The sequence below is a fragment of the Sphingobium chungangianum genome, assembly GCF_977014255.1.
In genome coordinates, this window is record NZ_CDRNIV010000003.1 from 1 (window position 1) to 57,671 (window position 57,671).

Here is a 57,671-nt window from a genome sequence, read left to right on the forward strand (position 1 = left end):
TCGCCGATACCGACATCGCGCGCGGCGGTAAGGACCGCGCGATCACGCGGTGACAACGCGATCAGGGCTTCGACATTATTCCAAGCGAAACCCACCGACGTCTGCTGACTCGCGCGGTGGATAGGATCAGCAGCGTAAAGCCGGCGCTCTTCGAAAATGTCCATCCAGCTTTGCGGGTAGTCCACAAGCCTGATCGTCCCTGTAGCCGGCACCGCCGTATCGACATGATGGACGAGAGCAAAATGGGCAAACCCCATTCTGGCGGTGATGTCTTGCATGAAATCATACAGAGCATCGGGGCTTTTCGCGGCGCTGACCGAATCGCAGAATGACCGAACCTCGGCGAGCCTTATCGCCAAGGGGCCGGCGCCTACAGCAACGCGTTGATGTTCAAATGCCCGTCGCGCACCGCCCGAAGAACTAGCTGGGTTCTCCGCCTGACGCCATACCGGCGACGGGCACCTTCGACATACTCGTGCACAGTGTCGCGGCCGAGCGAAAGGATCTGGGAGATCTCCCAGTCGCTTTTGCCTTGGGCGACTAACGCGATGCAGTCGATCTGGCGTGGGCTTAGTGACACTGGCTGGTAGACGATGCCCTCGTCGCCGAGGATGGCGCGAGCTTGATCAAAAGCGACCGTCCCCACGAGGCGCGCGGTGAGCACGTCCTCGGTGGTTGCCACCGCGTCTGTCGATCGCGCGATCGTGAAGACGGCTTCAGGCTCGTCCTGCATCCTAATCGGCATCGTAAAGCCGGTGCGCAGGCCGTGGGCGCTGCCTTTTTTCAGGATCGATACCTGATGAGGGCTAGGCACTATGAATTCGTCGATGCGATCCCACGTCAACCCCGAAGACGTTTTCGCGCATGCAGCGTGAATGGGATCATCGAGATAGAGCCTGGTTTCGATGATCTCGTCGAGCCATCGAACCGGATAGGTGGTGAGCATTATCGCCTTCTTGCTCCGCTGAACAAGATCGACGTTGTGCAGAAGAGCAAACCAGCGAAAGCCGACCTGCCTAACGAACGAATCCACGATCGATGACAGCTGATCGAACGTCGTGGTTGATTTCGCTTGATGCTCGAAAACGCTGATATCAGCGAGACGGCCCTTGTCACATTTACTCGCCATCGACGCAGCCTCTCGTTGCCTTCCTGTCAGGTCCACCCCCAATTCGACGTATGCGCCAATAAACGGGGTGAGCCGATGCTGCTTGAGGCTGTCTGGCGCGCGCGTATTGATAGCGCGTAAGAGCAGCAGCTCTCGGATTTAAGCAGCCGATAATGTGTTCGGACCGGTTAGAAAAGACACTATCTGTCCCGGATAGAAATGACACCATTAATGACAGCAGGGGCTGCGTGGAGCCCTCGGCTTAGCGCAGCGCAGACCCTGCTGATGGCGTGAGGTTGAGGGGATGAGCATGGACCCGCTGCGCAGGCAGCGGGCTCGGTCAGCGCCGCTTTAGCGTGCCTTCACGAACTCGAGCGTGCCGCGCGCCCGTAACTCCGCCTGGCTGAGCCGTGGGCCGCGTTTGAGCTTGGGACGGCCTAACCGGCGCCGATCGATTTTCGCTGGCGCCTCTGGCTCGGGGAACAGATGTGTGGGCTGGTCGCGGCGGGCAGGGGCATTGTTGTTCCGCTGCCGGTGATGCGGCGTGATCGCCTGGATCTCCTTTGCCCGAGCCAGCGCCGCATCGAGATGCTTGTTGTCGACGATGGCAGGTTGATTGATCCGGGGCATCTTGTCGAACAGGCTATAGGGGAGGGAGCGCCCCTCGTGCCGGATCTCCACCGTGCCATTAGGATATTCACAAACATCCACGCGCTTGCGCGCCAGCTCCTTGCTGATTGCGTTCGGCTCCAGAAGGAACAGAACCTTGTTATAGTGCAGCGTCAGCGCAGCCGTGACTGTTCTCTGTTCGCGCCAGACCATGACGGAGTGGAGATTATCCCGCGGTGCCAGAGGGCGGTGCAGATCACGACTGTTTGCTGCCGGGCGAGCGAAGCGCGCATTATGGGTCGTCTGGTAGCTGCTCAAAAAGCTATTGGCTTCTCCGATTGAGGAGATACCCTCCAGTCGCATCGCCTTGACGAGCCGATCCTGCAGCGTGCCGTTCGCCCGTTCGACCCGACCCTTGGCCTGTGGCGAGTTGGCACAGATGATCTCGATGTTCAGCGCGTCCAGCGCACGCCCGAAATGCGTCATGCCATCGCCCTTCGCCGTCGCCTTGGGGTTTCGAAAGACCGTGTGTTTATCGGAGTAAAAGGCCACCGGCTTACCGTGCCGCTCGATATATTCGCGTGTCGCCTCCATGTAGGAAAAGGTGCTTTCGCTCTCGACCATCTTGAGGTGCATTAGCTCACTGGTCGCGTCATCGATGTAGACAAGCAGCGTGCAGCGCGGCCCGCGATCCTCGAACCAGTCATGATCCGAGCCGTCGATCTGAATCAACTCGCCACGGCACTCCCTGCGATGGCGCGGTTGATAAGGGCGAGAACGACGTGCGGCGCGATCATGCCATATACCCGCCTCGATCATCATCTGCCGCAATGTCTCGCAGCCCACCGCGATATCATGGCGCTCCGCCAGATACTCGCGCGCCAGGGTCGGACCGAAATCCGCATAATGCTCTCGGACCAGCGAAATAATCTGCGCGCGAAAGGCATCGCTGTGACGCCGGTTGCTCGGCCGACCACGCTTACGCGACACCAGGCCTGAGGCGCCTTCGGCGCGCAGACGCTCAAGCAGCCGAAAAATCTGCCGGCGCTTCAATCCTAGCAGCGTTGCCGCATCCTCAACCCGAAGCGCGCCGCGCTCCACGCGCATCAATGTGTCAAACCGCGAAAGCTCACCATGGCTCATCGCCACCACCGTCATAAGCGCGTCCTCCCGAACTGCCAGGAGGACCATGCCACCAAGCTTTGCTAAGGACGCCCAAGGGTGTCATTTCTATTCAGCAGAGGGGTGTCATTTCTATCCGGCGCTTACACGAAATGTTCGGACCGGTTAGAAAAGACACTATCTGTCCCGGATAGAAATGACACCATTAATGACAGCAGGGGCTGCGTGGAGCCCTCGGCTTAGCGCAGCGCAGACCCTGCTGATGGCGTGAGGTTGAGGGGATGAGCATGGACCCGCTGCGCAGGCAGCGGGCTCGGTCAGCGCCGCTTTAGCGTGCCTTCACGAACTCGAGCGTGCCGCGCGCCCGTAACTCCGCCTGGCTGAGCCGTGGGCCGCGTTTGAGCTTGGGACGGCCTAACCGGCGCCGATCGATTTTCGCTGGCGCCTCTGGCTCGGGGAACAGATGTGTGGGCTGGTCGCGGCGGGCAGGGGCATTGTTGTTCCGCTGCCGGTGATGCGGCGTGATCGCCTGGATCTCCTTTGCCCGAGCCAGCGCCGCATCGAGATGCTTGTTGTCGACGATGGCAGGTTGATTGATCCGGGGCATCTTGTCGAACAGGCTATAGGGGAGGGAGCGCCCCTCGTGCCGGATCTCCACCGTGCCATTAGGATATTCACAAACATCCACGCGCTTGCGCGCCAGCTCCTTGCTGATTGCGTTCGGCTCCAGAAGGAACAGAACCTTGTTATAGTGCAGCGTCAGCGCAGCCGTGACTGTTCTCTGTTCGCGCCAGACCATGACGGAGTGGAGATTATCCCGCGGTGCCAGAGGGCGGTGCAGATCACGACTGTTTGCTGCCGGGCGAGCGAAGCGCGCATTATGGGTCGTCTGGTAGCTGCTCAAAAAGCTATTGGCTTCTCCGATTGAGGAGATACCCTCCAGTCGCATCGCCTTGACGAGCCGATCCTGCAGCGTGCCGTTCGCCCGTTCGACCCGACCCTTGGCCTGTGGCGAGTTGGCACAGATGATCTCGATGTTCAGCGCGTCCAGCGCACGCCCGAAATGCGTCATGCCATCGCCCTTCGCCGTCGCCTTGGGGTTTCGAAAGACCGTGTGTTTATCGGAGTAAAAGGCCACCGGCTTACCGTGCCGCTCGATATATTCGCGTGTCGCCTCCATGTAGGAAAAGGTGCTTTCGCTCTCGACCATCTTGAGGTGCATTAGCTCACTGGTCGCGTCATCGATGTAGACAAGCAGCGTGCAGCGCGGCCCGCGATCCTCGAACCAGTCATGATCCGAGCCGTCGATCTGAATCAACTCGCCACGGCACTCCCTGCGATGGCGCGGTTGATAAGGGCGAGAACGACGTGCGGCGCGATCATGCCATATACCCGCCTCGATCATCATCTGCCGCAATGTCTCGCAGCCCACCGCGATATCATGGCGCTCCGCCAGATACTCGCGCGCCAGGGTCGGACCGAAATCCGCATAATGCTCTCGGACCAGCGAAATAATCTGCGCGCGAAAGGCATCGCTGTGACGCCGGTTGCTCGGCCGACCACGCTTACGCGACACCAGGCCTGAGGCGCCTTCGGCGCGCAGACGCTCAAGCAGCCGAAAAATCTGCCGGCGCTTCAATCCTAGCAGCGTTGCCGCATCCTCAACCCGAAGCGCGCCGCGCTCCACGCGCATCAATGTGTCAAACCGCGAAAGCTCACCATGGCTCATCGCCACCACCGTCATAAGCGCGTCCTCCCGAACTGCCAGGAGGACCATGCCACCAAGCTTTGCTAAGGACGCCCAAGGGTGTCATTTCTATTCAGCAGAGGGGTGTCATTTCTATCCGGCGCTTACATAATGGCGGTTCGATAATATATCTTATGTTAAATCAATGGGTTACGCAGCCCATTCCCGCAGCGCCGGTCCAAATTTGATCGTACAGCTATATTCACTGCGCAGCAAATACGGAGGCGTGTTAACAGATTCCCGCTAATGCCAGGCGCACATCCGGAGCTATCGTATATACCGCTTCGCGCTGCGCGCCCCGGTTGGGGTGATCGACGCGGTATCCCTGATAGTGGCGATGCAGCAATCCAGCCCGAACAAGATCCGATACGGCTCGACTGACATTCGTGCGCCCCGACCGCAGAATGCGCGCCTCAATCTCTTCATTCTCCTTCTGAGCCAAATCTCCTGCACTTTCCGAAGCGTCAGCCTTCGCCGACCACTCTGATCGAACCGCTGCAATCATGGCTGTACGGCGGCAGTCGCGGTTGGCCAGCGGCGCCAATGCCTGGCAGAGCCAGTCACGCACAGGTATCTGGGCAGCGTCGCTTCGTACGTAAGGCCCGAGACTGCCATTCTCCCCTGCGGCCTTCGCGATCAGATTGAGGATGAGCAGAACATACCTAGGGCGCTTCGATACCTGCGATACGCGCTCCACTAGATCTGGTAACGCGACAACCGACGAAGCCAAGTTGAGCGGCGCTGGTGCCATATGGTCGAAGAGGTCGGCTTGGTGGAACATAGCAGGAATCTACCACAACCGATCTTGCCGCGAATCCCCTAAATTCCCTACTCGCCAGAAAAATCACCAGCGTCACTTTACCGGCGGGGTAAAGTGACACTGGTGACACAGCGTACTAGGAAGAGCGCTGCAGCGATGCAAAAAGTAAGCGTGGGCTGGAGGCCGCAGATCAGTGTCAATCGGCCCCGGATATTCACCCCGGATAAGCGCCCAACACTGACCCCCTGATAGTACGCAGGATCGTCGGCATGGGGGTGAGGCGGCGGAGGGCGTAGCCCGGAGCCGGCTCACCCCCATGCCGATGGCGTTTATTTTGGGCTATCAGGCAGCTGCGCGGTTCTTGAAGCGCCAACTCTCGTTGCCGGTTTCGATGATGTCGCAATGGTGCGTCAGCCGATCGAGCAGCGCGGTTGTCATTTTGGCATCGCTGAACACCAAGGGCCATTCGCCGAACGCGAGGTTGGTGGTCACCATGATCGAGGTCTGCTCGTAGAGCCGGCTGACCAGGTGGAACAGCAACTGGCCGCCAGACAGCGCGAACGGCAGATAGCCCAGCTCGTCGAGGATCACCAGGTCGAGCCGGGACAGATGATCGGCAATGCGCCCCGCCTTTCCTGCGCGGGTTTCAGCTTCGAGCCGGTTCACCAGGTCAATGGTGTTATAATATCTGACCCTCGCGCCGATGCGTACGCACGAGCGTCCGATCGCAATGGCAAGGTGGGTTTTTCCGGTCCCGGTTCCTCCTACCAACACGGCATTGCGCTGGTTGGCCAGGAAAGCGCCGGTGGCCAGATCGCGAACCAGCCCCTCGTTGATCGGCGTTTCGGCAAAGTCGAACGCCGTAATTTCCTTGGCCAGCGGCAGCTTGGCGATCGTCATCTGATATTTGATCGAGCGCGCCTGCTTCTCATCGATCTCGGCCTTCAGCAGATCGCCGACCACGCGGCTTGGGCCATGTTGTCGCTTTACCGCATCGGCGATCACCTCATCATAGGCGTGCCGCATGCCCGCGAGCTTGAGCGTCCCCATCATCTCCAGGATCTCGTGGCGTTCCATAGAACCTCCTCAGGCTATCGTAACGGGCGCAGTCGGCGACGGGCTCGTGATGGAGCCGGAGCGCCTCGGGCGTAGCGATGGTCAGCGGCGCCGATGGCTGGCGCTGACGGGTCAGGATATTGAGCACAACGTCGCGGCTGACGGTGCCGCCGATCAGCGCCTCGGCGCAGGCGGCTTCCACGGCATCGAGCCCATCGCTCAGGACCGCCGTCAGGATGCCGACCATCTGGCGGTCGCCATCAGCATGGCCGGCAAGGCGGCGTCGTACCCGCTCGATTGCCGGCGGAAGCGACCAGTCCTTGAAGGGCGCGCCGTTGCGCAGCGCGCCGGGCTTTCTCGCCAGCACAGGGACGTAATGCCAGGGATCATAGATCGTCAGCTCACGGCCGAACCGGCGGACATGCTCGCCGACTATCTCGCCTTCCTGCCGGATGACGATACGGTCGGCATAGGCATGGATATCTACCGGCCGCCCCGCCGCTGACGCATGCACCGAGTATTTGTTATAGTCGAACCGCACCAGCAGCGTCTTCGATACCGACGCGGGCAGAGCGTGGAAGCCGTCGAAGGGCCCGCGATAGGCGATCAGGGCGGGACGATCCGCGGTCTCGAACACCTCCCACACCGTCCGGTCCTTCAACTCGGGATGTGCGGCATGCTTCGACCGCGCGACGCAGCGATCCTCAAGCCATGCGTTCATCTCGGCGTAGCTCTTGAAGCGCAGCCGGGGCGTGAAGAAGCGTTCACGCACCAGGCCGACCTGATTCTCGACCTGGCCCTTCTCCCAGCCTGACGCCGGCGTGCAGGCAACAGGCTCGACCAGATAATGCCCGCACATCTGTTGAAAGCGGCGGTTATACTGGCGCTCGCGACCGGCAAAGATCGCATCGACCGCCGTCTTCATGTTGTCGTAAATGCCGCGCTGGCAGGCGCCACCGAAGAAGGCGAACGCCTTGTCATGCGCATCGAAGACCATCTCCTGGCTTTCCCGCGGATAGGCGCGCACGTAGAACATCCGACTATGACAAAGCCGCATGTGCGCGACCTTCACCGTGGTCGTCGCCCCGGCAATGACGACGATCTCATGGCTCCAGTCGAACTGGTAGGCCTCGCCGGGCGCGAAGCTCAGCGGCACATAGGCCGCCGCCGTCACCGCTGAGCGCTCACGATGCCAGTTTGCCGCGTACCGTCGGACCGCGTCATAGCCGCCACGATAGCCAAGACCCTGCAGCTCCTCGAACAGCCTGACCATCGTCAGCCGCTCGCGCCGTGTCTTCCGGTCGTTCGCCTCCAGAAGCCTGTTCAGATCCGAGGCCCAGGGCCCCAACTTCGGCAAGGGCTGCACGCTGCGTTCGTATGTGAAAGCCGTCTCGCCCGAGCGCAGCACCTTGCGAACCGTGTTCCGCGAAACGCCAAGGGGCTCTGTTGCAAACTCTGATGCGGTTGCCAACGTTGGGCCTTGTCTTGGTAAGGTCGGTTGTGATGGACGATTTCAAAGGGCGGCATTTTACCGGAGAAGTCATCCTATGGGCGGTCCGCTGGTACTGCCGGTACGGTATCAGCTACCGTGATCTCGAGGAAATGCTGGCGGAACGTGGCATCGATGTCGATCACACGACCATCTATCGCTGGGTGCAGCGCTACGCGCCGGAGATGGAGAAGCGGTTGCGCTGGTTCTGGCGGCGCGGCTTTGATCCGAGCTGGCGTCTCGATGAGACTTACGTGAAGGTGCGGGGCAAATGGACCTACCTCTACCGGGCGGTCGACAAACGGGGCGACACGATTGATTTCTACCTGTCGCCGACCCGCGGCGCCAAAGCTGCGAAGCGCTTTCTTGGCAAAACCCTTCGCGGTCTGAAGGACTGGGAAAAGCCGACGAAACTCAACACCGACAAGGCGCCAAGCTACGGCGCCGCAATCGCCGAGTTGAAACGAGAAGGAAAGCTCGCCCCAGAAACCGAACACCGGCAGGTGAAATACCTGAACAACGTGCTCGAGGCCGACCACGGCAAGCTCAAGATGCTGATCAAGCCCGTGCGTGGTTTCAAATCGATGCCGACAGCCTACGCCACGATCAAGGGCTTCGAGGTGATGCGCGCCCTGCGCAAAGGGCAGGCCCGGGCATGGTGCCTGCAGCCAGGGATCAGGGGAGAGGTGCGTCTGATCGAAAGATCATTTGGCATTGGCCCCTCGGCCATGACCGAGGCCATGGCCATGCTCAATCAGCATTTCAACAAAGCGGCCTGATCCCAACAAAGGCGCGGTGCCGCTCGGCGGTCCCGAATGTTTGCAACAGAGCCATCGAGGTCAACTTAAGCCCGATGATCGCGAGCGCTAAAGTGTGCAGAGCAGCCAAGCAGCCAAGCAGGCGGGAATTCTCGAACGCCTATGGGACCGCGGTAAACCCGCAACACGCCTTCGGTCAATATACGGCTTTCCAATGTCGGAAGGCAGCGAGAACCGCCCGGTTCGATAATGTAACTTGCGAAAAATACTGGTGAAAGGCAGAAGGTGAGCGTCCCAGAATCCTCCGTTTAAGGGACGCTTTCGCGAACATAGTAAAAACAAATGCTTGCGCGTCCCAAAACTCTGTCCCAAAATGGCGGGATGAAATGGGGCTATGCCAGGGTATCTACAGAAGATCAGAACCTCGATCTGCAGCGGCGCGCGTTGAACGCCGCCGGCTGCGATCGGCTGTTTGAAGATCAGATATCAGGCGCATCCACAAAGCGGCCAGGCCTTGACGATGTGCTGGCGAAATGCGGCGATGGCGATGTGCTGGTGGTGTGGAAACTCGATCGCCTCGGCCGATCGTTGCCGCACCTAATCGAAGTCATTCAGGAGCTGGGCACCAAGGGTTGCGGATTCCAGTCGCTCTCAGAGAACATCGACACGACGACTGCAGGCGGCCGCCTTGTTTTCCACCTAATGGGCGCCCTGGCAGAATTTGAGCGCGCCCTGATCGGCGAGCGCACCAAGGCAGGCCTCGCAGCTGCGCGCATGCGCGGTGTCCGCATTGGCCGCAAGCGCGCCATGTCTGCCGAACAAATACGTCATGCGCGAGCTTTGCTCGAAGCCGGCGAGCGACCGACCGACATTGCCCGCACGATGCAGGTCGGCCGATCGACCCTTTATCGCGCCCTGGATGCCAACAAGAGCAAAGCCGCATGAAAGCATCTACCCGCCTGAAAAAGCCGATTGCGCTGTCGGCGCATATCGATCTCGAAGCCCGGCGCATTGAGCTGGCGCGTGCGCGTTTCGTCGCGCGGGCCTGCTCTGAAACTGTCCCTGAAAGCCGGCGCACGAGTCAGGCGGCGCTTTTCGCGCGTGGCGCGATCGAAGCCTTCGCGGGCGTGGTCGTGCCAGATTTCGCGTTAAGCGCCCCCTTCGTCACCCCGCGCGGCAAGCTCGATGCGACGGCGCGCCAGCTGGCGGCCTCGATCGGCCGTGAAGCTGCAGGCCTGCCTGTCCTAGAAGGGTGTCATTTCCTGACGAGCCTCTACACGACGCTCCTGCCAGGCAAGGAACGGAGCGCCCTTGGCGCATTCTACACGCCGCCGGCATTGACGCAGCGCCTGCTCGATCTTGCGAGCGAAGGTGGCGTGGATTGGTCAACGGCGCGCGTGCTCGATCCTGCCAGCGGTGGTGGTGCCTTCCTTCTCGAAGCCGCTGCACGCATGCGGTGCGCGCTTGATGGCAGCGAACCCGCCTTTATCCTCGCGCAGCTCGGAAACAGGCTGTCGGGTTTTGAGCTAGATCCTCACGCCGCTTCGCTTTCGCAGGCCGCCCTTGAAATCTTCTTGTCCGACCTGCGCACAGGCAGTGGCCGCGACGTGCCTGTGTTCGTGAAGGTCTGCGATACGCTCGAAGAAACGCCTGCAGAGCTTTACGATCTTGTGATTGGCAACCCGCCCTATGGTCGCGTGACACTGACGGCCGCCCAGCGGGCGCGCTTTGCCCGCAGCCTCTATGGCCACGCCAACCTCTATGGCGTGTTCACGGATATCGCGCTCCGGTGGACACGTCCGGGCGGCGTTGTTGCTTACCTTACGCCGACGAGCATGCTCGGCGGGCAGTATTATGCGGCTCTCCGCAAGCTCCTGGCCGATGAAGCGCCGCCCGTCGCGATCGACTTTGTGCATGCGCGACGCGGTGTATTTGAGGACGTGCTGCAGGAAACCCTGCTTGCACTCTACTGTAAGGGCGGCTCCCGCCAGCGGTTCCAGGTTCACTATCTCAACGTCGATAACGAGCGCGAAACGCGGTTGACCAAAAACGGCAAGGTCGGCCTGCCCGCTGACCCATCGGCACCGTGGTTGGCACCGCGCGAACCGGCTCACGTCGGCCTGATCAAAGCCGCCGAAGGTATGGCGGCGCGCTTGGCCGATTGGGGCTATGGCGTCTCCACCGGGCCGTTGGTTTGGAACAGGTTCAAGCCGCAGATGCGCGCACGCGTGGGTCGCGGATTGCATCCGCTGATCTGGGCGGAAGCCGTGACCGCTGATGGTCGCTTTATCTTCCGTGCGGACAAGCGCAATCACGCGCCATATTTCAAGCCGGAGGCCGGCGATGGCTGGCTGGTCGTAGATCGCAGCTGCGTTCTCGTGCAGCGCACGACGGCCAAGGAACAAGACCGTCGCCTGATCGCAGCGGAGTTGACGCAGGCGTTCATCGACGCGCACGGCGGGGTCGTGGTTGAAAACCATCTTAATATGGTGCGGACGATCGGCGTGGCGAAAGTTTCGCCTGCAGCCGTCGCGGCCGTCCTCAACAGCGATATCGTTGATCAGGTTTTCCGCTGCATCAGTGGAAGCGTCGCGGTGTCGGCTTTTGAGCTGGAGTCAATTCCCTTGCCGCCCGCCTCGGCAATGGCCGCGATCGAGAAGCTGGTCGCCAAAGGCGCGTCGCGTGCCGCTATCGAAAAGAGCCTGCGCGCGCTTTACGGGGTGAAGGCATGACGCTGCCAGCCCTCCCAACTTGGAACGAGATACACGGGCGACTGCCGGTTATCTTCCCGGACGGTTCAGCGAACCGCGAGCGTTTGGTTTGGGAGATTTCGGCCAAGACCATTTTTGTCATGCTCTATACGGGCGCGATCGAAGGTGCTGACCTCTGGCTGCGGCCCGATCAGGTCACGCGCATGACCGACAATCAGGCGGCAAAGACCGATGACGCCGCCCGTGATGCCTGGTCGAGACTATCGGTCAAACCGAGCAAGGCCGACGTGCCCGGTCGCTGGTATGCCGGCAATACGCGGGAATCCATCCGCGACGACACAATCCGCTATGCGCTGATCCAGAACGGCGCGGTGATCGAACGCGCAGGCCTTGCCACAACGTCGCCGGCCGGCCGCTACGCTCTGCAGGCAGACTTTGCCGACCTGCTCGCGCCAGACCTCGACGAAGCGACATTCCACGCCAAGGCAACGGCATGGCGGGAAAAACATCTGAACAAGGGCGCGCTTGCCCGCCTTGCTATTGTTCGCAAGGGCGCGGCCGGCGGCGGCGAATATGAGCTGGTGACGTTCCCCAATGGGGAAACGCGCCGCATGATTCCCGGTGCGAGCACCGACATTTCAAAAGCCGTTATCGAGGTTTTCGCGCCAAAGTTCCTGCAACAGCCCGGCGTGATTTCGTTGAGCGAAAGCGGCAACAAGGTTGTCGCGCGTGATGACGATCTGGCTAAGTCTATCGGTCTAACCATCCCCGCCGACAAGAGCCTGCCCGATATTGTGCTCGTCGATCTTGGGCCTGCGCACCCGCTGCTGATTTTCGTGGAGGTCGTTCACACGGACGGGCCAGTCAACGATGCCCGCAAGACGGCGCTGTTGCAGATATCCGAAGGTGCCGGCTTCCCTTCCCAGCATGTTGCTTTCGTGACTGCCTACCTCGATCGTGGCGGCCAGCCCTTCCGCAAAACGGTCAGCGGCTTGGCCTGGGGCAGCTATGCGTGGTTCGCGTCTGAACCTGACAACCTCATCGTTTTCAGCGGAAAACCGCTGCAAATCGAAGGCGGCTGACAGCCTTGGCGCGCGCCGGAACCAAGCAAGCGATGTTGGTCGGTATGCTCGCGCGTGATCACGGGGCAACGATCAGGGAAATCGTCAGCCTGACGGGCTGGAAAGCCAATACCGTGCATTCCGCCCTATCGACCCTTCGCACCAGCGGCCGCGATATTGCGGTCGAAGATGTTGGCGGCGAACGGCGTTACAGGCTGGCAGCGGATTAGCTGCGCCGCGCAAAAGCAAGCGCGCGCCCGCTGAATTGAGTGAGCTCGTGATCGTTGATCACCGCCGTCATGTAGGCGGGGTTCGTGTCATGGTGGAAGCGGTTCGCATAGGCGAGCAGGTCGCGCAGCTCGTCAATGTCCGCCTGGGTGAGTATCTGGTTTTGCTGCCCGGCGCGCTGCTGGCAAATCCCGAGGAACGGCCCGAGCAACATGCCGGGTATGAACGTGGCGGGATAGGCCACCCGCATGAAAGCTTCGAGAATATGGCGCAGCGCGGCCGCCACGTTGCGCTCGTTCGCCGGATCAGCAGCCTGCAGATAGGCCTCCACAAGCGCATGGCGCCGGTCGTGCTCCGTGATGCAATCCTGATTTACGTCCCAGATGGCGAAGGTCGATCCGATGGCATCGCGCCTGATCGTAATTGCCTGACGTGCGGCAGCGTCGGCACCTTCCCACAGCTGGCAGAGGAATGGCTTCGAGTGCGATAACACAATGACCTGGCTGACGCGCGCCTGCATGCGGCGCATCTCCTGAACGGTCGTCAGCGCGCGATGCTCATCGAGGCTGGTCATGGGGTCGTCGACCACAAGAATCTTCTGCGCAAGCTGGGGGTCTTGATCGAGTGACGCGAAGAAAAATGCGAGAGCGAGCGTGTTGCGGTCACCAGCACTCAAGGTGTTGCGGAAGGCCGGTCCGCCATCGCCCGTAAGGGCAACGGCGACGTTGTTGATCACGACGTTATAGCTGCAGGACGAGCCGCCGCGCGTGTTCACCGGATTGACGGCACCGAGCCGGAAGCCGGCGTTGAATCGCTGGAGGTAGTTGTTGATCGCGGCCTCATAGGCCGGAAAAATGTTCTGGCGATAATTGTCGAGGGCAGCGCGTGCCTGGGCGCGCAAGCCTTCGGTCGCCGTCTTGGCGGCTTTCTCGACCAGGTAATCATTACAAAGGCCGCTGACCGGATCACTGTGACGCGATCGGACGGCCTGCAGGCGGGCAAGATCGCCGGTGCGAGCAGCCACATCTGCGTTGGCCGCTTGCTCCTTCACGATAGCGATCGGCGCGTTGCAGGCCTGCAGCGCCGCTGACAGAGCGGCGATGGCATCCCGGCGCACGTCATAAGCGGCAATCAGCGCGATCGTTTCCGGCGCAAGGGTCATGGCCTCCAACGGAGCGGCCGCTTTCGTCCGCAAGATGACAAGCACCGCATCACGCGCTGCGATCCAGTCTCGCAGCACTGCAGCCGTGTCCACCTCGATCGCCGGAATGTCGGTGAAGGCATTCCAGAACGTGCGCCCGTCGCTGGCGATACGCACAGCCCGCTCGAAAGCGGCGGGTATCTCGCCGGCATGCGCCGTGTTGATCCCCTGCCCCGTCTGCGTGATTGTTGTTTTCAGGCCCTCGTAAGCCTCACTGAAATAGGCCTGATAGTGCCCGATCAACGCCGATCCGGCCAAATCCTGCGCGCAGAACGGGCAAACATCGTGGCCCTGGTCCTGGGACGCGCCGGCGATGCGGCTCATGCCCTCGCCGACCCACGCCTCGCCGCCTCTTCCTAGGCTGCGCAAGTGCGCCCGCACGCGCGCGGCCGCTTCGGCTTCAAGGTCGGGCAGCGTCCGCGCGAGTAACGCGTTGATCGCCTCCGTATCGAAGGTGGGCAGTGACAAGGGAAGGAACGTGGCCTGCTGGCGGATCGCGTCAGCCGATCGGGCGGCCGCCAAGGCGCGCTCGGCATCGGCAATCGCTGCCTCGATATCGGGATCGGGGGCGAGCGCGCAGAATTCGTCAACATTGATAGTGCCCCGCGCGGCCGCCGGGATCGCGTTGCTCCGCTGGGTGAGCGCGCGGTTGTGCTCCTCGATGCGGGTGACGTGCCCCTGCAGCTCTGCATTCAGGGCCACGCCCTGCGCGCCAAGGATCAGCTCATGCAGGTTCTGGCGGTGGCCTGCCGCTATCTCGACGCCCGAGCAGACGTTGGCTGCGACAAATGCATCGTCGAAAATCGCAATACGCGGCATGGCGGTCGACCAGCCATTATTTTGAAACTGCACCGTGACGTTGCCGGCGAAGCCGAGAACGACATGGGGCGGGTTTGCCGCGCCAAGGCGATGGCGCTCCTGCACCAAGCCGGCGTCGCCGGTGCCAAGAGAGCGGAGGATCGAGGACAGCGTAGTCTTGCCCCGCCCGTTCTCCCCATAGATCAGGGTCAGCGTCGAGAGCGGGATTTGACCGCCCGCGTTGACTGAATCGAACTGCCCGACATTGCGCAGCAATTGAATACGTTCGAGCAAAAGGCGTCCCCCCGGTCGCGAAATCTGGTTACGCTGGCAGGCGCTTGTCCCACGGTAGCCTAATGATGGGCTTGCTGCCACCGCCAGTCGTAATTGTCTTTTCGCGCCGTCGTTCCGACAGTGGCCACTCAGAACATCAGGAGCGGCAGTATTTCAGTCGGCACTCAGGCACCGAGGAGCACACTCACGGAAAGATCTTATCTTGAGTTTGTCATCATTGGCGATACGGGAGAGATCGCGCTGGGGAACCATCAGCTGCTCCGGATTATATCGAGTTCGTCGGGCTCGACGTTGAGTCGGATGCGCCATCGGGCCAGCATCCTGCCCTCATTGGGAAACAGGGGATCGAGGCGCTGATAGGTCGGCGTCAGCCGCGCGCGCAACGGCTCCAATGCGGCTGTGTCGGCCAGCCCGTAAAATTCCAGCAGATAGCCCAGGCGGCGGATCACCGCGCCAACGCCGAGGCGAAGCGCGTATTCGATCATCAGTTCGACCCGCAGTGTATCGCGCTTCATCCAGAGTCCCTTGGCAACCTCCGTGACACCACCGACATATTGCGGATGGTCGAGACCATCGATGATGGTCCGCTCGGGGTCGCTGACCCTGACCTGCTCTTCGGATGTGATCCAGATCTCGGTCAGACCGAAGAAATCCTGCGGTTTGACGTCGACGAAGCGGAATTCATACCCATGGATGTGCTGCGGGCGCAGCCGTTTGGCGCAGGAGACGATGATGGCCAACTGCGGTTGGGTGACCATGCGGTGCAGCTCGAGGGCGCTGCCGTGTGAGATGAAGTAGTCCGTGTCGCCAACCAGCGTTCTTGCGATGAGGTAAGGATCGCTCACATGCTCGGTGTCGCGGCCCCGCTCGAATGGCACCAGATTGTAGAGACCAGGCTTTAGGCGCGTGACGATCCCGCGCGCTTCGGTATTCGCGACGAGGCTGCGTGCCGATGATGGGCTCAGACCTGTGATCTCGGTGACGTCCGCGAGCGAAAAAATCGGCTGACGGCGCTCGTTCAGTTCGACGATCAGCTGAGCGGCACGAGGTCCAAGCGTCTTGAGATTATATCCTTCGCGCAATTTGAGCCTCTCTGGGCGATGTATGGCGCGTTCGATATAACGGCGATTATATTATCTGGCAAGATTGTCGCGCTTTGTGGGATGCTCCGCGCAGACAGTATACATCCCACAGGCTTGGGGTTGGGCCGCTCGCAGTTTATCAATCATGATAAATGCTCGGCACAAGCGAACAAACGTGGCGGTTCTTAAACCAGGAGCCGATCGCCTGAGCCATATGTCGTAGAGGGGCTGCGGCACAAAGACCGATGCCCGGTTACCGAGACCGGCTGCGTTGCTGGGGCTTGGGCTCGCGCCCAGGACGAGGGATGGGGGGAGTGGCCGGGTCACGGCCGCGGACGATATCCTGCCTGACGTTGGGGGAGGCATCCTTGACCATTGCCGGCCGGATGTTCCGTCCCGCCGCAATATGCGCATCGAGCTGCGTGCGGGCGACTGTCATCACCCGCGCGACCGCTTCGGGATTGTCGAACAATGTCCGTCGGATCACCGCTTCCATCACGCGCATCTGACTATCGGCCGCACGATCATTCGGCGTGTTGCCACGATCGCCGCGCCGGGCATTCGGTCGTTCCAAACCATTGCCATCGCTGTGCCGACTTGTCCCGGATGACCCGCGGACAGCATCGAGATCACGGGCTGCTGCCATGGGCGCAATCGTATTGCGGCTCGTCTCCCCGCGGAGCCGGTCGAGCTCCTGGAGATCGCGATCGTTGGGTTTGTAACCACGTACCTCGAGCCCCTTTTGACTGGCCTCGATCCAGACCGACCGCCGAAATTCTTCTGATCCCGTGACGTGAATCCGATCCCAATTGCGGTGTTGTGCGATCGCCACCAGATCCTTGACGACTTCCTGGCTCTCCGTCGGCGTGACCAGGCGCCGGCCCTGATCGAGAAACGCGGGATCCTTCGCTTGCGCCGTCGTGAAAAAGGCGGGTTCGCCCGACCATTTCGCCTTGTCCGCATAATAGCGCTTCCGCACGCTGTCCGGCACATCGCCCGCCTCGATCGAATGCACCTTGGGGGCGCTTCGCGACGCACCAGCGGCGCGGACACGATCAGGCGATTCAGTGGGACCATCCTTCGCTCCCCCAGGCGAGGACTTTTCCGGCGGAGCCGACCCAGGCGCCTGCACCTTGCCCCGTTCGGCGGCGTCAATGCCAACGCTGTTGGCAATAGTCCGCGCCGTACCCGATTGCTTGCGATCACTCTCTGCCATGGTCATGCCTCTCGGTCACAAATGCTGGAGATTGGGCGCCGGCGCCCACGGGCTCAAGAACGGCCCGGGCCGTCATCGCCGTGACAAAGGCGATAGCGGCCTGTTCGTCGCCGGGGGGTGGCAGATCCACCATGTCGCCGAGCACCAACATGTCATCGGTGATTTCGGCAAAGCCCGACAGTTCGTCATCGGTCAACGCGCGCGCGCTGGGTTGTGCCTGCTCCGTTGCCGCAGTCTCTGGACCGTCGTTCAACAGAGCAGCCCGCTTCGCGCTAAGGGCCTGCGCTAACGGATCACTGCTGCTCGCCCCGCCTGCCAATTTGGCGGCGGACGACGCGGCGTTGATCGCGATCGGGCGGGGCGCGACCTTGGGCGGGTCACTGATGCGGCTCGTGAAGCGCTTCGAGCGGAAATACTCGATCTTGCGGCCCCTGACCGGCGGAATGCCACCGCGCATCAGCAGAAGGTCGCCCTTGGGCATCTGCATCAGTTCCTGGGGCATCATCAGCGCGCGCCGCTGGTCTGATTCCGATATGCTGCGGTTAGCGAGCAGGCCATGAATTGTCCGGCTTTTCGATTTGACGTTCATCGTGAAAAAACCGAGGCGTTCGGACAGTTCGTTGGCGACCTTCAGCTCCTTGGGTGTGAATACGATCTCCAGACCGCAGTTGGCGATGATCTCGTCGGTGACGTCCACGCCATAGATACCGCGGGGCTGGGACCGGCTCTGGATGACTGGCAACAGGCGAAGCCCGTAGCCGGCAACGTAGGAAAAAGCCGACGCGATGACCGGCGCCTTGCCGAGGCGGGCAAACTCATCGAGCAAAATGAGCACCGGCACGCGGCCGCCATTTTCAGGCAGTTCCCGCGTATTGAGATCGATCAGCTGCTGAAGAAAGAGGTTATAGACGGGCGCGATCCGGTCGATATTGTCGGGCGATACGCCAAGATAGATCGATATCCGCTCGCGGCGGATTTGGCGCAGATCGAAATCGGTCTCTGACGTCGCGGCATCGACATAGGGATTGAGCCAGAGATTGAGCTTCGAGGTGATCGTCTGCTTGATCCCCGAAAATGTGTTGTCGGACGCGGAGGTGAAGTCACTCAGCGCCGACACACACGCCTGGCTCAGCCGCTGGCCGCGGCGTTGGGCCTCTTCGACGACCTTCGGCAGTTCGACCTTGGGGTCGCCCGTCGTCAGTCGCCGATAGATTTCGCCAATCGTGAAGGGGAGGGCGGGATTGGCCGCGACAAGGGCGCCGACGCCGACAAAGGCGGCTCGCGCCGCTTCCGCCCAGAACGGATCAGCCTTTTCCGGAGCCGGAAACAACATGCCGCCGATCTTCTGGAGTTCATTGATCACATCGGTGTCGTCGAGCCGGTCGATGAAGCTCAAGGGATTGTAGCGGGCGCTTCGCCCTTCGGGATCGAGCGGATCGAACAGATAGACCGCTTGGCCATGCCGTGCGCGAAAACCTGCGGTGATGTCCCAATTCTCGCGCTTCACATCGAGCACCACCACCGAGTCCGCCCAACTCAGAAGATTGGGGATCACCACGCCGACGCCCTTGCCGGCGCGCGTCGGCGCCTCGAGCAAGACATGTTCGGTGCCACCGAAAACCAGATAGCGGCCGCCTTTCTGCCCGACGATGATCCCGCTGTTGCTGCGCAGATGTTCGCGCCGGATCTCGCTTTCGCGCGCGAACCGTGCCTCGCCATGGAGCGTGCGCCCCCGCTTCAGGATGATGAGCAGGATGACGAAGGCGATGGCGCCGCTAACCAGCGCACCGCGCTCCAGCCACAGATGCAGCAGCGGGTCGCGGCGATAGTACCAGAGCCATCCGGGTATCGCCGAGACCTGCATGCGCGGGCCGATCTGATTGAGGCCGACGAGCGCGACCAGCACCGCGCACAAGGCACATGCCAAAAAGGTTGCCGCGAGCATCCTCGCGACGATCGCGACCTTAGTGGGCGGTCGCGCGTCCGACAGGCGGGTCAAAATACACCTCCTCGACTTCGAATTTTCCGGCGCGCTTGCGGGTCTGGACGACGACGTCGACCAGCATGTGCAACAGCCCACGGATATCGTCGCGCGCCAGATCGCGTCCGCCCTCCGACTCTTTCACCAGCAGGGTAAGCTGCTCGAAGGCGCCCATGGCCGAGCCGGCATGGACGGTCGTGATCGAGCCGGGATGGCCTGAGTTGACGTTGCGCAGATAAAAGAAGGCAGTGCCGTCTCGCAGCTCCTGCAGGAGGATGCGATCGGGCCGCATGCGCAGCGCACTTTCGAGCAGCTGCTTGGGGCCGACTTTGGCCAGACCCTGTCGCTCGCTCGAATAAACCATGTGCACGACATTGCGATGCTCGACGACGAGCTCGCGCGTATCCTCGATCGTGAGCAACCGCTCGTCGAGCGGGATCAACTGGATCAGCGCCTTGGCGAAAGTGGTCTTGCCGGAGCCGGTCGCGCCGCTCACCAGGATGTTCTTGCGGGCCGCAACGGCGGTCCTGAAGAAAGCCGGCCAGTCGCCGGCGTCGCGCTGTGCCACCAATTGGGCATCGACCTCGCCAAGCCCAAGCGCCGCTGAACGGGTTCCCTTGAACAGCCCCGTTTGCGCGAGCTGATCGATCGCCAGATTGACCCGTGACGGCTTACGCACCGTGAAGGATGGTGCGCCGCTCGGCGTCACCGAGGGTATGACGATCTGGCACCGCTCGCCGCCTGGCAGGATGGTCGAGCAGATCGGGGTCTCGGCATTGACGTCCTGCCGCGTAAAACTGGCGGCCGCGACGGCCAGCGTCGCCAGCCAGTCGCTGTCGAGTTCGGCGACGCTATGCCAATGCCAACCGCGATGATCCTCAATGCCAACCTCGCCGGGCTTGTTGATCACCAATTCGGTGACCTCGACGGGTTCCAGCAGCGGCAGGATCGGCGCGAGATAATGGCGCAGGACAGCGGTATCGCTCATCCTCAGCGCCGCAGTTCGAGATTGTAGACGTCGGCGAAGTTGAAGTCCTTGGCGACGAAGATCCCGACCTCCTCACCCTGGTTCTTCTTCAGCACCGGTCGGATGTTGATGCTGTTTTGGAGCGCGATGCTCGCCCCCTCGCTCGGCGTGCGCGTCGTGTTGTTGAAATTGTTGCTCCCGCCGGAGACGGACTGCCCGGCGATATAAGCGGCGTCGTCGACCAGCGAGAGCAGCAACGCGCTGCCGAAGCGCGCCCAGAAGAAGGTGTCCACGGACCCCGCGATGCCGGCGCGGCCAAGAGCGTCCGACCCCGGCGAAGCCAGGTCGATGCGCACGCCCTGCGGCGTGACGGCCCGCGTCCACAACACGAACAGGCGGTTCTGCCCTTGCTGGATGCCGCCATGATATTCGCCGAGGACTTTTGTGCCCTTTTCCATGAGCACGACACGGCCATTCTCCGAATAGACGTCGCGCGGAATCAGGCACGAGGTGTAACCGGGCTGCGCCGAATTCATCGCTGTCTGGAGGATGCACGGGATCAGCGTGCCGGCGGTGACGAGATAATTGCGGTTGGGCAGCATCGAGGCCCTTGCCTCGCCGACGGCCGAACTCTGTCGAAGCGCGTCGAGCGCATTGGGTGCGCCGCGGGCGGCCGTATCGTTTGCACCATCGGCGCCGCCGTCCGGACTGGCGGTGCCGCTACCTGCGCCACTTCCACCCGCCGATGGCTGTAGCGCATCGCGCCCTCCATAGGCGATCAATGTCGATCGCCGTGCCTGGTCGGCCAGGTTCTGGCGCGTATTCTGCGGCGCGCCTGTCGGCGCTGCGCCCGGTTGCATGGCAGGAACGATCTGTCCGTCAGGGCCAACGACCTGCGTGCCAGCCGGAGGATTGATGACGGGTGCATTGGGATCGGCTGCGAGCGCGCCAAGCGGCTTGGGTTTCGCCGCGACGGCATCATACGCGACGGTCTCGCGCGCTGCCAGATCGGGGCGTTTGGCCATCGACTCCGGTTTGCCCATCAGGCTGCCGGCATTGTTGGCGCTAGGCCCCGAGTTGACCCACAAGATGCCGAGAACCATCGCCGTTCCTGCGAAAATCAGGGCGGTATTCCGCTTTGCCGGTGTCATCCCGCCTATCGGATCGATGCCGCGCTCGCGGATGATTTCGTCGCGTTCGGGTGTTGGATCGCCTTGCGGGCGACGAGGGGCCTCGGCCGCAGACTCGTCCATCGCGCTCACTCCTTCGGATCTTGTATGGTGCGTTCGACATGCGGCGACGCTGTGTTGGTGCCGTGATCGACGCCGTAGGGTGTCGGCGCGAGATTATAGATGCACAGCACCTCCCGGTTCCGGCGCAGACGCAGTTGAGCGGCCACGGCGTGGACGACCACGAACTCGTCCCGGACATCGAATGGGACCAAGGACTCTGAGCCGTCCGGGCGCACGAGATAAATCGCCGGGATTTCGTGGTTGCCGGGAAAACGCAGGACCGTGAACTGGCCGTTGTCGGAGATTTCCGACGGCTGAAGGTCGCTCGCACCCTGGACTTTGTAGTTCAGATTGCGCGGTCCATCGATGACGCCGTGGTCAAGGGCTCCCCGAACGGCGCTCGCCTGCAATGCTGCGACGCGCTGTGCTTCCTGCGTCGCGCGCATGCGAGCGGCACGATCAGCTTCATCGCGCGGGTAGCGAAACCGAACCTGGAAGAATGTATCGCGGCTCCCGCTGCCGATCGGTCCCCGGCGTGCGGTCAGTTCGAAGGCGTAGTTGCGCAGCTCACCCCCGCGATTGGTCGTGACGATAAGGTTCGTCGGTCCCGCCCGCTCACGGGGCTTCAGGAACAGAATGTGACCGGCAACCGCCACTTCCCAGGAGACGGTGTCGCCGAGCGCGACATGTTCAATCGTCTCGTCGGCGCCGAGCACGACCTGGGTCGCCGTCCGGAATGTGCCGACGATCCGGTAGACCTGGGTCTCCTGATACTCGACGAACTTCACACGTGGATCCGCCGGCCCGCCGCGCGGCGTGTCCTCCGCGAGCGCTGGTGTCGCTAAAATGGCGAGAAGGCCCGCTATGGGAAGAAGGCGGTTCACCGCACCACCTCGGGGTCCGCGCGGTAATTCTCGACCTGGAACCCCAGTGGGTTACGATAGCGGTCGCCCTCCGCCATCGGCGCATTCGTGTACCGGAAGGTGACAGTCGCGATCCAGTCGCTGCTCTGCGTGTCGGTATCGGTCTGGACTGTTCGCGTGAAGCGGACGTTGGCGACACGATCGTTGATGAAGGCGATATTGCGCACGCGGGCCTGGACGACCGCGCTCTTGCCCCACACGATCTGTGGGCTTGCGGCGTTGTTCGAGCTGAAAAACCGGCCCCAGCGTTGCTGCTCGCCTGGTTCGGACAGGATAGTGACGGCCCGGAAATTCTCCTCAGCCGCCGCCGGCAACCAGCTTTCCCGGGTCCGGACATATTGCGCGAGGAAGAATTTCGTGACCGCCTCGTCATAGCGCATCGGCTTCTGGGTGACGGTGGTCTGCACGTCGACGGCGCCCGTCGTCTGATTGACGCGAATGATGTACGGCATGACCGTCTTCAGCGGCGCAAGGCCCGCGAGTGCGAAACCCTCCGCAGTCGCGGCGAGCAGGCCCAGGCCGGCCACCACCCACGCGATGCGTTCGGACCGCAACGATTTGCGCTGGCGGTCCTGATCCCAGGATCGGGCATGGCCGAAATAGAGTTCGGCGTCCTTGGCCGGCACGCCTTCGGTCTGGTTCCGCATGATCAGCAACTTCCATAGGTGCTGGGAGCTGCTCGCGCCGATGTCTTCTCGGACAAAGGAACGGGCGGGGGCGGTGTGCCGCGATCAGCTGGTTGCTTGATCTGAGGCACGGGTGGTGGGGCAGGGGGCGCCACCACGGCGGGGATCGGCGAACCCGGCAGAACGCTCCCATAGATGTTGACGTCGCGCAGGTGCTTGCCATTGCAGACGGGCAGCTTCTTCGGCCCGGAAGCCCCTTGGGCGAGCGTCGGGAGCAGGGCGATGACGACTGCCGATCGTCGGAGCGCACGGACTATCGTGGACGGCCTCGTCATTGGGTGTTCCTTCCTCATGCGCGGCTGACCGAACCGCCGCGCTGAGCGGCCCGTTCGAGATTGCGACTGTTGCGAGCGATACGGCGTTGCTGGAACGGTGCCGCCACGGACCCCCACGCAGAGCCGGCGAAGGCACCGATGCCGGCAGACGCGCCCCCGGCGATGCCGGTTGCGATCGACGGCGCCTGGAAAAAGAAGATCGTTCCCAAGAAAATATAAACGGCGAACAGCACCGCACCCAAGGCGGCGTCTCCAACGCCTTCGGATGCGGTAATCGCGGTAGCACCAAGGTCAGTGATCAAGGCCGTGATCGCGATGATCACTGCCATCAGCACAATGAAGTTGAAGGCCTGCCCGAGCCAGCCGTGAAATAGCCTTCGCGTGGTCTCGAAGAGCGAAAGGGCGATGAAGATCGGTCCGAGCGCGATGATGATGGCCAGCGCCACCTTCGCGAAAACGGTGATGGAGAAGCCGATCGCCGCAGATAGTCCGGCAAGCGCTTTAAGACCGAGGCTCAGGACGTACAAAACGAGCTTGTATGGGTTGATATCGCTGTAGGTTGCCGCCTCGGTCTCGATCCTCGCGATAATAACGTCACACTGGCTGAAATAGTCGTCGAACACGTTGCCAACGCTGGTGACGGTATGCCCCGCCAACGCCTGCGAGATCGCATCAGGCATGCCGTGAAACAGGGGATTAGTTACCCACTCCGTGTAGGCGACCGTGGTGGCCGCAACGTAGAGCAAACATAGTTTCACCATTCGGTAGACAAGCTCGCCCCACGGCTCGCTGACGATGCCGCGCATCACCATGTAGCCGAACAGCGCGATATAGATGACCAAACCAAGCGCGAGTGGGCCGCGCACAACCTCGATGACATTGTTCAAGCGCTCGTTGAGGAACATGTCGAGCTTGCCGTCGATGTTGGTGTAGAGAGTGGTGAAGAGCCCGTCGGCCATCTCATCTTTCCATCACGGTCAATGGGCCGGCGAGAGCGAGCGCAGCTTTTGATCAAGCGTCTTCACACTCTCTGCGTTCGAGCATTCCTGTGCGTCGCGATGCGTGCCATCGCCGCACGCCTTCAGGACTTCCGCGAGCTCTTGGGGGTGGGCTTTGAGGTAATCCTTTCCGCGCGCAGGGGGTTGGCACGCGACCAGAAATGCCGGGACCAAAAGCGCGAATGCCTTGAAGATGGTTGCCTTCATTGATGGAGGCTCCCAAGTTTTCTTGCTAAGATTTGCTCGCTCTCCTGCTGCGATCGAATCCGCTGCTCCGCCTGCTGCCTCATTGTGAGAGCCTGAAGTTGCACTGCGTCGTTCTGGATATGAGCATTTTCCACGCCGACACGGGCTTGGATATCCATCACGTCCTTCGCGTCTGACGCGGTGTCGAGCGACGAGCGCAGTTCTTCGAGACCCGTCGTCCGCTGGGCGGTGACGCCATAAGCTGCTTCGGCAATGGCCGCGTCGCGCGCCGCCATGTCACCATTTCGAGAGATGGAATCGCGGTTCGAGCGCTCGAAAGCCGTCGCATCCGGGCGCAGTTCGGGAAGCTCGACACGGTTGCTGCTACGGATCCGATCTGCGGCGGTCCCAAGGCTACCGAGGCCCGTGGTGTCGGATGACATGAGGCGCTGAATATCCCGTGCTTCGCTCGGCAAGAGGTGGCGAACGGCATCGGTGTTCAGGGACGAGGCAATCTGGTTGACGTTCGTCAGCTTGTTGGCGCTGTTGTAGAGCTCGGTAGCCTGCGAAATCTGCTGTTTGCCCTGCTCGATCATCGACAGGGTGTTCTTCACCGTCGAGAGCGTCTGCAGGAAGGTGCTGGAATCATAGACCGGAATGCCTTGCGCGAACGCCGGCGTGGACATTGCCAGTCCGCCGACAATCGCGAGCGCTCGAATTGCTTTCATGACCTTATCCTTTCCTTCTGGTGGTGGCCCGACGGCGCTCGTGAAAGACGGGCAGCCAGTCGCTGGGATCGTCGCCATGTTCGCGGCGAACCTGATCGAGGATTCCGACGGTTTCAGTGGTGCCCGAGAGGACGGCCAGTTCGTCGGACAGACCGCCGAGATCGAGTTCCACGACGATGGAATCGTGTCCCTGCTTGACCAGAAACCGCCGGCTTTCGGGGATCAGATCGTTTCTGATGAGTTTGAACTCGGCGCGGGTGAGGCCAAGCCCATCGATATAATCGACCTCCCGGCCATGCGGGTTGGGCAAGAGGATCTTGGTGGCGACCTGCTCCATGATGCTATGCGAGATGTCCGAGCGCAGCGCGTCGGCCGGGCTTTGCGTGCCGAAGACCAGAAAGGCATTCTGCTTCCGGTAGGTCTTGAGGCCATCCTGGGCGAAGGCGCGGAACGCGTCGTCGCCCAGCGCTTTCCAGAACTCGTCGATATCGATCACGAGCCGGCGGCCATCGAGCAAGGCATCGATCCGGTGGAACATGTACATCATCAGCGGCGTGCGGATCTCGGGATTGTCGAGGAAATCCGTCATGTCGAAACCGATGAACCGGGCATCAAGGGTCAACTCGTCACGGTCATTGTCGAACACCCAGCCAAGCGCTCCGCCGCGCGACCATTTCTCAAGCCGCGCGCCTATCCCTTCCGGATCGCGCTGCCCGAGCAACTGCCGGAGCGCGAGGATGGACCGCTCCTCCGGGGAAGGCGTCCGATCGAGAGGATGCCCTCGTCAATCATGCGCTCCTGAGTGACGCCGAGTTGGCTCCCTGCAGGCGTTACGAAATGGCGGATCAGCCTGCCGAGGAAGACGATGTTGCCCGGGCTCTGCTCGAGCGCGCGGAGCGGTGCGAAGCCGGTCGGCACGCCGTTGCGCAGCGCCAGATACGTGCCACCGGATGAGCGCACATAGATCTCAGCGCCTCGGTCCTTATCGATGAAGATCTGCTGCGCGCCGGTTTTCTCGAGTTGCGCCATAAGGAAATTCTGGACGACAGTCTTGCCGCCTCCCGACGGACCGATGATCAGCGTATGACCGAGATCGTTCACATGAAAATTGAAGTAGAAAGGGGACTGAGCCGCGGTCTTCATCAATGCGATCGCAGCGCCCCAATGGTTGCCCTCCGCCTTGCCGGCAGGAAAGGTGTGGAAGGGGGAGAGGGCGGCGAAATTGCGTGACGTGATCGCCGCCGGCCGCGCACGCCACGCAAAGTTACCCGGAAGCTGCGACCAGAAAGCGGCTTCCAGCGCCGGGCCTTCCCGCGCCGAGACCAGACCGGCATCGGCAAGCGCTGCCCGCGCCGTTGAGAGATTCTCGGCTAGGCGTTTCTGATTTTCACCGAAGACCGCGAGCGAGAAATGATGCTCGCCCAGGACAAAGCGATTGCTCTGCAGATCGTCGGCCGCGTCCGCCAACTCAAGCGCCTGACTTGCAGCGGCATCCTCGGTCGATGCCATCTGGTTCTGGCGCCGCCGCAGGCGCTCGGAGGCCCGCGCCTTGCCCATGAACGCAAAGGACTGCGTGACGACGAACGCGAAGTCCTGGCTAAGGAGCGCGTTCATCTGGCCGGGTCGCGTCATGGCCGGATATTCGCGAATACCGAACAGACCGACGAAGCGGCTCGTATCATGCGCGCGCACCTCGACCGTCTCGCGGCCGAAGATCACGCGTTCCCCATAGATGGCGGAACCGAGATGGCCGCGGACCAACGGCACTCTGCCGGCGCGGCCCATCATTACCAGCTCGAGCACCTCGAGCGGTTGGGAGAACATCAGGCCGTTATGCTCGTAGAGGTGCAGACGCCGAGGCCGGCAGCGTGCGAGGAGCTTCTCGATATCGCGCGCCTTATCCTCGAAGCGTGCGAGCTCATCCTCGTCCACCTCGGTCCCTTCCTTGCGTGCCGACGCCAGACGGCGAAGCAGCACGCCGGTGCGGTCGGCCGATCCCACGGACGGGCGCATGATCAGGGTGAGGTACAGTTCGTTGACAAACATCCGCTTGGCGGTGACGCGCGCACGATATTTTGCATCGAGGTCGGCCGCAAAAGCCGAGCGGAACTCGCCTTCGGGATAGTCCGTGATCGGCCGGCGAACGATGTGGGTCCAGATCGCGAGGCGGTCGTCGGCAATATTGCGCAGCGTACCGTTGAGCTTCTCGTGCCAGTCGTTGAGATGGACAGGGTCGGCGGTTTCGAACGCCATGCCTTCGAGCTTGAACATCATCATGAGGTCGCGCCCATCGAGCGCGATGACGTTCTCGTCGATATGGCGCGCATAGGGTAGGTAACGCGCCGGGTCGGCCTCTTGTTTGAGGATCCGCCATGGCGTGCGGGCTGTCGCTCCGCTCAATGCGCTGGCCCGGCTAGCCACGTGCGAAGCCCGGGCGCTTCGCCCCGTCGATCGGCAGGGGAGAGTAGGAGCTGCCGCCCCACCAGCCGCGGTTGCGGCAGCGCGCCTTGGTCGTCGTCCACAGCCACAGCAGTCGAAACGCGTTGGCGTCGTGCCGGACAATCAGTCGGGCAATCGCCAGAAACGCACCGGCCAATGCGAAAGCGTAGAGCGGGTTGCCGGTGATGATGAGGGTCAGGCACGCTGCCAGCGCGATCGGCAGCGACGCTTCGATCGGTACGCCCAACCACATCGTTGGTCGGGTCACGGCCAGGAAGAGCGTCTCTTCCCTAAGCTTTTCGTCGTCCATCGCGGCGCACTCACGCGCCGCCGGTGATGGTATCGACGATCCACTGCGCGCTGAACACGATGAAGATACCGACAATGACCGTCACGAGGAGACCGAGGCTGGCACGGCCCGTGAAGAACATGAAGCCGACGATGACGACCGCGATCACCGCGATCGTCTTGGCAAATGTGCCGGTCAGCCAGGTCTTGATATTCTCGGCCATTGACGTGACGCCATCGGCCGCCTGGGCATGCGCGGGGTCGCTCAGCAGCATCGAAACCAGTATGGCGGTGGCGATGAGCGCCAGCGTCTGGACGAAAGCGCGGCGACGTGGTGGGAGCCAGGTCGATACGGTCGAAGCGGGAATTGTCATTCGGTCGGTCCTTCTCTCGATGGCGGTGTCCCGTCGCCAAACACCATCATCGAGGCGGTTTGGGCGCGCGCGGTAATGTCCCAGGACCGCGGTGCTTTCATCGCGGCCTGCGCAATGGGAGGCTCCTGGCTTGGCGTTTCGGATGCGGGTCTTGGAGGGACGGGCCTGACCGAGCCTGCGACGGTTGGCGCTAATCCCCTGATCGCGGGAATGATGGCCGCAGAGCTCGCATAGACTTCGCCACATAGCCGTTGCCAAAGCCACGGGCCTGGCTTCCGGTATTGTACATCGAGAGAGCAACGGAGATCGCGCGATCCGACGAACCCTGGGTGCGCGCCGCGTCAAGGAAGTTGCTCGACAGGACCCGCGCTGCTGCGGCGAGATTGCGACAGGGATCGAATGTGTCCTCGACCGAAAGGCCCAGCCACCGAAGATTGGCGCTGTTGATCTGCCCGAGGCCTAGGTCGATATTATATCCCTTGGCGATCAACGATCGGGCGATCCGGGCGGCCGCCGCAGGCGTCGCGGGTCTTTCGGGTCGGACGCCGCGGGCGTTTACGCCGATGGCCAATGTGTCGAACTTGCTTTCGGCATGCACAACGGAAAGCAGTGTTTCCGGCGCGACCGAAGGCGCGCATTGTTGCGCGAGGGCGACGACACTGGCCAGTTGCAGGATCATTGTGATCCCATTTCGGCTGAGTCCGGAACCGGCGTCAGACGCTCGATATTGGCCAGCGAAAAGGTTTGTTGCCGACCATCGGCAAACGTCATTACGACACGGCGGCGGGTGGCGGAGTCGCGGTCGTAAACTCTCGTCTTCGCGACACCGCCGCCGCTACAGCCGGGAAAGGAGCCGCCGGTCGCCAGCTTTTGCCAAAGCTTGGTCATCGGGGGGATGCACGCGCCATATTGCGTCGCACCGCCCGGATTTGAGAGGCAAAGCAGAACCTGGCAGCCAAGGTCGTTGGCTCGCGCCGGAACCGTCTGGGCGGACATCACCACGAACGGCACGGCAAGGGCAAAGCGCAGGCGCTGCATCTGATTTCTCCGCTTTTCAGCGCCGCTGCATTAAAAATGCGCCGACCGCTCTCCGTTGAAAATCACCTTTCTTTTGAACCCGGCGCGGCATTTTCGGGCAATCCCCCCACAAGGGGGGAGTGCGCCAATCAGATTTCGTTCGATGCGGCGCGCAACCGGCGCTGACCTTCCAGGAATTCCTCAAGCGCTGCGGCTTGATCTGGACGTAACGCATCGATCGCGCCGAGATGGTCGAGACGCTCGTCCCCAAGCAGAATAGATGGGCATCGCCCTTCGTAATTCCCCAGATTGGGTCTGTGTTGCTGATAGCCGATCAGTGCGGCCAGGCTGGGTGCGAACGTGCGCGCCACTTCAGGCGGATACACCAGCCATTGATTTTCGTACGGTTTCAGCCACCCCAGGCAGTAGCTCACGATCATGCCCCGACGCACATCGGACGACTTGTTGCCGCCAGCGCCGTGAAGCGTCGAGCCGAGAAAGACAATCGCAGATCCCGGGCTGCATTCCACGGCAACCGGCTTCTCGGGAGGCTCCGGATTCAGCGCTTTTGCGGCGTGACTGTTCGGCCAGATCAGGGTCGTCCCATTGTCAGCCCGATAGTCGGTGAACGGCCACATCACGTTGATTAGATATTCGATTTCTCCGGTCTGGCCGCGCCACATATCCTGATCCCGGTGTGGAAATTGCGGCAGGGCACCCGGGTGCAGTTCAAGTGCCTGGGCGAGATTGAGCTGGATCGTGTCACACCACGGGCCGAGTATCGCCTGTGCCATCTCAATGATCTGCGGGTGCTGGATGAACGCCGGCGCATGTCGGGATCGCTTGAGCAGACTCCCGAACCGCTTGGTGCGAGCACCATAAAATCCGCCTTCACAAAACGGCGTTGCCTCAAAATGAGGAGCAAGATCTGCGGCCAACAGACCGACGTCGCGCACCGGCATCAGGTTCGGCACGACGCAAAAACCCTCCGCCAACAATGTCTCGCAGAGCGAATGATGCGGCTCAGACCCGAGCGTCGCGGATGCTAATTTCGTCGCCATATCATGATCTCCCAGTTCTCAGGCAGCCGCGCGATCGAGATCCATCAGCTGGATCGACGTGAAGATGCCGGATTGGCGCAGCAGGCCCGGTGTCGCGGGCGAAATATCTATCCGCATCGCAGACAGGCCGCGGTCGGCGTTGCTCGGCATCCCGAGCGGAAGGCATTGCCAACCAAATGCGAGAATCTGCTGAAACCATGCCCACTCAGCAACGCCGGTATATGTCGTGATGCCGTTACAAAGGGCATGTTCGACCAGAGCGGACACGAGACGATTGCGCGTCGCAAGTCGCTCGCGAGCCTTCAGCCTTCGCGCCAAGCAAAAGCGTGTAATCTCGCGGACGGTCGGGCCTGCTGGCGGGATATCGTCACACAGGTAGGGGAAAATTGTGTCGAGGATGTGTGGTCGGTCCGTCCGAAGCAGACGGGCAGATCCGCAATGCTCGCCTTTGCCGTCGGTCACGACAATATAGGTCGCTGCGTCGTCATCGAACTGGTCGATCTCATATCGACCCGCGAGTACGGGAATGTCCCAGCCAAGCAGATCAACAAAGACGCGCTTGCGTTCCTCAAACATCGAGCGGAACAGGCGGTCACTCAATGCCTGTTCAATACCATTACCAATAACAACCATAACGCACCTCCTCGTGAGAGGCCGTCAATCGAGCAGTTTGTAATGAGCGGCGTTATCCCCAGAACTGGGGAGATCAGCGCCGGAGAATGTCGGTGAAGCTGATGGCGCCGTCGAATAGCGCCCGAATGGCGAGCATCGTTCGCTTCGTCACACCGTAACGGTCGCGGGCGTCTTTCAAATGCTGGGTTACCGTTTCAACCCCAACACCAAGGATCCTGGCGATCTCCCAATCGGTCTTTCCCCGCGCGACAAGCGCAACGCATTCTGTTTGCCGATCGGTGAGCTGCGGGGCGGGCGGAATGGGCGCGATGCTCGATCGGGCTACCTTGCGGGCGGCCTCAAATGCAAAACTGCCTACGAGCTGGACCAGCGGTAACTGCGCTTCCTCCAGTTCCTCTCCGTTGCGCATAGCAAAGGAGCATGATCCGTTCGCCTCTCCGGGGATATGGGCGGGGATTGTAAATCCGTCGCCGAGGCCGGCTGTGCGAGCCGCAGCGAGTACGGCGTGATCGCGCGGGTTCAATGTGATCAGCGTTGCCACCTTCGACCAGGCGAAGCCGACGGTCGTGGTGTGGCTGGCGCGATGTATCGGGTCGGCCGCATACAGCCGACCCTCTTCGAACGCGTCGACCCAATCTCGAGGATAGCTGACGAGGCGAACGATTGTGCTGCCAGGGTTCGGTAAGTCGACGTGATGCACCAGCGCAAAATATCGAAAGCCCATCACTGCCGTGATTTCTTCAACAGCCTGCATGAGAGCATGGGGGGTGGTAGCGGCACGGGCCACAGTGCAGAATGCCTGCACTTCGGCAAGGGTGATCATGAACCGCCGATCTGCTTGTGCTACACGAAAGCCTCAATATTGAGATGGCCATCGCGAACAGCGCGAAGCACGAGCTGCGTCCGACGGCGGACACCATAACGTCGGCGCGCGCCTTCGACATATTCGTGAACCGTGTCGCGGCTCAGCCCCAGAATCTGGCCAATTTCCCAGTCGCTTTTCCCCTGTGCCACGAGGTCGAGGCAGTCGATCTGGCGAGGGCTGAGCGCTATCGGCATGTTTGCCAGCTCGTCGGGACCCAGAAGGGTACGCGCCCGGTCGAACGCAACCGTGCCAACCAAACGGGCCGAAAGAAGGTCCGGGCTCGAAATCATCTCGTCGCCTTGGCGTGCCACCGTGAATATCGCGTCGGGCTCGTCCCGCATCCTGATCGGCATGGTGAACCCAGCTGCCAGTCCGTGCGCGCGGCCCCGCTCCAGGATTGATAGCTGGCGCGCATTGGGCGCGATGTAGTCCCCGATCTGATCCCAGGTGAGCCCGGAGACGGTCTTGGCACAGGCGGCGTGGACCGGATCCTCCATATAGAGGCGCGCATCCATCACCTCTTCGATCCAGCGCACCGGGTAGGTGGTTATGAGGAGAGCTTTGCGGGTGGTCCGTTTCAGATCGACATTGTGCACCAATGCGAACCAGCGGAACCCGAACTGACGCACGATCGCATCGAGCATGGATTTGAGTTGGTCGAGGGTCGTTGCCTGCCGGCATTCTGCTTCGAACGCAGTGATGTCACCCAGGCGACCGGCATCTTTCATACTTCCCATAATGCGAACGGTTCGCATTTAGATGGCGGCTTCGTCCAGCCACCGATCGACGAAGCCATTGAAAAACAAGACCGGCTGCCTCTAAAGTCCGACTCCCCGTAAGAAATGCACGGGTCGTCTTTAGTGGGCGTCGCCTGGCATCATGTTGAAAGGGCGCGCGTGACACTTTACCTTCGGGCAAAGTGTCACAGCCGACAAAATGATGAAAATCTGCGGCAAAGGGGATTCACTTCACCCCCTATATGTGCTTGATTCAATCCCGTTATGTTGCACGCTCCGATCATTGGCGATGGCCGCCCGCAACTGGATATGCCGTGCTTGCTGGCGATGCTTGCGCGGTCCTCGTCTCGACCGCGCTACGCTTTCATGGTGCTCAACCTGATTGCGCAGGTTTCCCGATCCGACGGCAGCGCGGGGCCGTTGGTGGCCAAGGGCGGCCGCCTCATTCCCTTGCGTGACTGGCTTTGTGATGCGCTCACCCCGATGGGGCAGCGTGACCCCCGGCGCGTTGCCCTGGAAGAGCGGATACGCAGCGATCTGGCACTGTCAGGCGCATTGCCCGCCAACCTCGATCAGGCGACGGCAGTCGTCGACGACGCCATCCGTGAGCAAGTGCGGGCGTCGGGAAAAACGAATGTGAGCCGGGCAGTATCCGAACTCGTGCGCGCTGGCTTGCTCAAGCGGCACTATCAGGGCTATTGCGTCGATCATCATAATCGCGGTGCGCAGCGCCAGGCCGTCTATGTTCTGGCAGGGTGCGCGCGCGGTCTGATTGGCGGCCGACAAGACCAGCCGCGAGCGGTTCCAAGGCAGGCAGAACTGGCGTTCTGATCACCCCGGAATTGGGCAAATTTAACATAACTAATATTATCGGATCGCTGATGGTGTAAGCGCTAGATAGAAATGACACCCCTCCGCTAGTTAGAAATGACACCCTCGGGCGTCGTCAGCGGAACAGCGGTGGCATGCTTCTCCTGCGGGTCGGGAGAACGCGCTTATGACGGTGCTGGCGATGAGCCACGGCGAGCTATCGCGATTTGATACCTTGATGCGCGTGGAGCGCGGCGAGCTGCGTGTTGAGGACGCGGCCGTGCTGCTCGGATTGAAGCGGCGCCAGATTTTCCGATTGCTTGAGCGATTGCGGTTCGAAGGCGCACAGGGCGTTGTCTCGCGCAAGCGCGGTCGGCCGAGCAATCGGCGGCACAGCGACGCCCTGCGTGAACAGATTATCGCGATCGTCCGCGAGCACTACAGCGATTTCGGTCCAACCTTGGCGCGGGAGTATCTGATTGAGCGTCACGGCATCACGGTCGCCTGCGAGACGCTTCGTCAGCTGATGATCCAGGCCGGTTTATGGAAGGATCGCGAGGCTCGCCGTCCGCGCCCTTATCAACCCCGCTACCGGCGGGATTGCCGCGGCGAGCTGATCCAGATCGATGGCTCGAAGCACTGGTGGTTTGAGGATCGCGGACCGCAGTGCACGCTGCTCGTCTTCATCGACGATGCGACCAGCGAGCTCATGCAGCTGAAGATGGTCGAGAGCGAGAGCACCTTCGCCTACATGGAGGCGACGCGCGAGTATATCGAGCGGCACGGCAAGCCGGTGGCCTTCTACTCGGACAAGCACTCTGTGTTCCGCAACAACACCGCCTCGGCCAAGGGCGACGGGATGACGCACTTCGGCCGCGCGCTAGAGGCGCTCGCCATCGAGATCATCTGCGCGCATTCGCCGCAGGCCAAAGGTCGGGTCGAGCGGGCGAACGGGACTCTCCAGGACCGCCTGGTCAAGGCGATGCGGCTCGAGGGAATCGCGACGATCGCCGAGGCCAACGCGTTTCTGCCCAGCTACATGGAGCGTCACAACGCGCGCTTCGCCAAGGCGCCGTTCGATCCGCGCGATTTGCATCGCCCCCTCGCCCTGCACGATGATCTGCGTGCCGAGATGGTCTGGCGTGAGCACCGCACGGTCACCGCGGCGCTGACGCTGCACTACAACAAGGCGCTGTTTATCCTCGATCCGAGCGAGATCAGTCGGCCGCTGGCGGGAAAGCGGGTGGAAGTCTGCGAATACCCCGATGGTCGGCTCGAGATCCGACATGGGATGCATGCCCTTCCCTACCGGATGTTCGACAAGATCCGGCACGTGAACCAGGCCGCGGTCGCGGACAACAAGCACCTCGATGCGGCGCTGGCGATGGCCAAGGTGATGCAGGAAATGCTGCCGGCGAGGAAGCGCAACAACAACGAGCCGTGTCGACGCTCGCAGGGGAGTCACCTGTTCCCGATGCCCGAGCCGGCGAACGAGATGCCGGTGAAACGCAAACGCGGGCGCCCTCCCCTTCGCCGGCTCACCCCGATCGAGGCGGCGCAGCAGCTGCTCGAGCGCTGTTGAGGGGGCCCACTGCCTGCGCAGCGGGTCCGGGCGCATCAGGGCCAGTGCAGTGCATCAGCAGGGGCTACGCTGCACTCGATCGACAGGCTCCGCGCAGCCCCTGCTGTTCGTGAGCGTGTGACATCTCTATCTGGCGGAAATAGTGTCTTCTCTAAATTGCAGGAACAGATGGTTTGCGGGTTCGGCCACGTCCATCCGTCCGTTTTGCATCGCCCTCACATGAGTTCTTCAAGGAGCATCAGCCCGAGAAAGCCGATGAAGAACATTGTGCTGATCAGCGGTGAATTTGGCTTTTCGTGCGCCTCCACCAGCAGCTCCTCGGTCACGAGATAGAGCAAGGCAATCAGTCCGAAACTCAGAAATCCGGCGATGACCGCCGGCGGAAACTGCGCCACGGGCAGAGCGAGCAGGCTTCCCAGCGGCATCAACAGAGCGAGCGCGAACGTCAGCATCACGATGCGTGTTTTTGACGTCACGGTTTCACCGAGTTCCTCGGTCACCGTTACCCCCAGAAACAGTACCTCGAGAGTGAGCGCGATTGTGAGGAGCAAACCTGCCTGCGCGCCCGCGATAAAGGCCAAACCAAGGACGAGCCCGTCGATCAACAAATCGGTGCCGATCGCCGCTATCAATGCCACGGGGCCGCGCACCCGTGCCTCAAGCGATTTGAGACCCAGCATGACCATAACGCCTGCGGCACCGCCCAGCATAGTGGCGAGCGGCGCCTTGCCGTGCATGACGTCAGGCAAAATTTCGGTGGCCGCGGCGGCAAACACAACGCCAGCCGCCAAGTGCTGAATTGCACTTGTCAGCTTTGGCCCGGGCCGCCGCCACACCGCGATAATCGCGCCGAGCAGTACCGCGAGGACGGGAATAATCGTAAAGGCAATCGCTCTCATAAGTCCGCCCCCTGATCGATCGGCTTTTCCTCACCATCGTCTCGTCGCGCCATCGATCGGCGCCCTGCCCGCCTCGCCGTGATCACACGACGTGGTCGGGCTCGAGCGCGCAAGGCAGCGCTGGATCCGTCTCGATCTGGATGGTCGCGTGATCGATCCCGAACCGCTCCTTGAGCGATGCCGAAATTCCCACCGCAAACGCATCGCCCGGGTAACCGTCCGGAACCAGCAGATGGACGGTAAGCGCTGTCTCGGTGGTGCTCATCGGCCAAATATGCAGGTCATGGACGCCCTTCACGCCCTGCTGCTTGCGCAAGAAGGCACTTATCCGCGCTGGGTCGACGCCATCTGGCGCTGCCTGCAGGCTCATGTTGACCGAATCACGCAGCAAGCCCCACGTCCCGACCGCGACGACAGCGACGATCACCAGACTGGTGACGGGATCGATCCAGGCCCAGCCCGTCAGCACAATGGCCAAGCCAGCGAGCACGACGCCGGCGGAAACCGCGGCATCGGCCGCCATGTGCAAATATGCGCCACGAATGTTGAGATCGCCTTTTCGGCCACGCATGAACAAGAGCGCCGTCGCGCTGTTCACGAGGATACCAATACCGGCAACGATCATGACGGTCGTACCGCCCACGGGCGCCGGTTCGGCAAATTGCCGTATCGCTTCGATCGCAATTACACTGATTGCCACCAGCAACAGGAGCGCATTGAGCAGCGCCGCGAGGATCGACGAGCTTCTAAGACCGTAGGTATAGCGTCCCTTCGGTCGCCGCCGGGCCAGCGTTGCCGCCCCCCAGGCGATCAGCAGGCCCAGCACATCGCTCAGATTGTGGCCCGCGTCGGCAAGTAGCGCCATCGAGCCGGCAATGATGCCGTAGGCCGCCTCTACAATGACGAAACCGAGGTTGAGCGCCGTCCCGATCGCGAAGGCACGACCGAAGTCAGCTGGAGCATGGCTGTGCCCATGTTCGCCATGCCCGTGATCATGAGCGGCATGACCTTCATGGTCATGGCCGGAATCGCTATGGTCATTATGCTCCGACATATCTGCCGACCCCTTCTCATGCGCCACGCGACATCTCCCCCATATTGTCGCCGCCCAGCACTTCGACGGCCTCAAGGGTGATAAGCCCAATGCCCTCGATATCGGCGAGACTGGCGACAAACGCACGAAGGCGCCCGTCGTCGTCGACGATCTCCACAACCAGCGACTGGTCGTCCTCTAGGATATGACGGCGATGGACATGCGCTGATCGGCCGAAGCCGACCAACGCCTGCAGCACCGTAACGCCCGCCATTTTCGCGTCACGCGCGCGCGTAGCGACCACCTCGAACACCTTGCGGTCGCCAAAATAAGCAGCCTCATCGGTGTAGATGCGCAGCAATTTTGCTTGTTCGCTCATCTTCTTCTCCTCTCTCACGCTGTCGCTGGCGAGGCATTCGGCCCCTCGTCGTCATGCTGTTTCGCTGGCCTGCGACCGATCCGCTCGCCAACGCCCAGGACCACCTTGGAAATGGCCGGCAGCACGAGGAGCGTCAGGATCGTCGCCGCGATCAGGCCCCCGATCACGACGGTCGCCAGCGGCTTCTGCACCTCGGCGCCGGTGCCATGGGCCAGCGCCATCGGTACGAACCCGATCGCCGGCACGAAGCCGGTCATGATGACCGGACGCACCTTCTCGAACGTGCCTTCGATGATGGCACGGCTGAGTTCGACGCCGGCTTCCAGCTTCTCCCGGATCGCGGACATCACGACGAGACCGTTCAGCACCGCGACGCCTGCCAGACAGATGAACCCGACCGCCGCCGAGACGGAGAAGGAAATGCCCGTCAGCCAGAGGGTGAACACCCCGCCCGCAAGCCCCAACGGGACGGCAAGGAACACCGCCGCGGCCCGGGCCAGTCCGCCCAATGCCATATAGAGCAGCCCGAAGATCGCCAGGAAGCACAGCGGCACGACGATCGACAGCCGCTGTGCGGCCGCTTGGAGGTTCTGGAACTGGCCTCCCCATTCCAGATAGGAGCCAGACGGCAAGGCCAGCTTGTCGACCTTGGCCTGCGCTTCGGCGACAAAGGAACCGACATCGCGCCCGCGCACATTCGCCTGGATGACCACGCGCCGCTTTCCGTTTTCGCGGCTGATCTGGTTCAGGCCTTCGCTGAACCGGAACTGCGCGACCTGCGAGAGCGGAACGGAGCCCCTGTGCCCGCCAGCCTCCTGGGGAAGCAGGACCGGGAGCGCGGCGAGGGCATCAAGGCTCTCCCGGGTAGCTGCGGGAACTCTGACCGTCACTTCGAAGCGGCGATCGCCCTCGAAGAGCAGACCCGCCTCCCGGCCGCCCATTGCGGCAGCGACCGTGTCGGCAACCTCCTCGATGGTAAGACCGTAGCGGGCGATCGCCGCACGATCGAACTTCACGTCGAGCGTCGGCGAACCGCTGGTCTGCTCCGCCTTTACGTCCGCCGCACCGGGAACCGTCTGGAGCACGCGTACGATTTCCTGCGCAGTGGCGCCCATCTTGTCGAGATCATCGCCATAGAGCTTGATCGCGACATCGCCGCGCACGCCCGCGATCAACTCGTTGAAGCGAAGCTGGATGGGCTGGCTGACCTCGAAGGCGTTGCCGATTTTCGTACCCGCCCGCTCCTCAATCCGCTGAAGCACGTCGGCCTTCGTATTGACGCCTTCGGGCCAGTCTTCCTGCGGTTTGAGGATCACGAAGCCGTCGGAGATGTTCGGCGGCATCGGATCCGTCGCGACTTCGGCCGTACCGGTCTTGGAGAACATGAGCGCCACCTCGGGCAGACTGGTCACGGCGCGCTCCACCTCCCGTTGCATCGCCAGGGATTTTTCAAGCGAAACCGAAGGCACCCGGCTCGAGGCCAGCGCGACATTCTTCTCATCGAGCTGGGGGATGAACTCCTGCCCGAGGAAACCGAACACCAGCGCCGAGGCCGCAAAGAACGCGAAGCCGGCGCCGATGAACGGCCAGGGCCGCGCCACGGCTTTGTCGAGCAAGGGCGCATAGCGCGCCTTGGTCTTGGCGATGATCCAGACCTCCTTTTCGGAAACCTTGCCCCGGATCAGGAGGGCAACCATCGCGGGCACGAAGGTCAAGGCGAGGATGAAAGCCGCGACCAGCGCCAGCATGATCGTAATGGCCATCGGCGAGAAGGTCTTGCCTTCGACCCCGGTGAACATGAGCAACGGCGCGAAGGCGAGCAGGATGATGCCCTGGCCGAATACCGTCGGCTTGATCATCTCCTGTGAAGCCCGCATCGTCTCCTCGAGCCGCTCGCGCAGGGTGAGCAGTCGGCCCTCATGCTCCTGACGATGGGCGAGCCGCGCCAGACAGTTTTCGATGATGATCACCGCGCCATCGACGATCAGGCCGAAGTCGAGTGCGCCCAGGCTATCAGATTGCCCGGGACGCTGAAGGCGTTCATGCCGATCGCCATCATCAGGAACGAGAAGGGAATGATCAGCACGGCGATGATCGCCGCGCGGACGTTGCCGAGCAGCAGGAACAGCGCCGCCGCGACGAGGATAGCGCCTTCGATCAGATTCCGCTGCACCGTGGCGACGGTGGCGTTGACGAGCTTCGAGCGGTCGAGGACCGTCGTCACCTTGATGCCCGGCGGCAACGATTTTCCGAGGCCATCGAGCCGTTCACCGACAGCGCGCGCGACGACGCGGCTGTTTTCGCCGATCAGCATCAGCGCGGTGCCGACCACCGCTTCATGGCCGTTCTGGCTGGCGGCGCCGGTGCGCAGTTCGCCGCCGACCTTCACATTGGCGACATCCTTGACCGCGATCGGCAAGCCGCCGCGCGTGGCGACGATGGCGTCGGCAATCTCATCGATATCGCGAATGCGCGCGTCGGCCCGGAGCAGAAACGCTTCGCCGCCCCGGTTGAAGTAGTTGGCGCCGACCGCGAGATTGGATGCCTCGAGCGCCTTGGCGAGCTCGGAGTAAGAGATGCCGTAGGAGGACAGCTTCACCGGATCGGGTTCGACGATATATTGCTTGGCGTAGCCGCCGATCGAGTTGATCCCTGCCACACCCTGCACGGTGCGAAGCTGGGGCCGGATGATCCAGTCCTGCACCGTGCGCAGATAAGCGGCGCGGCCCACTTCATCGGTCAGCCGCGCACCTTCAGGAGTCAGGAAGCTGCCGTCCGATTGCCAGCCGGGCTGGCCGTTACGGATCGTCGCGCCCTTCCCGCCGGAATTGGCGAAATCGACCGAATACATCAGCACTTCACCCAAGCCTGTGGTGACCGGGCCGATCTGTGGCTGAACGCCATCGGGAAGCGTATCACGCGCCTGGGTCAGCCGTTCGCTGACCTGTTGGCGGGCGAAATAGAGGTCGGTCTTGTCGGTGAAGATCGCCGAGACCTGGCTGAACCCGTTGCGCGAAAGTGAGCGGGTGGTTTCGAGGCCGGGAATGCCGGCAAGGGCCGTTTCGATCGGGAAGGTCACGCGCTTTTCGATTTCGATCGGCGACAGCCCGCGTTCGACGGTGTTGATCTGGACCTGGTTGTTGGTGATGTCGGGAACGGCGTCGATCGGCAGCTTGGTGAGCTGCCACGCACCGAAGCCAGCGACGACGAGAAAGACGAGAACGACCGCCCAGCGTGCGCGGACGGAAAGCGCCATAAGGTTCGCGATCATGGTCTATTCCTCCTCGCCCGCGCCCTTGCCGAGCTCGGCTTTGAGTAAGAAGGCGTTGCGCGTGGCGATGGCCTGGCCAGCGGGGAAACCCGACGCGATTTCGATCCGGCCGGCACTGCGCTGGCCGGTCGTCACGGGCGTCGCCTTGAAGCCCTTGGCGGTACGGACGAACACCACGTCGCGACCGCCCACAGATTGCACCGCTTCTTCGGGAACGACGATCGCGCTGGACGTGACACCCCGGCTTGGAATCATCCGCACGCGGACGGCGAGGCCGGGCTGGAGCAGGCTATTCGTCACATCGAGGACGGCCGTGGCGGCGCGCGTCTCGCCGCTGAGCGTGGGGGTAACCGCTCGCACCCGCGCTTCCACGGTGCGACCATCGGGAAGCTCGACGATCGCCCTGTCCCCCGCTTCGAGGCGAGCGGCGTCGGCGGCGCCGACCGCGGCTTCGATCTGGATCTGGCGGGGATCGGCGACCCGGAACAGCTCCGTCTCCGGTTGCACATAGGCTCCCAGGGGTGACTACACGAAAGTGACGTATCTGCACGGAAAGGGCGAACGGATAGCGAACGTCACGCGGCAAGTAGGGAGTTGACGGCGCGCAGCGGTCGCAAGGCGTCCGGATCGGGTTGATCTTCAACATTCCAGCTATAGTCACCGGTCAGCGAGATATGCTCCCAGCCCAATGGCGCGATGTGGCGTGCGATTTCGTCGGCTGTGCCGATGTCCGCCAGCGCCATTTCGAGATAGCGAGTGTTCCACAAGATGATGGCGGCGACGAGCAGGTTGAGGCCGGAGGCGCGATAGGTCTGGTTCTCGAACCGACGATCGCGCAGTTCGCCGAGCTGGTTGAAGAAGAGCGCGCGGGCGAGCGCGTTGCGGGCTTCGCCTTTGTTGAGGCCCGCCTGGGTGCGCCGGCGCAGGTCGATGTCGCGCAGCCAGTCGAGCATGAAAATGGAGCGTTCGAGGCGGCCCAGCTCGCGTAGTGCGAGGGCCAGTCCGTTCTGTCGCGGATAGGCGGACAAGCGGCGCAGCATTGCCGAAGCAGTGACGGTGCCGGTGCGGATCGACGTGGCGAACCGCAGCAGTTCGTCCCAATGCGCCGCGACATGACCCAATGCGATCGGTTCGGCCGTCATGCCGGCAAGCAAGGGGCCGGATTCTTGGCCGGGAAGGAGGTGTAAACGACGCTCCTTGATGTCGCGCAGGCGCGGCGCGAAGCGGTAGCCGAAGAAGGGCATGAGGCCGAACACATGGTCCGATGCCCCGCCCGTATCGGTGTAGTGCTCCTCGATCGTCAGGCCGGTCTGGTGATACAGCAAGCCATCCAGCACATAGGGCGCTTCGCCAGCGGTCGCCGCGATCACCCGACTTGCGAAGGGGTCATATCGATCCGAGACATGGGTGTAGAAGGCAACGCCTGGTTCGTTGCCGCTGCGCGCGTTGATGTCGCCGATCGCGGCCCCACGGCCCCCGGCATGAAATTGCTGTCCGTCGCTCGACGAAGTGGTGCCGTCTCCCCACAGCGCGGCGAGCGGCATGGCGCGATGGGCGTCGATCAGCCTTCCCAACGCTTCGCCATAGGCGGCTTCGCTGATGTGCCAGTCGTGAAGATGGGCGAGCTGACGCAGACTTGCGCCCCGGCAGGTTTCCGCCATGCGTGTGAGGCCGAGATTGATGCCATCGGCGAGGATGACCGTGAGCAGCGCATTGCGATCGTCGGCTTCCCGGCCCGAACGACGATGGATGAAGCATTCGCTGAACCCGGTCCAGGCATCGACCTCCAGCAGAAGATCGGTGATCTTCACGCGCGGCAGTCGATCATAGGCGGCGCGACGGGCAATCTCGGTGGCGGGCGGTGTTGCCGCCTTCAGCGGCGAGATGATGAGACCGTTTTCGTCAAGCTTAACCTGGGGCAGCTCCCCTTGCCGTGCAAGGACCGTTACCTGCTCGATCGCCGTGTCGAGCCTGGTGCGCCGTTCCTCGATATGGCGCTCGAAATCCGTTTCGATGGCGAGCGGCAACGGCCCCTTCTCGCGCAGCGCCGCAAAGGTCGCCGGCGGTATGAGATAGCTGTCGAAATCGCGAAACTGCCGGCTTCCCGCGACCCATATATCCCCGGCTCGCAACCGCTCGCGTAGTTGCGACAAGGCGCATAGTTCATAAGCGGCACGATCAACGATGCCATCCCGCAGGACGAACGGGCGCCATGCGGGCGGCACAAAGCGTAGCGGCACGCGATCAGGCAAGCGCCGTTTGCCGGTCCGATATAGCTCCGCGATGATGGCCAGCGCTGACAGGAGCCCCTGAACCGCGCCGGCGCCGCGAAACTCGAAGGCGTTGAGAAAAGCGCCGACAAAGAGCTTCACCGTCCGATGCCGCTCGATCAATTCGGCGGTGCGATCGACGGTTTCCGGTCGCCCGAGCACTTCGGCCTGCTCGACGGCCACGGCGAAGTGCTGCCAGTCCAGCGCCTCGATCTGCGCCAGAGAATCCACGCCCTTGCTGCGCGCGTCGATGAGGAGGCGGCAAGACCCCGTGAGCGTCCGGAGGTGGCCTTGCAACTCGCGCACCGTCTTGAGGGCTTTGTCGCGGGTCCGGTTCTCGGCGCGGCGCGCCATGCTGCCCAACAGCTTGTCGAACATCGTCAGGGTGGCGTCGGTCAGGCTTTCCTCAAGCCGGATGCCGGTTGCCGCCAGCGTCGCATGGCGGCGCAGGGCATTGAGTTCGCCAAGGTGCTGGGGTGTGATGCGGCTGCCTTCGTCCGCCAGCCTGTCAAAAGTCAAAGCCGGGATCATGTCGGCACGGGCGCGATCGAGGCCCAGCGCGCGGATATAGGCGAGCCGTTCGATCAGGCGCAGGATGTTGCGCGCTGCCGGCGATTGTGGCGCATTGCGCATCCAGGATAGCCATGTCGCGACCTGCCCCGGTCGTCGGGCCAGCAAATCGTCCAGGCCCTGAAGGGTGTCAGGCAGCAGGCCATTCGTGAGCACTTCATAGGTAAGCTGTTCGGCTTGCTGGCGCGCCCGCCGCAGCACCGCTTCGAAGAATCGACGGAGAAGGCAGGAGGATCTGCAGGCGCCGGAGTTCATCGACGATGACGTCTGCCATCTGGCCGGGGTGTATGATGGTCTGCGCGATTGGGACCGAGAAGGCGACAACTTCACGGAAAGCGTTGCGGTCAAAAATCCTGAACCCGTGCGATCGTCGGATTTCGACGAGATGCTCGCGACGGGTCTGGTCCCGATGGGCATAATCCGCGAAGGCTGCCGGCGCGACGCCGAGTTGCTGCGCCACATAGGCGAGCACAGGAGCGGGCGGGACTTCGCCCGCTTCCAGCGCACGGCCAGGCCATCTCATATATAGCATGAGCATCGCATAGCCGAGCCGGGTGGCATCGCCGCGACGGCGGCCGACAATTTCCAGGTCGTCGCTGGTCAGCGTATAATGACGCGCGATCTCGCGCTCATCGAGCGGCGCGCCATAATGCCTCGCCCAGATTTCCAGGCTCACCAGTCGCCGTCTCGCCAAGCATCATCTCCTTCGCTTTGCGTGTCCGTCAGACGGTCCTCTGGCGGCCAACAGGAATATGTCCGTTAACTCTGGACCTGTAACGGCGATTCGGACAAGATCGCATAATGACGGGAAAACGGACAGGATCGGGCATCATGTGGCGCTGATCGGCTATGCGCGCGTCTCGACCGCAGACCAGAAGCTGTCGCTCCAGCTTGACGCGCTGAACACTGCCGGGTGCGACCGTATATTCGACGATCACGCATCCGGGGCAAAAGCCGATCGGCCTGGCCTAACCGAAGCGCTCGCCTATTTGCGCCCCGGCGACACGCTGGTGGTCTGGAAACTCGACCGCCTCGGCCGCTCGATGAGCCACCTGATCGAGAAGGTCGGCGAGCTTGCGGCGCGCGGCATCGGGTTCCGCTCACTCACCGAGAATATCGACACCACCACTTCGGGCGGCATGCTGGTGTTCAACATCTTCGGCTCGCTGGCCCAATTCGAGCGTGACCTGATCCGTGAACGCACTCATGCCGGCCTCAAGGCCGCACGCGAGCGGGGCAACAAGGGTGGTCGCCGGCCTGTCGTTACCCCCGACAAACTACGTAAAGCGCGGGCGCATATCGCAGCGGGCCTCACTGTTCGTGAGGCGGCGGCCCGGCTCAAGATCGGCAAAACCGCCCTATACAAGGCTCTGGAAAACGCGTGAAACCGCTGGCGATCAAGAACTCGTGGGTGCTGGTCACAGGGGCTTCGACCGGTTTGGGCAGAGCGTCCGCCCTCCGCTTGGCGGCATCGTACCAGGCCAAGCCCCTGATTGTTGGACGAAGGCTCGACAACTTGCGGGAGCTACAGACCGAAATTGACGAGCGGTTCAATGTGCCGTGCGAGATTATAGTGGCTGATCAACGTGAAATCGAGGGCAGGGAGAAAATCGCGGCTAAGGTTGCAGAATTGCAAGTAACAGCCGCTTTGTTGGTTGCCGGAATGACGAGCGTTGGTTCATTTGATGCAGGCCGTGCCGACACTTATGCCGAGGTAATTGAAACAAACATACTCGGTTTCACGGATTTGCTGGCTCGCCTGATTGCGATTTTCAGGGAGCAGCCGTTTGAATCCTCAGTAATCGCCGTGTCGAGCCTGGCGGGCGAAACATCCGTGCCCTTCCAAGCGGTCTACGGCGCGTCGAAAGCCTATGTGAGCACCCTCATGCGAGCGCTTTCCGTGGAGCTTGCCGGGACGGGAGTGAGTGTTGGGTCTTTTGCACCCGGTGGAATCGACACAGACATGGCTGCCCTCAGCGATTTGAAGTGGGGGAGGTTGGGTTTGATGGACGTTGACCGGTGCGCGGCCCATGCAGTCCACGCTCTGGTTTATCGGCAATCCTTCGCCATACCGGGGATGGGCAACCAGCTCACATATTTGGCGAGCAGGGTTCTACCTCGATCGTTGGTCAATCGGATTGCCGCCCTCCCATATCGGCGCCCGTAGGGCGGCACCACATAAAAGGGGCAGGAAAGCCTGCGAATAGCATCTGCTGGCATCGTACCGGATTTGTTCGCCCTTAGCGTGCAGATACGTCACTTTCGTGTAGTCACCCCTCCCAGACTGACCTTCATCGCCGTCACACGGCCCGAGATCGGGCTGGCGAGCACGACGCCCCGACCATCGGCCGTGATGTTGGCGGCACCTGCTGCCACTGCCGCCCGCCGGGCTTCGGCGGCGGCCGAGGCCGCTTCCGCCTGCGCGGTTTCGAGATCGACCCGCGCCGAAACCTTCTGATCATAGAGATAGCGCTCGCGGGCGAGCGCCTTCTGCGCCAGCGTCGATTTGGCGCCAGCGGCCGTTCGATCCGCTGCGATCTGTGCGGCATCGCGGCTTTCGACCACCGCCAGCGCCTCGCCGGCACGGACCGGATCGCCAAGCCTTTTCAGGACACGCGTTACAGCACCACCCGCCCTTGCGGTCACAATGGCCTCACCCGTCGGCGAAGGGGTGATGACGGCCTGGGAAATGATCTCAGCGCCAAGCCCGCCCGCACTGATCGTCTCGGTGACAATCCCAGCGTCCTGGATCGCGGCGGCGGCCATCGTCACTGTATCGCTAGGCGCCTCGGCCTTGGCCTCTTCGCCCTTTGCGGCAGTCTCGGTCGTGGCGGCAGGGGTGTCACTTGTATAGCGCGCGACGGTGAAACCGCCGACGGCTGCCAACAACACGGCGCCCGCCACGCCGCCCATAAGGCGCTTGTCTTGAATCATAGGATATCTCCGGAATGGGGCTGGCCTGGGCACGGTGACCCGGCGATCGACAGCGCCGCAGCGGCTGTCTTCATGGATTGTGGCGCTTTCAATGACGCCGAACGGCATGGGATGTGTGTCATCGCTCAGCGCTCCGCCGTTTCGGGGGCAGGCGCGGTCAGGCGCTCGAGGCGGGCTTCTGCGTCATGATAGGCCGCGAGCGCGTCGGTGAACGCGGCGCGCGTCTCAGCCAAGGTGCGCTCGGCTTCCAGCAGGTCGAGCTGGCTGAACTTGCCCTGTGAATAGCCAACCCGGGCAATGCGCGCCGCCTCCATGGCTGCAGCAAGGCCAGGACCACCCGCCGATCTGGCTGTCGCCGCCGCATTCGCCAACTGGGCTTGAGCGTTCGCGATCGACTGCTCTGCCTCGATGACCGCTACCCTGCGATTGGCGTCGGCCCGGTCCTGCTCGGCACGGGCCTGGCTGACGGCAGCGGCACCATTGTTGAAAACGGGAAAGGGAATGGCGATCCCAACCACGGCTGCCATGTCGTTGGTCTGGGCGAGCCGCCGCGCGCCCGCGCTGATCGTGATATCGGGCACGCGCTGGGAGCGCGCGAGGCGCACCTGGGCATTTGCCGTATTCACATCGGCCTTCGCTGCCGCGAGGGTCAACGTCCCTTCGGCCGAGACCGGCAGAACCGGACCATAACCCTCGACCCGGTCGAACCAGGCGAGATCGAGGGCGCCATCGATGGGCTGGCCGATCAACCGCGCCAGATTGGCCCGCGCAACCTCCGCCTCGCGAACGGCGCGTTCCAGACCGACGTCGGCGTTGATACGCAGCACATCCGCACGCTGCTGGTCGATAGGAGCGCCCGCCCCTGCAGTCACGCGGACACGCGCAGCCCTGAAGGCATTGCCTGCGATCTGCGCCTGTTGGCGGGCGATATCGACGCGCCGTTCCGCTGCAGCCGCCTCGATATAGGATTGCGATATCCGCAGATTGAGATCGGCGAGTGCGGTTGCCGCGTCGATCCGCGCCCGATTGCTGCGCGAATCCGCGACGGCGATCCGCGCCGAACGCTTGCCGCCAAGTTCGATCGGCAGCGCAAGGCTCGCCGTCGTCTCGGCGCTGCGGCCCCCTCTGTAATCGCCAGATCCCGCGACATTCTCCGTCTGCACCTGAATCTCAGGATTGGGACGAAAGCCGGCAATCGTTCGCGCCGCCGTTGCGGCGCGAACATCGGCAGATGCCGCGTCGATATTTGGCGAGCTGCCGCCCGCCATTGTGCGCGCACGGTCGAGCGTGAAGATGGATGGATTGGCAGACGGTGGCGATGTGGCCGTCTGCGCCTGCGCGATCGACGCGCAAGACGTTACGGCCAAAAAAGCCGCGATGACGCGATACATGGATGAAGAACTCCTGACGAACCTTGAGAGCCCGTCGATCAATGCCGACGGGAGCTAGGGAATCGTCAGGCCTGGGGAGGTCGCAGCGCGGGGTCGGCGGCGGCAGTCGCCAATGCGACAGAGGGTGCCGGCCGCATTATCGATGCATTCTTATCCAGGCCGGTCGCTTCGGCTTTTGCAAGCGGCGTAGCGACGTGATGACCATGACAGCTGCCATGGTGATGCGGATAACCCTTGTCGCTATCGGCGGGAACTTGATCACCGTCGCCATCGGCGTGGCCGGTTTCGGCAGCACTACTGGCATCGATACACACCATCGGCTCCATCGCGTGCGCAACCGATCCCGTCCCCAAGGACAGGAACACGGCCAGGGCAGGCGAAAAGGATGGTCAATCGATGCATCTATGCTCCCTCTAGCAACTACAGGCTTGTAGAAGCCAGCGAATGTTGTGCCGACGCATCATCCAAGGGTTTGCGATATAGTTCTGCACGCGCCTGGATAATGATTTGGAGGCCCCCCCAAATGCCGAGCCCCGCCATGATCAGGGCTACCGCCAGATCCGGCCAGGCCGTACCCGTGCCGAGCACACCTGCGGCGGCTACCAATACTGCCAAGTTACCGATGGCGTCGTTACGCGAGCAGATCCACACCGATCGCATGTTCGCGTCGCCGCTCCGGTAGCGGTAGAGCATGAGCGCAACGCTACCGTTTGCGACCAGTGCGATCACCCCAACGATACCCATCGTCCCAGCTTGCGGTATGCCCCCGCCCAGCGCGGCAAGCAGCGTGGTGATCAAGACGTAGAGGCCGAAGGCAAGGATGGTGCCGCCTTTCAGCAATGCGGCGCGCGACCGCCAGCCCAGCGCCATACTCGCGACCCCGAGGCTGATCGCATAATTGGCAGAGTCGCCTAGAAAATCGAGCGCGTCCGCCTGGAGCGAACGCGACCCCGAGGCGATACCCGCGACGATCTCTCCGGCGAACATCGTCAGATTGATCGCAAGAGCGATCCACAGCACGCGGCGCCAGCGCGGATCGGGCGCCGCCGGCGCATCCGACTGGCAGCTGCTACAGACCATGATTTTCCACGCGTGCAAGCATCATGTGAAGCCTTATGCACCCTCTAGCTACTAGAGGGTCAAGACGAATATCGCTTCCTGCTCCGATCTTCATCAGGCGGTTGCCACGACGGCACGGCGCCGGTTTAGAATGAACCCGCCGGCCACCGCGACGAGCATCAGCAACTGGGCGCCCATCGACTGCACGGTCGGGAAGATGCCGAGTACCGAGACGCGAATTCCGCCGCCAAGCGGGGCAATGTCGATGATGCCGGCTTCCTGCAGCGCGGCCACGCCCTTGCCGGCGAGTACGATGGTGAGGAGCGCCATCAGCCACGCGCTATAGGCAAAGAACTTCGCGATCGGCAGGTCGCGGCTGTAGCGCAGCATCGCCCAGGCAATGAGGCCGAGCAGCAGGACCGCCGAGCCGGCGCCAGCCAGCATGATACCGCCATTGCCCTGGGTCCAGAGCGCGGCATAAAACAGGATGGTCTCGAACACCTCGCGATAGACGACGATGAAGGCCAGGCCGAAGAGGAACCAGGCCGATTGCCGTGACAGCGCGCGCGACATCTTTTCGCGGATGTAGCGCTGCCATTGGTCCGCCTGCGCCTTGCCGTGCATCCATATCCCCACGGAGAGCAGGACGACGGCCGCGAACAGCGATCCAAACCCTTCGGTGAGCTCCCGGCTCGCCCCGCTGATCCCGATCGCATAGGTTGCAACCGCCCAGGTCGAGACCGCCCGCCGCCAGCGCGCCGATCCAACCGCCATGGACATAGGGCAGCACCTCGGGTCGCTCGGCCTTGCGAAGAAAGGCGATCATCGCGACGACGATCAGCAGGGCTTCGAGCCCCTCGCGCAACAGGATGGTGAACGCGCCCAGAAAGGTCGATGCGCTGCTCGCCGCGTCCGGGGACAAGGCCGCATCGGCGTCGTCGAACAAGCCATCGAGCACCTGGATACGGGTCGCTATCTCGTCGGCGGGCCGACCTTGCTGGAGCGAGGCCCGAAATTCGCCCATGGCGCTTTCGATATGACCCATGAGCGTTGCGTCGCGCGCGGTCAGCATCGGCTCGAGCGGTTCGAACCCGTCGAGATAAGCGGACAGCGCGAGTTCCTGAGCGGCGTGGCGATCGCCGCCGCGATAGGCCGCCAGGCCGCGCTGCAGCTTTTCGCGAGCGACGCTCAGCGAGCCTGCGGGCTTCGGGATCACCACCTCCGGATGGCGGCGCAGATAGGCGATCGCCGCGTCGGCCTTGTCAGGACCAACGGCCTTTGCGAGCGTTTCCGGCGTCAATCCGGCCAGCGCCGTCAGATCGGGAATGGCGCGCCGGAGACTGGCATCGGATTTCCACAGCCGTTCACCCTCGACCGCCTGTGAATTGGAAAAAGCGAAGCGACCGGCATAGAAGGCCAGCGCCCAGCGATCGTCTTTCGGCAGGCTCGCGAAACTTTGCATCGCTGTGCCGTCGATACCCTGCTCGATGACCTGATAGAGCGCGAAGGGGCTGCGCAGCCGTGCGCGCTTCACGTCGCTGAAGGCGATCGGCGGGGTGGTGAGCTTGGCGGCGTCGGGGCCATGCCCATTGCCGGTCACGCCATGGCAGCTCGCGCAATTTTGCGCGAACAGGCTGGCGCCGCGGGCCAGGCCGGGCGCCTTGGCTGGCGCGAGGGGCACCGGATAAGCCTTGAGCAGATCGGCAGCGAGGCCATGGGCAATGCGGGCGACCTCTTCGGGCGTGCCCTTGGCGGCGATCACGCCCTGGAGCTGGCTCGCGCCCGCGATCAGAGTAGCGCGCGCCGGCGTGGGTGGCAGAGCGACGAGACGGGCCGATACCGACGCCGCGAATTCGGTCATTTCGGCAAATTCCGAGGCGCTCCTGACCCGACCGCCGCTGACGGCGCCACCATAGTCGACCGCCATATAGTCGAGCAGCCGCCATGCCGTCTGCACATCGGCGGTATCGGCGCGGGCAATGGAGCTGATGCTGACCATGCACAGCAATGCCGCCAGGACGGCCAAGACCCGCCGGATCGATGGCCACGGCAAGCGCGTAAAAGCAGGGCTGGAATCGAGGGATTCGCAAAGGTCAGGGCGGAACATCCCAGCCTCATAAACCCTCTAGCCGCTAGAGGGTCAAGAAGTTTTGCGACTTAGTTGCAATAGCCAACGCGGTTGTTTGCTTTATCCCGTGCGATCCGCCTCCGGTGCCAGCGTCTCGATGATGCGGCATTGCGAGATCGTGCCATGGCCGCATTGGACGATGAGGCTGCTGAGCTCCGAACGCAGCGTTGCCAGATCCTTCAGTTTGCGATCAATCTCGGCGAGATGTTCTCGAGCGATCAGATCCACCGCCGAGCAGGATATGTCCTTCTGATCGGCGAGACCCAGCAGCGCCTGCACCTGATCGAGTGAAAACCCCAACGCCCGGGCGCGCCGGATGAAGCTGAGCCGCGCGAGATGTTGCGGCGAATAGGCGCGATAATTGTTCTTGGTGCGGTCAGGCGCCGCCAGTAGGCCAGCACTCTCGTAATAGCGGATCGTCTCGACCTTCGTGCCTGTTGCGGCAGCAAGCTTGCCGATGCTGAGCGACCCTGATGACATTGAGTATAACCCTATAGTGACTTCAGGCTTTATAGGCAGGACGATGGCGAAATGTCGAGGTCGCATGCGTTCGGTGCCCAAAGGTTATGCGTCATGCCGATGCCGGTGGTGCAGGTCGGGGAAATGGGCATGCCGATGTGTCATTGGCGTATGCCTATGCCAGTGACTGTGGGGTTCGTCTGAAACGACGCCCGGCGAATGTTGGTGCTGATGATGGCTATCATGAACATGGCGATGATCATGTTCGAGAGGTTCGTGCGCATGTTCGTGGCCATGCGATTCGGTCAGGTGCAGCCAGAGCCCGATCGCCATCAGGATCCCGGCGATGACGAAAGGCACGGTGACCGTTTCGCCAAACATCACGACCGCGAGCAACGCACCGATGAACGGTGCCGTCGAGAAATAGGCTCCCGACCGAGCGGTGCCGAGGTGCCGAAGCGCGAGCACGAACATCACGAGGCTGACGCCGTACCCAAGAAAGCCGATCAGCGCGGCACCCGCAACCACCGGAATCGCTGGCAAGGATGCGCCAAGCGTTAGCGCCAGGACGAGATTGACGGTCCCTGCGGCCAGCCCTTTCAGCATCGCGATCTGGACGGGATCGGCGCTGCTGAGCTTTCGGGTGAGATTATTGTCGATACCCCAGGCGAGGCAAGCGCCGGCGATCGCCAACATGCCCAGGCCACCGCCCGCGGGAGCGCCACGCCACGATAGCAACACCGCGCCGCCGAGGATCGCCGCAGCGCCGACCAACAGACGGTGATCGACATTTTCGCGGAACACCAGCCAAGCGATGGCGAGGGTTGCAAGACCTTCCAGATTGAGCAGAAGCGACGCGGTGGACGCAGGCGTCGTTGCCAGTCCCGCCATCAGCAAGACCGGTGCGATCCCGCCTCCGCACAGGATGACGAGCGCCAGCCAGGGGATGTCGGATCGGGCGAGCGATGCTTCCCCCTCGCCGCGTCCGATCGCTCTGCGCAACGCATATACGAGAGCAAGCCCGCAACCCGATCCGAGGTAAAGCAGGCCGGCGAGCAACCAAGCGTTTACACCGTTACCAAGGACGAGCTTCGCGAACGGTGTACTGGCGCCAAACAATAGTGCTGACAGGATCGCCAGTACGGCACCCGAGCTTGGCTTCACTGGCGAGCGATCATCATACGAATGCTACCTGACTCGTGGATGCTCCCTATACGGTATTTTTCACAAGCAGGTCACGGTCGATCCACCGGGGCTTGAGGGGGATGATCTTCGACTGTCCAGATCGGACAAGAAGCGCAGCTTGTGTAGTGACCAATGTGACGGACGCCGAAGCGCCCACCGAGGCGCGCCGCTGCTTTAGCAGGAATTTCGAAAGATTCGCGATGTTGGATGCAAGCGAGACGAGATCCGTACCCAGCGCAAAGAGCGCCCCGACTATCAGATTATGCGCAAGCCAGAATGGCGCACCGACAAGAAAGAACCCTTTCATCCGCGTGGTTGAAGCTGCAGCCGTGCGAGGGTGCCCAAGGAGCTTCCGGTCAAGGCCAAGGCAGACGGGATGCCATGCCACGTCACAATTGAGAGAAAGGCCAAAAGAATGAGGCTCGCACCATAAAGCCTGATGACCACGTAACGGTCTCGCACAGCCGCAGAAATAATGAGTTGCGAGCACGAAATGAGACACGCCATCGCTGCCGTGGGCGATCCCAGCGCAAGAAAATAGAGCGCGAATGCGGCCGCACCAGTGCTCTGAATTTTGATCACCGTCCCGTAATCGTTGAAAAATGGCCAACTCACGACGCACAAGAGAGCGAGGCAGCCAAAGGCGGTGGCAATCATGACTGCCACCGCGCGATGTATAGGACGTCGAGTTGTGCTTGCGTTTTGGCGCGGGATCTCAATTGTTCCATTGCCGAAGCGTGACGGAACAAGGTTAATTACACGCTAATGCGCCAAGGCGAACGCCGGCTCAGGGCTGTTTGAGGATTGCCGTCACCTCCCCGGCACTGCCGGTTAGCGTGAGGTCGAAATCGACCTTTTCGCCTACCTTTGCCGCATCGGTGACTGCGGGTGCCGCCTTGAACGTCATGGTCATCGCCGGCCATTTGGCTTCCGGGATCGGACCATGGTTGAGCGTGATGGTGCCTGCGGACTTGTCGATCGCAGTGACCGTGCCGTGACCCTTGGCCTTGATGGCCGAGGTCGCGGAGGGCGACATCGCCATGTTGCCCATGTCGCCGCTCATGGCTGCGGCGGGCGCCGCCTGGTTGGTCTCGGCCGCAACGGGCGTCTCCGCCTTCTTGCCGCAAGCGGCTGTCAGGGCCGCGAGGCCCAGCGCAATGATCAGTCGTACTCGGGTCATGGTCTTCTCCTTGCAGATTAAACAGGTTGGTGGAGGGATTTGGCCCGTCGCCGCCGAAGCAGTAGATAGGCAGCGGGCAGGACGAACATCGAGAGCAGAGGCGCGGAGAGCATGCCGCCGATCATCGGCGCGGCGATCCGGCTCATCACCTCCGAGCCCGCGCCCGAGCCGAGCAGGATCGGCAACAGGCCGGCGAGGATCACCGCGACTGTCATAGCCTTGGGCCGGACGCGGAGCAGCGCACCTTCGCGCACCGCCGCCTCGATCTGATCGGCATCTGGATCGTCACCTCGCTCTTCCAGCGCGTTCTTGAGGTAGATCAGCATGACCACACCGAACTCCGCAGACACGCCGGCGAGCGCAATGAACCCGACGCCCGTCGCCACCGACTGGTTGAAGCCGAGCAGGTAGAGCGTCCAGATACCGCCGGTGAGCGCGAATGGGAGCGTGCCCATGATCAGCGCGGCTTCGTCGAACCGGCCGAAAATCATGAAAAGCAGTACGAAGATGATCAGCAGTGTCGCCGGCACGACCAGCTTGAGCTTCTCCACCGCCCGCTGGAGATATTCGAACTGTCCGGAATAAGCTATACTGACGCCCGGCGAGAGCTTCACCTCCTTCGCCACCGCGCGTTGCAGGTCGCCTACCACCGAAGCGAGATCGCGGCCGCGTACATCGACGTAGACCCAGGTCGATGGCCGCGCATTCTCGGTCTTGAGCATCGGCGGCCCTTCGGCGATCGAAACCTTCGCCACGGTGCCCAGCGTGATTTGCTGGCCGGAAGGCGTCAGGACCGGAAGCGTGCGCAGCCCTTGGAGGCTGTCGCGCAGCTCACGCGGATAGCGCACGCTGATTGGGTAGCGTGCCAGCCCTTCGACGGTTTCGCCAATGGTCTCGCCACCGATCGCGCCCGAGACGATCGCCTGCACGTCGGCGATGTTGAGCCCGAAACGGGCGGCGGCGGCACGATCGATATCGACATCGACATAGCGCCCGCCGGTCAATCGCTCGGCCAGTGCCGAACTGACGCCCGGCACGGTCTTAGCGACCGTCTCGATATCATGGGCGATGCGGTCGAGCTGGGCGAGGTCGGCGCCCGAGACCTTGACCCCGATCGGACTCTTGATGCCGGTCGCGAGCATGTCGATGCGGTTACGGATCGGCGGCACCCACACATTGGCGAGGCCGGGTAGCTTCACCGTGCGGTCCAGCTCTTCAACGAGCTTGTCCGTGGTCATACCGGGCCGCCATTGGTCACGCGGCTTGAACTGGATGGTGGTCTCGAACATTTCGAGCGGCGCGGGATCGGTGGCAGTCTCGGCGCGTCCCGCCTTGCCGAACACGCTCTCGACCTCGGGCACCGTCTTGATCAGCCGGTCGGTCTGCTGGAGCAGCTGCGAGGCCTTTGCCGCCGACAGTCCCGGCAAGGCCGAGGGCATATAGAGCAGGTCGCCTTCGTCCATATTCGGCATGAACTCGCCGCCGAGCCGGGAGAGCGGCCAAGCCGTCGTTGCGAAGACCAGAACCGCAATCAGCAGCACCGCCTTGGGCTTTTTCATCGTCCAGTCGAGGGCGGGCCGGTAGATATTGGTCAGCCAGCGATTGATCGGGTTGGACTGCTCGGCGGGAATGCGGCCCCGGATGAGATACCCCATCAGGATGGGGACCAGCGTCACCGAGAGGATCGCGGCCGATGCCATCGCATAGGTCTTGGTGAACGCCAGCGGCGCGAATAGCCGGCCCTCCTGCCCCTCCAGTGTGAACACGGGAATGAACGAAAGCGTGATGATCAACAGGCTGAAGAATAGCGCTGGGCCGACCTCGGCCGCGGCATCGGTGACGACGGTCCAGCGTGTCGGATTATCGAGCAGCTGCTGCGGGTTATCATGTTCCCAGCGCTCGATCTTCTTGTGCGCGTTCTCGATCATGACCACCGCCGCATCGACCATCGCGCCGATCGCGATGGCAATGCCGCCCAGCGACATGATGTTGGCGTTTACTCCCTGGAACCGCATTACGACGAACGCCGCCAGCACGCCCAGCGGCAAAGTCAGGATCGCGACCAGCGCCGAGCGGACATGCCAGAGGAACAGGCCGCAGACGATCGCGACGACGATAAACTCCTCGATGAGCTTGTGGGTAAGGTTATCGACCGCACGGTCGATGAGCTGCGATCGGTCATAGGTGGTGACGATCTCCACGCCGGGCGGCAGGCTCGCCTTCAGGGTGGCGAGCTTGTCCTTGACCGCGGCGATGGTTTCGCGCGCATTCTTGCCCGACCGCAGGATCACGACGCCGCCGGCGACCTCGCCTTCGCCGTTCAACTCGGCGATTCCGCGCCGCATCTCGGGGCCAATCTGGACCGTGGCGACATCGCCTAGCCGCACGGGCACACCGCCTATTGCGGTCCGCAGGGGAATGGCCCGGAAATCGTCGAGTGTCTTCAGATAGCCCGAGGCACGGACCATATATTCGGCCTCGGCCATCTCCAGCACGGAGCCGCCCGCTTCCTGATTGGCCTGTTGGATCGCCTGCACGGCCTGCTGGTGCGTGATACCGTAAGCGGCGAGCTTCACCGGATCGAGCAGCACCTGGTACTGCTTGACCATGCCGCCGATGCTGGCGACCTCGGCAACACCGGGAACGGTTTTCAGCTCGTAGCGCAGGAACCAGTCCTGAAACCCGCGAAGCTGGGCCAGATCGTGCTGACCGGTCCTGTCGACGAGGGCATATTCATAGACCCAACCGACCCCGGTCGCATCGGGACCGAGCGCGCTGCGGGCACTCCCTGGCAAGCGCCCCTGCACCTGATTGAGATATTCGAGCACGCGGCTACGCGCCCAATAGAGGTCAGTGCCGTCCTCGAAGATCACATAGACGAAGCTGTCGCCGAAGAAGGAATAGCCCCGCACCGTCTTGGCACCCGGCACCGACAGCATGGTGGTCGTCAGCGGATAGGTGACCTGGTTCTCGACGATCTGCGGCGCCTGTCCCGGATAGCTGGTGCGGATGATGACCTGCGTGTCGGAGAGGTCCGGTAGCGCGTCGATCGCGGTTGATCGCACCGCCCAGACACCCACGCCGATAAGGGCCAATACACCGATCAGGACGAAGAAGCGGTTCCTGACCGACCAGCGGATGAGATGGGCGATCACTGCCCCGCCACCTTCGCCATGCGCCGCACGGTCGGTCCGGCCGGCGGTTGATCGAACCCGAAACGGACACGATCGCCCGTCTTCAGGCCGCGCGCGACGTTCGGATCCGGAAGCTGGAAGGTCATCGTCATCGCCGGCCAGCCAATCGCCGGCACCGGCTGGTGGCTCAGCGTCACCGAATTGGCGGTAAGCTGCTCGATTTTGCCTACGGTCTCGTAGAGCGCGGCCGTAGCTGCGCGTTTGCCAACTGCCATCGGCACACCGCCACCGATCGGCCGTGCCTGCACGCCGGAAAGACTAGCCTCGGAGTCGATCAGGAATTGGCCCGAAGCGATGACCTTCTCGCCTTCGGAGAGCCCAGCGAGGATCTCGGTGTCGTCCCCGGATTCCCTGCCGGTTTGCACCTCGGCCGGCCGGTAGCGGCCCTTATCTAGCGCAAGCATCACCAAGGTCCGCTTGCCGGTGCGGATCAGCGCCTCGGAGGGTACGAGCAATGCTGGCTGTGCGCTGCCGCCGAACGACACGGTTGCGAACATGCCCGGGCGCAGACGACCACCACGATTGGGTAGTTCGATCCGCACGGTGAGCGTCCGGCTGTCGGCCTGCGTCGTAGGCAGGATCGCCGAGACACGGCCCGACAATGTCTCGCCGGGGAATGCGGCAAGCGTGGCCTGCACGGTTTGTCCGGGCTTGAGCGGTCCCGCGATAGCTTCGGGCACGGCAGCATTGAGCCAGA

48 protein-coding genes and 6 pseudogenes (1 of these 54 running past the window's edge) are annotated in these 57,671 nt (G+C 62.5%); 9 read left to right on the top strand and 45 right to left on the bottom strand.

Annotated elements, in window-relative coordinates:
- From ACWNC0_RS04175 to istA, 7 genes and pseudogenes are all read right to left on the bottom strand, one after another.
- A partial coding sequence (locus ACWNC0_RS04175) for an autoinducer binding domain-containing protein (protein ID WP_449469868.1) occupies positions 1-278 on the bottom strand: 278 nt, incomplete at its 3' end.
- Positions 279-370: 92 nt separating this feature from the next.
- A complete protein-coding gene (locus tag ACWNC0_RS04180) occupies positions 371-1,129 on the bottom strand; it encodes a helix-turn-helix transcriptional regulator (RefSeq protein ID WP_017182768.1) in 759 nt (252 codons plus the stop codon).
- Between the two features lie 330 nt (positions 1,130-1,459).
- The gene (locus ACWNC0_RS04185) at positions 1,460-2,875 is read right to left on the bottom strand and encodes an ISNCY family transposase (protein WP_449469841.1); all 1,416 of its coding nucleotides are present in this window, start codon (positions 2,873-2,875) and stop codon (positions 1,460-1,462) included.
- A gap of 292 nt (positions 2,876-3,167) precedes the next feature.
- Positions 3,168-4,583, bottom strand: coding sequence for an ISNCY family transposase (locus ACWNC0_RS04190; RefSeq protein ID WP_449469841.1), 1,416 nt, complete (start codon positions 4,581-4,583; stop codon positions 3,168-3,170).
- Positions 4,584-4,815: 232 nt separating this feature from the next.
- A complete protein-coding gene (locus tag ACWNC0_RS04195; RefSeq protein ID WP_017182769.1) occupies positions 4,816-5,367 on the bottom strand; it encodes a hypothetical protein in 552 nt (183 codons plus the stop codon).
- Positions 5,368-5,688: 321 nt separating this feature from the next.
- Positions 5,689-6,423 (bottom strand): IS21-like element helper ATPase IstB, encoded by a 735-nt coding sequence (istB, locus tag ACWNC0_RS04200; protein WP_026002321.1) that lies wholly within the window; start codon positions 6,421-6,423, stop codon positions 5,689-5,691.
- A pseudogene (gene istA / locus ACWNC0_RS04205) lies at positions 6,356-7,840 on the bottom strand (IS21 family transposase); the annotation flags it as partial. The gene istB and the pseudogene istA, both read right to left, overlap by 68 nt.
- Positions 7,841-7,905: 65 nt before the next feature.
- Here istA and ACWNC0_RS04210 point away from each other — a divergent pair.
- The 5 genes from ACWNC0_RS04210 to ACWNC0_RS04230 all read left to right on the top strand — a co-directional run bounded on the left by ACWNC0_RS04210 (position 7,906) and on the right by ACWNC0_RS04230 (position 12,651).
- Positions 7,906-8,670 (top strand): IS6 family transposase, encoded by a 765-nt coding sequence (locus ACWNC0_RS04210; RefSeq protein WP_026109285.1) that lies wholly within the window; start codon positions 7,906-7,908, stop codon positions 8,668-8,670.
- Between the two features lie 321 nt (positions 8,671-8,991).
- On the top strand, positions 8,992-9,594 hold the full coding sequence (locus ACWNC0_RS04215) for a recombinase family protein (protein WP_449469871.1): 603 nt from the start codon (positions 8,992-8,994) through the stop codon (positions 9,592-9,594).
- Positions 9,591-11,381, top strand: coding sequence for an HsdM family class I SAM-dependent methyltransferase (locus ACWNC0_RS04220; RefSeq protein WP_449469872.1), 1,791 nt, complete (start codon positions 9,591-9,593; stop codon positions 11,379-11,381). The genes ACWNC0_RS04215 and ACWNC0_RS04220 overlap by 4 nt, the downstream gene beginning before the upstream one ends.
- Positions 11,378-12,442: a BsuBI/PstI family type II restriction endonuclease gene (locus ACWNC0_RS04225; RefSeq protein ID WP_449469873.1), complete on the top strand. Its 1,065-nt coding sequence runs from the start codon at positions 11,378-11,380 to the stop codon at positions 12,440-12,442. The genes ACWNC0_RS04220 and ACWNC0_RS04225 overlap by 4 nt, the downstream gene beginning before the upstream one ends.
- Before the next feature lie 5 nt (positions 12,443-12,447).
- Positions 12,448-12,651 carry a DUF3489 domain-containing protein gene (locus ACWNC0_RS04230; protein ID WP_449469874.1) on the top strand — a complete coding sequence of 68 codons (204 nt, stop codon included), beginning with the start codon at positions 12,448-12,450 and terminating at the stop codon, positions 12,649-12,651.
- Here the strand turns inward: ACWNC0_RS04230 and ACWNC0_RS04235 are convergent.
- From ACWNC0_RS04235 to ACWNC0_RS04335, 21 genes and pseudogenes are all read right to left on the bottom strand, one after another.
- Positions 12,648-14,942 (bottom strand): AAA family ATPase, encoded by a 2,295-nt coding sequence (locus tag ACWNC0_RS04235; RefSeq protein WP_449469875.1) that lies wholly within the window; start codon positions 14,940-14,942, stop codon positions 12,648-12,650. The two genes, ACWNC0_RS04230 and ACWNC0_RS04235, sit on opposite strands and share 4 nt — an antisense overlap.
- A gap of 251 nt (positions 14,943-15,193) precedes the next feature.
- Positions 15,194-16,024, bottom strand: a complete 831-nt coding sequence (locus ACWNC0_RS04240) for a type IV toxin-antitoxin system AbiEi family antitoxin domain-containing protein (RefSeq protein ID WP_449469876.1) — start codon at positions 16,022-16,024, stop codon at positions 15,194-15,196.
- A gap of 253 nt (positions 16,025-16,277) precedes the next feature.
- Positions 16,278-17,240, bottom strand: coding sequence for an LPD7 domain-containing protein (locus tag ACWNC0_RS04245; RefSeq protein ID WP_449469877.1), 963 nt, complete (start codon positions 17,238-17,240; stop codon positions 16,278-16,280).
- A complete protein-coding gene (locus ACWNC0_RS04250; protein WP_449470005.1) occupies positions 17,227-19,185 on the bottom strand; it encodes a type IV secretory system conjugative DNA transfer family protein in 1,959 nt (652 codons plus the stop codon). Before ACWNC0_RS04250 ends, ACWNC0_RS04245 begins: the two co-directional genes overlap by 14 nt.
- A gap of 19 nt (positions 19,186-19,204) precedes the next feature.
- Positions 19,205-20,209, bottom strand: coding sequence for a P-type DNA transfer ATPase VirB11 (gene virB11 / locus ACWNC0_RS04255; RefSeq protein WP_449469878.1), 1,005 nt, complete (start codon positions 20,207-20,209; stop codon positions 19,205-19,207).
- A 2-nt stretch (positions 20,210-20,211) separates the two neighbouring features.
- Positions 20,212-21,441 (bottom strand): type IV secretion system protein VirB10, encoded by a 1,230-nt coding sequence (gene virB10 / locus ACWNC0_RS04260; protein WP_449469879.1) that lies wholly within the window; start codon positions 21,439-21,441, stop codon positions 20,212-20,214.
- A 5-nt stretch (positions 21,442-21,446) separates the two neighbouring features.
- The gene (virB9, locus tag ACWNC0_RS04265; protein ID WP_449469880.1) at positions 21,447-22,304 is read right to left on the bottom strand and encodes a P-type conjugative transfer protein VirB9; all 858 of its coding nucleotides are present in this window, start codon (positions 22,302-22,304) and stop codon (positions 21,447-21,449) included.
- Complete coding sequence (locus ACWNC0_RS04270) at positions 22,301-22,990, bottom strand: virB8 family protein (RefSeq protein WP_449469881.1); 690 nt, start codon at positions 22,988-22,990, stop codon at positions 22,301-22,303. Before ACWNC0_RS04270 ends, virB9 begins: the two co-directional genes overlap by 4 nt.
- Positions 22,991-22,992: 2 nt before the next feature.
- Complete coding sequence (locus ACWNC0_RS04275; protein WP_449469882.1) at positions 22,993-23,304, bottom strand: hypothetical protein; 312 nt, start codon at positions 23,302-23,304, stop codon at positions 22,993-22,995.
- 14 nt (positions 23,305-23,318) lie between these two features.
- Positions 23,319-24,263, bottom strand: coding sequence for a type IV secretion system protein (locus ACWNC0_RS04280; protein WP_449469883.1), 945 nt, complete (start codon positions 24,261-24,263; stop codon positions 23,319-23,321).
- Positions 24,264-24,281: 18 nt separating this feature from the next.
- Positions 24,282-24,509, bottom strand: coding sequence for an EexN family lipoprotein (locus ACWNC0_RS04285; RefSeq protein ID WP_449469884.1), 228 nt, complete (start codon positions 24,507-24,509; stop codon positions 24,282-24,284).
- Positions 24,506-25,216 carry a type IV secretion system protein gene (locus ACWNC0_RS04290; RefSeq protein WP_449469885.1) on the bottom strand — a complete coding sequence of 237 codons (711 nt, stop codon included), beginning with the start codon at positions 25,214-25,216 and terminating at the stop codon, positions 24,506-24,508. The genes ACWNC0_RS04285 and ACWNC0_RS04290 overlap by 4 nt, the downstream gene beginning before the upstream one ends.
- Before the next feature lie 4 nt (positions 25,217-25,220).
- Positions 25,221-27,637 (bottom strand): annotated as a pseudogene (locus ACWNC0_RS04295) (VirB4 family type IV secretion/conjugal transfer ATPase).
- Complete coding sequence (locus ACWNC0_RS04300; RefSeq protein ID WP_149524010.1) at positions 27,630-27,965, bottom strand: type IV secretion system protein VirB3; 336 nt, start codon at positions 27,963-27,965, stop codon at positions 27,630-27,632. The pseudogene ACWNC0_RS04295 and the gene ACWNC0_RS04300 overlap by 8 nt, the downstream one beginning before the upstream one ends.
- A 10-nt stretch (positions 27,966-27,975) precedes the next feature.
- Positions 27,976-28,317, bottom strand: a complete 342-nt coding sequence (locus ACWNC0_RS04305) for a TrbC/VirB2 family protein (protein WP_449469886.1) — start codon at positions 28,315-28,317, stop codon at positions 27,976-27,978.
- A 190-nt stretch (positions 28,318-28,507) separates the two neighbouring features.
- Entirely contained in the window at positions 28,508-28,996 is a 489-nt protein-coding gene (locus ACWNC0_RS04310; protein WP_449469888.1) for a lytic transglycosylase domain-containing protein, read from the bottom strand.
- A complete protein-coding gene (locus ACWNC0_RS04315; RefSeq protein ID WP_449469890.1) occupies positions 28,993-29,355 on the bottom strand; it encodes a hypothetical protein in 363 nt (120 codons plus the stop codon). The genes ACWNC0_RS04310 and ACWNC0_RS04315 overlap by 4 nt, the downstream gene beginning before the upstream one ends.
- Before the next feature lie 128 nt (positions 29,356-29,483).
- Positions 29,484-30,395: a phytanoyl-CoA dioxygenase family protein gene (locus tag ACWNC0_RS04320; protein WP_449469891.1), complete on the bottom strand. Its 912-nt coding sequence runs from the start codon at positions 30,393-30,395 to the stop codon at positions 29,484-29,486.
- 18 nt (positions 30,396-30,413) lie between these two features.
- Positions 30,414-31,028 (bottom strand): acyl-homoserine-lactone synthase, encoded by a 615-nt coding sequence (locus ACWNC0_RS04325; protein ID WP_449469892.1) that lies wholly within the window; start codon positions 31,026-31,028, stop codon positions 30,414-30,416.
- A gap of 73 nt (positions 31,029-31,101) precedes the next feature.
- Positions 31,102-31,851, bottom strand: a complete 750-nt coding sequence (locus tag ACWNC0_RS04330) for a LuxR family transcriptional regulator (RefSeq protein ID WP_449469894.1) — start codon at positions 31,849-31,851, stop codon at positions 31,102-31,104.
- A 20-nt stretch (positions 31,852-31,871) separates the two neighbouring features.
- The gene (locus tag ACWNC0_RS04335; RefSeq protein WP_449469896.1) at positions 31,872-32,630 is read right to left on the bottom strand and encodes an autoinducer binding domain-containing protein; all 759 of its coding nucleotides are present in this window, start codon (positions 32,628-32,630) and stop codon (positions 31,872-31,874) included.
- 264 nt (positions 32,631-32,894) lie between these two features.
- Here ACWNC0_RS04335 and ACWNC0_RS04340 point away from each other — a divergent pair, with 264 nt between their 5' ends.
- Together ACWNC0_RS04340 and ACWNC0_RS04345 are read left to right on the top strand one after the other, a co-directional pair.
- A complete protein-coding gene (locus ACWNC0_RS04340) occupies positions 32,895-33,461 on the top strand; it encodes a hypothetical protein (RefSeq protein ID WP_449469897.1) in 567 nt (188 codons plus the stop codon).
- Between the two features lie 166 nt (positions 33,462-33,627).
- Positions 33,628-35,022 carry an ISNCY family transposase gene (locus ACWNC0_RS04345; RefSeq protein ID WP_449469898.1) on the top strand — a complete coding sequence of 465 codons (1,395 nt, stop codon included), beginning with the start codon at positions 33,628-33,630 and terminating at the stop codon, positions 35,020-35,022.
- A 215-nt stretch (positions 35,023-35,237) separates the two neighbouring features.
- Here the strand turns inward: ACWNC0_RS04345 and ACWNC0_RS04350 are convergent, their stop codons facing one another.
- The 6 genes and pseudogenes from ACWNC0_RS04350 to ACWNC0_RS04375 form a co-directional block, all read right to left on the bottom strand.
- Complete coding sequence (locus ACWNC0_RS04350) at positions 35,238-35,921, bottom strand: ZIP family metal transporter (RefSeq protein WP_449469900.1); 684 nt, start codon at positions 35,919-35,921, stop codon at positions 35,238-35,240.
- An 82-nt stretch (positions 35,922-36,003) separates the two neighbouring features.
- Positions 36,004-36,975, bottom strand: a complete 972-nt coding sequence (locus tag ACWNC0_RS04355) for a cation diffusion facilitator family transporter (protein ID WP_449470007.1) — start codon at positions 36,973-36,975, stop codon at positions 36,004-36,006.
- A 16-nt stretch (positions 36,976-36,991) separates the two neighbouring features.
- The gene (locus ACWNC0_RS04360) at positions 36,992-37,333 is read right to left on the bottom strand and encodes a DUF190 domain-containing protein (protein ID WP_449469902.1); all 342 of its coding nucleotides are present in this window, start codon (positions 37,331-37,333) and stop codon (positions 36,992-36,994) included.
- Between the two features lie 14 nt (positions 37,334-37,347).
- Positions 37,348-40,604 (bottom strand): annotated as a pseudogene (locus ACWNC0_RS04365) (efflux RND transporter permease subunit).
- Positions 40,605-40,607: 3 nt separating this feature from the next.
- Complete coding sequence (locus tag ACWNC0_RS04370; protein ID WP_449469904.1) at positions 40,608-41,111, bottom strand: HlyD family efflux transporter periplasmic adaptor subunit; 504 nt, start codon at positions 41,109-41,111, stop codon at positions 40,608-40,610.
- 68 nt (positions 41,112-41,179) lie between these two features.
- A pseudogene (locus ACWNC0_RS04375) lies at positions 41,180-44,138 on the bottom strand (Tn3 family transposase).
- Positions 44,139-44,277: 139 nt separating this feature from the next.
- On the opposite strand from ACWNC0_RS04375, the gene ACWNC0_RS04380 reads away from it, so the two are divergent.
- Together ACWNC0_RS04380 and ACWNC0_RS04385 are read left to right on the top strand one after the other, a co-directional pair.
- Positions 44,278-44,829 carry a recombinase family protein gene (locus ACWNC0_RS04380; protein WP_004213210.1) on the top strand — a complete coding sequence of 184 codons (552 nt, stop codon included), beginning with the start codon at positions 44,278-44,280 and terminating at the stop codon, positions 44,827-44,829.
- The gene (locus ACWNC0_RS04385; protein ID WP_004213209.1) at positions 44,826-45,611 is read left to right on the top strand and encodes an SDR family NAD(P)-dependent oxidoreductase; all 786 of its coding nucleotides are present in this window, start codon (positions 44,826-44,828) and stop codon (positions 45,609-45,611) included. Before ACWNC0_RS04380 ends, ACWNC0_RS04385 begins: the two co-directional genes overlap by 4 nt.
- 89 nt (positions 45,612-45,700) lie before the next feature.
- Here ACWNC0_RS04385 and ACWNC0_RS04390 read toward each other — a convergent pair whose 3' ends face one another.
- The 11 genes and pseudogenes from ACWNC0_RS04390 to ACWNC0_RS04440 all read right to left on the bottom strand — a co-directional run.
- Complete coding sequence (locus tag ACWNC0_RS04390) at positions 45,701-46,378, bottom strand: hypothetical protein (RefSeq protein WP_449469905.1); 678 nt, start codon at positions 46,376-46,378, stop codon at positions 45,701-45,703.
- Between the two features lie 125 nt (positions 46,379-46,503).
- Positions 46,504-47,769, bottom strand: a complete 1,266-nt coding sequence (locus ACWNC0_RS04395) for a TolC family protein (RefSeq protein ID WP_449469907.1) — start codon at positions 47,767-47,769, stop codon at positions 46,504-46,506.
- Between the two features lie 65 nt (positions 47,770-47,834).
- Complete coding sequence (locus ACWNC0_RS04400) at positions 47,835-48,086, bottom strand: hypothetical protein (RefSeq protein ID WP_449469908.1); 252 nt, start codon at positions 48,084-48,086, stop codon at positions 47,835-47,837.
- A 103-nt stretch (positions 48,087-48,189) separates the two neighbouring features.
- On the bottom strand, positions 48,190-48,849 hold the full coding sequence (locus ACWNC0_RS04405; RefSeq protein ID WP_449469909.1) for a cation transporter: 660 nt from the start codon (positions 48,847-48,849) through the stop codon (positions 48,190-48,192).
- Positions 48,850-48,942: 93 nt separating this feature from the next.
- Positions 48,943-50,827 (bottom strand): annotated as a pseudogene (locus ACWNC0_RS04410) (FTR1 family protein).
- 189 nt (positions 50,828-51,016) lie between these two features.
- A complete protein-coding gene (locus ACWNC0_RS04415) occupies positions 51,017-51,436 on the bottom strand; it encodes a MerR family transcriptional regulator (RefSeq protein WP_449469910.1) in 420 nt (139 codons plus the stop codon).
- Between the two features lie 84 nt (positions 51,437-51,520).
- Positions 51,521-52,579, bottom strand: coding sequence for a DMT family transporter (locus ACWNC0_RS04420; protein ID WP_449469911.1), 1,059 nt, complete (start codon positions 52,577-52,579; stop codon positions 51,521-51,523).
- Positions 52,580-52,625: 46 nt separating this feature from the next.
- Positions 52,626-53,257: pseudogene (locus ACWNC0_RS04425) on the bottom strand (YgjV family protein).
- A 130-nt stretch (positions 53,258-53,387) separates the two neighbouring features.
- Entirely contained in the window at positions 53,388-53,780 is a 393-nt protein-coding gene (locus ACWNC0_RS04430; protein ID WP_449469913.1) for a copper-binding protein, read from the bottom strand.
- A 17-nt stretch (positions 53,781-53,797) separates the two neighbouring features.
- On the bottom strand, positions 53,798-56,935 hold the full coding sequence (locus ACWNC0_RS04435; protein ID WP_449469914.1) for an efflux RND transporter permease subunit: 3,138 nt from the start codon (positions 56,933-56,935) through the stop codon (positions 53,798-53,800).
- Positions 56,932-57,671, bottom strand: the 3' portion of a protein-coding gene (locus ACWNC0_RS04440) for an efflux RND transporter periplasmic adaptor subunit (protein WP_449469915.1). 751 nt of this gene lie beyond the right edge of the window; the window shows 740 of its 1,491 coding nt (coding positions 752-1,491); its start codon lies off the right edge, out of view; it ends in the stop codon at positions 56,932-56,934. The genes ACWNC0_RS04435 and ACWNC0_RS04440 overlap by 4 nt, the downstream gene beginning before the upstream one ends.

Bases quoted from the DNA above. Each gene is read 5' to 3' on its own strand.
- ACWNC0_RS04345 (WP_449469898.1), top strand. From the start codon at position 33,628: ATGACGGTGCTGGCGATGAGCCACGGCGAGCTATCGCGATTTGATACC.
- ACWNC0_RS04400 (WP_449469908.1), bottom strand. From the start codon at position 48,086: ATGGTGTGTATCGATGCCAGTAGTGCTGCCGAAACCGGCCACGCCGAT.
- ACWNC0_RS04210 (WP_026109285.1), top strand. From the start codon at position 7,906: ATGGACGATTTCAAAGGGCGGCATTTTACCGGAGAAGTCATCCTATGG.
- ACWNC0_RS04310 (WP_449469888.1), bottom strand. From the start codon at position 28,996: ATGATCCTGCAACTGGCCAGTGTCGTCGCCCTCGCGCAACAATGCGCG.
- ACWNC0_RS04245 (WP_449469877.1), bottom strand. From the start codon at position 17,240: ATGGCAGAGAGTGATCGCAAGCAATCGGGTACGGCGCGGACTATTGCC.
- ACWNC0_RS04305 (WP_449469886.1), bottom strand. From the start codon at position 28,317: ATGACAATTCCCGCTTCGACCGTATCGACCTGGCTCCCACCACGTCGC.
- ACWNC0_RS04280 (WP_449469883.1), bottom strand. From the start codon at position 24,263: ATGGCCGACGGGCTCTTCACCACTCTCTACACCAACATCGACGGCAAG.
- ACWNC0_RS04300 (WP_149524010.1), bottom strand. From the start codon at position 27,965: ATGGACGACGAAAAGCTTAGGGAAGAGACGCTCTTCCTGGCCGTGACC.
- ACWNC0_RS04360 (WP_449469902.1), bottom strand. From the start codon at position 37,333: ATGAGCGAACAAGCAAAATTGCTGCGCATCTACACCGATGAGGCTGCT.
- ACWNC0_RS04285 (WP_449469884.1), bottom strand. From the start codon at position 24,509: ATGAAGGCAACCATCTTCAAGGCATTCGCGCTTTTGGTCCCGGCATTT.
- ACWNC0_RS04315 (WP_449469890.1), bottom strand. From the start codon at position 29,355: ATGCAGCGCCTGCGCTTTGCCCTTGCCGTGCCGTTCGTGGTGATGTCC.
- ACWNC0_RS04215 (WP_449469871.1), top strand. From the start codon at position 8,992: ATGCTTGCGCGTCCCAAAACTCTGTCCCAAAATGGCGGGATGAAATGG.
- ACWNC0_RS04355 (WP_449470007.1), bottom strand. From the start codon at position 36,975: ATGTCGGAGCATAATGACCATAGCGATTCCGGCCATGACCATGAAGGT.
- ACWNC0_RS04185 (WP_449469841.1), bottom strand. From the start codon at position 2,875: ATGACGGTGGTGGCGATGAGCCATGGTGAGCTTTCGCGGTTTGACACA.
- ACWNC0_RS04190 (WP_449469841.1), bottom strand. From the start codon at position 4,583: ATGACGGTGGTGGCGATGAGCCATGGTGAGCTTTCGCGGTTTGACACA.
- ACWNC0_RS04405 (WP_449469909.1), bottom strand. From the start codon at position 48,849: ATGGTCTGTAGCAGCTGCCAGTCGGATGCGCCGGCGGCGCCCGATCCG.
- ACWNC0_RS04390 (WP_449469905.1), bottom strand. From the start codon at position 46,378: ATGATTCAAGACAAGCGCCTTATGGGCGGCGTGGCGGGCGCCGTGTTG.
- ACWNC0_RS04320 (WP_449469891.1), bottom strand. From the start codon at position 30,395: ATGGCGACGAAATTAGCATCCGCGACGCTCGGGTCTGAGCCGCATCAT.
- istB (WP_026002321.1), bottom strand. From the start codon at position 6,423: ATGGAACGCCACGAGATCCTGGAGATGATGGGGACGCTCAAGCTCGCG.
- ACWNC0_RS04350 (WP_449469900.1), bottom strand. From the start codon at position 35,921: ATGAGAGCGATTGCCTTTACGATTATTCCCGTCCTCGCGGTACTGCTC.
- ACWNC0_RS04395 (WP_449469907.1), bottom strand. From the start codon at position 47,769: ATGTATCGCGTCATCGCGGCTTTTTTGGCCGTAACGTCTTGCGCGTCG.
- virB11 (WP_449469878.1), bottom strand. From the start codon at position 20,209: ATGAGCGATACCGCTGTCCTGCGCCATTATCTCGCGCCGATCCTGCCG.
- virB10 (WP_449469879.1), bottom strand. From the start codon at position 21,441: ATGGACGAGTCTGCGGCCGAGGCCCCTCGTCGCCCGCAAGGCGATCCA.
- ACWNC0_RS04340 (WP_449469897.1), top strand. From the start codon at position 32,895: ATGTTGCACGCTCCGATCATTGGCGATGGCCGCCCGCAACTGGATATG.
- ACWNC0_RS04220 (WP_449469872.1), top strand. From the start codon at position 9,591: ATGAAAGCATCTACCCGCCTGAAAAAGCCGATTGCGCTGTCGGCGCAT.
- ACWNC0_RS04270 (WP_449469881.1), bottom strand. From the start codon at position 22,990: ATGCGGAACCAGACCGAAGGCGTGCCGGCCAAGGACGCCGAACTCTAT.
- ACWNC0_RS04225 (WP_449469873.1), top strand. From the start codon at position 11,378: ATGACGCTGCCAGCCCTCCCAACTTGGAACGAGATACACGGGCGACTG.
- ACWNC0_RS04335 (WP_449469896.1), bottom strand. From the start codon at position 32,630: ATGGGAAGTATGAAAGATGCCGGTCGCCTGGGTGACATCACTGCGTTC.
- ACWNC0_RS04415 (WP_449469910.1), bottom strand. From the start codon at position 51,436: ATGTCATCAGGGTCGCTCAGCATCGGCAAGCTTGCTGCCGCAACAGGC.
- ACWNC0_RS04330 (WP_449469894.1), bottom strand. From the start codon at position 31,851: ATGATCACCCTTGCCGAAGTGCAGGCATTCTGCACTGTGGCCCGTGCC.
- ACWNC0_RS04325 (WP_449469892.1), bottom strand. From the start codon at position 31,028: ATGGTTGTTATTGGTAATGGTATTGAACAGGCATTGAGTGACCGCCTG.
- ACWNC0_RS04275 (WP_449469882.1), bottom strand. From the start codon at position 23,304: ATGACGAGGCCGTCCACGATAGTCCGTGCGCTCCGACGATCGGCAGTC.
- ACWNC0_RS04290 (WP_449469885.1), bottom strand. From the start codon at position 25,216: ATGAAAGCAATTCGAGCGCTCGCGATTGTCGGCGGACTGGCAATGTCC.
- ACWNC0_RS04180 (WP_017182768.1), bottom strand. From the start codon at position 1,129: ATGGCGAGTAAATGTGACAAGGGCCGTCTCGCTGATATCAGCGTTTTC.
- ACWNC0_RS04430 (WP_449469913.1), bottom strand. From the start codon at position 53,780: ATGACCCGAGTACGACTGATCATTGCGCTGGGCCTCGCGGCCCTGACA.
- ACWNC0_RS04250 (WP_449470005.1), bottom strand. From the start codon at position 19,185: ATGCTCGCGGCAACCTTTTTGGCATGTGCCTTGTGCGCGGTGCTGGTC.
- ACWNC0_RS04195 (WP_017182769.1), bottom strand. From the start codon at position 5,367: ATGTTCCACCAAGCCGACCTCTTCGACCATATGGCACCAGCGCCGCTC.